Source organism: Intestinirhabdus alba (assembly GCF_009711095.1).
In the GTDB taxonomy this organism is placed as follows: Bacteria; Pseudomonadota; Gammaproteobacteria; order Enterobacterales; family Enterobacteriaceae; genus Intestinirhabdus; species Intestinirhabdus alba.
The window spans coordinates 57672-113768 of the sequence record NZ_WMJZ01000011.1 but is presented as its reverse complement, the minus strand read 5'-3'; the positions used below and the strand labels follow the sequence as shown (position 1 = coordinate 113768).

Genomic DNA, 56097 nt, shown 5'->3' with positions numbered 1-56097 from the left:
CCACCGAGTCGGTGTAGCGCGGATCGATGATAATGACCCGGGCTTTTGACGCCTCCAGCGCCCGGCGCAGCTCCTCCACCTGGCCGCCGCCGGACATGCGGGTTTCAGACAGATTTAAGCCAAAAAATACCACCAGATCGGAATTTTTCACCTGGCTAAAATGGCTGGCAAACTGCGTTCCCTTTGCCCCATAGGTATAACTTGCGGCGGTAAAATTCTGCGCGTTTGAGTAATTATTATAATATTGTAAATAACCTCCGCTCAGGTTCAGCAATCTTTTCCAGGCCGGGGAGCCTTGAGTATGATAATAGGCACCGGACTGATAGTTGAAATAGATAGCCTCATTGCCGTACTGCTCAGATACACGCTTTATTTCAGCGGCAATAAATGATGTCGCTTCATCCCAGGAAATACGCTTGAATTTGCCTTCACCGCGCTTACCCACGCGCTTCATCGGATATTTAATGCGGTCCGGGCTATATACCCGCCAGCGGTTGGAACGGCCGCGCAGGCAGGGGCGAATCTGGTGTTTACCAAATACCGAATCATCCTGAACGTCTTCCGGTTCAATGCGCACGATGCGATCGTCTTTCACGATAACTTTTAAAGCGCAGCGGCTACCGCAGTTGACCAGGCAGGCGCTGTGCCTGACGGTCTCCTGTGCCTCCGCTGCTGGCGAGGCTTCCGCAGCCTGCGCGCTAACCGTAAACGGCAGCGTCAGCGCTCCGGACGCCGCCGCCGCTGCGCCGAGCTTTGCGGTATCCACAATAACCTCTCTGCGCGACATGCTCTGCTCTAATAAACTATCTATTAACTTTTCCATATAATTGTTATAACCTCAATTTCCTGAAAGTAACGTATAAATAGACGTCGGCAAGAATATACCACTTTTGTATTATTTTGGCGTGATATAGTTTGCATAATCATACTATTTATCAGGTTTTTTATTTTGTTTCGTTCCCCTTTCCGCATCGTTGCTAAATATTTAGGTTAAGTCGTTTTGAAGGTGGATATTTTATCAGGAGCGGAAACTACATTGGTTGTATAAATTAATTTATAGCGAATATTTTTTGCACAGCTTTCGCTCTGTGGCAGCGTTATATACTCTAAATAATTCGAGTTGCAGGACAAAACGCAGCGCGTTTTGAACAGCCCCGGGGCCAGCGCAGGCGCTGTTCAAAATTGCTCCCGGCAATTTTGTACGGGCAGATTCCTCGCAGGCTCGTCATCTGTCCAGTTGGCTGTGCCAGCTGTCGAACCCCGGTCGGGGGTTCTCATCCCCCCCGTCCGGGGAATGCATAAGAAAAAAGCCCGTACTCGCGTACAGGCTCTCAACTCAAATATGGCGGTGAGGGGGGGATTGACTCGCTTCGCTCGCCCTACGGGCAGATTCCTCGCAGGCTCGTCATCTGTCCAGCTGGCTGTGCCAGCTGTCGAACCCCGGTCGGGGGTTCTCATCCCCCCCGTCCGGGGAATGCATAAGAAAAAAGCCCGTACTTGCGTACAGGCTCTCAACTCAAATATGGCGGTGAGGGGGGGATTGACTCGCTTCGCTCGCCCTACGGGCAGCCCGCTTACTGCGTGCGCGGTCTGTCCAGCTGGCTGCGCCAGCTGTCGAACCCCGGTCGGGGGTTCTCATCCCCCCCGTCCGGGGAATGCATAAGAAAAAAGCCCGTACTTGCGTACAGGCTCTTAACTCAAATATGGCGGTGAGGGGGGGATTCGAACCCCCGATACGTTGCCGTATACACACTTTCCAGGCGTGCTCCTTCAGCCACTCGGACACCTCACCATATTGTCTTTCCGGCGCTACCGGAACGGGCGCTAATGTAGGGAAAACCGCTGCCTGCGTCAATAAACTTTTTAAAAAAAACGCGCGATTATACAAACTTCGCTCAACCTGAGGCTGAAATAAACGGAAACTGCTTTTTTTGCCAGCGTCGACAAATTTGCTATGCTGGTAATCCTTTGTAAACAATAAGAGCCTGTCCTCTCAGCGCTATTTTGTCCGTTATGTCAACGTCAGATCGTGCCCGCCTCGTTGATAATGCGCCGCTTCCCGCCGAACGCGCCTTGCGGAAATATCCTCACGCGCGTTCAGATCTTTCCGCGCTGACGGGATCGGTCGCCAGCCTCCGGCGGAACGGCGCTGAGTGCGAGCAAATCCTTTTACAACCCTCAGGAGTCACCTATGGATCTCATTTTCTATCACCCCACCTTTGACGCCGCCTGGTGGATCGATGCGCTGGAGAAAGCCCTTCCTGGCGCAAAGGTCCGGGAGTGGCGCTCAGGGGATAACGATCCGGCAGACTATGCGCTGGTCTGGCATCCTCCCGTTGAAATGCTCGCCGGGCGCAAGCTCAGGGCGGTCTTCGCGCTGGGGGCCGGCGTTGATTCAATCCTCAGCCAGCTTCAGGCTAACCCCGAAATGCTGGATGCATCCATTCCGCTGTTCCGGCTGGAGGATACCGGCATGGGGCTGCAGATGCAGGAGTACGCCGTCAGCCAGGTCCTGCACTGGTTCCGCCGCTTTGATGATTATCAGGCCCTGAAAAATGAACGCCGCTGGCAGCCGCTGGCGGAATACGCCCGCGAAGATTTTACCGTGGGGATTATGGGGGCCGGAGTGCTGGGCGCAAAGGTGGCGGAAAGCCTGCTGGCGTGGGGATTCCCGCTGCGCTGCTGGAGCCGCAGCCGCAAAGACTGGCCCGGCGTTCGCAGCTTCGCTGGCAGGGAGGAGCTGAGCGCATTCCTGAGCCAGACCCGGGTGCTGATTAACCTGCTGCCCAATACGCCGGAGACGGTAGGAATTATTAACGGCAGCCTGTTGGCGCAGCTGCAGGATAACGCCTATGTGCTCAACCTCGCGCGCGGGGTTCACGTCAATGAAGAGGATCTGCTGGCGGCGCTGAACGGCGGCAAGCTGAAAGGGGCAATGCTGGACGTCTACAGCCGCGAGCCGCTGCCCGCGGACAGCCCCCTGTGGCAGCATCCCCGCGTGGCGATGACGCCGCACATTGCCGCAGTGACCCGCCCGCCGGAAGCCATCGCCTATATCTCGCAAACCATTGCCCGGCTGCAGCGCGGCGAGGCGGTAGCCGGGGGCGTCGATCGCGTTCGCGGCTACTGAGCGCGCCAGGTTCTGACTAATAAACGCTGAGGATACCTGCTATTCTTGGGCCAAAATGTTTACAGGAGAGAGCGATGTACCCCGTTGACCTGCATATGCATACAATTGCCAGCACCCACGCCTACAGCACCCTCAGCGACTACCTCGCCGAGGCCAGGCGCAAAGGGTTAAAGCTGTTTGCCATTACCGACCACGGTCCGGAGATGGCCGATGCGCCTCACCCCTGGCATTTCATCAATATGCGTATCTGGCCGCGAATGGTTGACGGGATCGGCATTCTTCGCGGCATTGAGGCCAATATCAAGAACAGCGATGGCGAAATTGACTGTACCGGGCCAATGTTCGCGTCGCTCGATCTGATCATCGCGGGTTTTCATGAGCCGGTCTTTCCTCCGCAGGATGCCGTCACCCACACCAGGGCGATGCTCGCCACCATCGCCAGCGGCAGGGTGCACATTATTAGCCATCCGGGAAATCCGAAATACCCGCTGGATATTACCGCCGTCGCCCGGGCGGCGGCCAGCCACGGGGTGGCCCTGGAAATTAATAACTCCTCGTTCCTCCATTCACGCAAGGGAAGCGAAGCGAACTGCCGGGCCGTAGCCGCCGCCGTGCGGGACGCCGGCGGCTGGGTGGCTCTGGGATCGGACTCTCATACCGCCTTCACCCTGGGCGACTTCAGCGAATGTCGTAAGATCCTTGATGAGGTGAATTTCCCCGAGGAGCGTATCCTTAACGTGTCGCCCCGCCGTTTACTTACCTTTCTGGAAGGGCGCGGCATGGAGCCGATCCCGGAATTTGCTGAACTTTAACCGTAACTCACTGGAATACTTTGATGAACGAGTTTTCTATCCTGTGCCGCGTGCTGGGATCGCTGTACTATCGCCAGCCGCAGGACCCGCTGCTGGTTCCCCTGTTTACCCTGATCCGCGAGGGGAAGCTGGCGGCCAGCTGGCCGCTGGAGCAGGAGGCGCTGCTCTCGCGCCTGCAAAAAAACTGCGATATGGCGCAGCTGGCGGCGGATTATAACGCGCTGTTCGTTGGCGACGAGTGCGCGGTATCGCCCTTGCGCAGCGCCTGGGTGGAAGGGGCAACAGAAGCTGACGTTCGCGCGTTTCTCTCTGCGCGCGGTATGCCGCTGGCGGAAACCCCCGCCGACCATATCGGCACGCTGCTGCTGGCCGCCTCCTGGCTGGAAGACCAGGCATCTGACGACGAGAGCGAAGCGCTGGTAACCCTGTTCGCTGACTATCTGCTCCCCTGGTGTGACGCCTTCCTCGGTAAAGTGGAGGCTCATGCCGCCACGCCGTTCTGGCGCGCTATGGCCCCGCTGACCCGCGAGGCGATCGGCGCGATGTGGGATGAACTGGAAGAAGACGCCGAAGCCTGACGGCCAGGGAGGGGGATCGGCCAGGCGGTAACGCCAGGCCGGCCCGGACGAACGCGGACGCTTCCGGAAGCGTCCGTGGGACGGGGTCAGGATGCGGGAGATGAAGACAGCTGCCGAAACCTTACCAGAATGTCGTTTTGCCGCTCCCCTCTATTCTGCAGATTCCACAGCCCGCGATCGATGCCGTCATTAATCAGGAAAATCACGCCGGTTTCGATGCCGAAGTCAGCGCTATAGCCGGGATTTTTATAGGAATTCTGCACCTGGACGCTGTTTAGTAAAAAGGCACCGTTATTAGGGTTACCCCCAAAGTTGAGATTGCGAAACTGAAAGGTCATATTCCCGGCCCAGCCTAATGGCGAAATAAGCATAAGCGCTACTACCGCATGATTGATACGCATTACCGCCTCCGGACACTGCACGATTAAAATTCGTCATGGGCTAAATCACTGGTGCTTAATAGTGCTTTATCCACTTGTCGACGAGTCAGCGCCTCCTCCGTTTGCGCCAGCGCGAAGCCCACCGTCTTCTTATAGTCTCTTTTCGTCGGAAATAAAAAGGTCTGGAAAATGACGTCCTGTCCGATCGTTATGGTTAACCAGCTGCCCATCGCGCGCCGGGACGTTCATTTATGGTCAGATTGCCCGGACAGGGGGGTTACCATGAAACTGTTACAGATGGCAGCATTCACAGCAATTATTGTTTCTGGCAGCGCTTTGGCCGGCACCGTGTCGCAGTGGGGCGGCGGCCAAGGCGGTGGCAATAACGGCAGTACCTCCGTCCGGAATCCACCCTGAGCATCTGTCAGTACGGATGGGCTAACGCCGCGCTTGCTCTGCAGAGCGATGCCCGTAAATCGGAAACCATTATCAAACAGAACGCTACGGCGCGGACGCAGGGCAGGGGACGGACAGCAGCACCATTGAACTGACCCAGAGCGCCTCCAGAAACAACGCCACTCTTGACCAGTGGAACGCCCGAGGTTCTGATATCGCCGTCAGCCAGTACGACGACAACAACGCCGCGCTGGTTAACCAGACCGCCTCCGCTTCAGGCGTTCTGGTACAGCAGGTTGGTTTTGGTAATAACGCAACCGCCAGCCAGTATTAATTCAGCCTGATGCTGATAATTACAGGACGAAAGCCCTGTCAGGTTGATGACAAAAAGGGAAAAAAGGTGGTTTTTCCCTCTTTGTGGTTAGCAGCCTAAAATCAATTGAATTGATTTTCCTTATTTATTTTTGTGGTGATTATGGCCGAACGAGTTCGGCCTGGGGTTTATCATTAGTCTCACAGGGCGAAAGCCCTGTTTTTTTATCGGGCGTCGGCCCATGTAAATATATTCTTCTCCTTTCAGGCTGGCGTAGTCAGGTTACTCAGCCAAAAGGACTTTCCGCTATTGCTGTTCCGGTAATCCCCCTTCGTATTTCTTAATCATCTGCAAACCCTGTAGAGGGATAAAATGCAAGTCACTCCGGATTAAGCCACACACAGCGGAAAATGCCGCTTACTTTGGCCGTTAATCAAGCGATTGAATTGGCCAGACTCAGTTTATATATGACCTCTGACGGTACAACAGAAAATCATCGTTACCAGACCGGTTGCCGGTTAATTCATTCACGCCATGAATGAATTAGGCGCAATAAAAAAACATAATATATTTAAAATTATTATGTAGCGAATATCATTCATTTGTTCTATGAATAATATGGTGGTCAATGAGGCCCCCGTCAGCAGGCTCCGGACAGATTGGTAGCGGCACTGAGGAAATGTTAACCCTCAAGGATGATTAATCATTGAGGAATATAAGTATGAATATATCTATATCAAAATTCGCTCTGAGCGTCGGACTCTGTACCTCAGCGCTATGGCCCATTTTTGTTTGCGCCCAACAGCCTGTGCAAAGTGGAGTCGTGCACTTTATGGGGCAGATTATCGAAGATCCGTGCGAAGTTAAGCTGCAGTACGAACAAATTGCAATGTCATGCCCGCGCAATGGGCGTATGCAAAGCAACTATTTCCCTCTGCATCAGGTGGCGAAGGCGTCGCAACAATTTCAGCAAATTAGTTCAGTAAATATGAGCTATCTTAACCAGGACAAAACATTGGCTATTATGAAAATTGACTATCACTGATCTCCCCCGTCCTGTTCCAGGTCGCAGGTGAGTTGGCACCAGAACGATTTGACTCATCCATACGCCTTGCTCTTGACATCCCCCATGCGGCGCTCATCTGCTGGCGACAGCGTTGTTGCTTATCCCGCATATCTACTGCTGCAGTTTCAGGGTTAAAGAGGGACGCTGTTGTCCCTCACCGGAGACCGTCTGCGGCGCTGCAAATTGATGCCTGATGCACCGGTGATCGCGTGATTCCCTCTGCGGCTTCCGGGCAGGGGCTGGTCATAACGTCCCGGTTATATCCTGCGTTAATGCAGGAGACGCCTTCCCGAATCAGACGGCGCGCAGTGCAAAAAGAGGCGATGTTCAGGCAGAGTGGGGCTGGCTCCCTCTGCCTGAGGGTTCGGTTTCGTTCCATCGCGTTTCCGGCCATCAGCACCGGCGCGTATGGCTACCCCCGCGCCGCGGCGGCCGAAATTGCCGTCGCTGCCGTTTCGGAATTTATCACCCGCCGTGAACTGCCCGAACGGGTATACTTTGTCTGTTATGACGACGAAAACACCCGAATTTACCAGCGATTACTTACCTGACGGGACGACGAGTGAGCCGACCCGGCTGGCGCGCGCCGTCGCGCCGCTGTGCGTCGGCCACCCGCAGCAGTGCGGCATTCTGGCGCTGGATGAGAGCCTGGACGCCTTTGCCGCCCGCTACCGGCTGACCGAAATGGCCGAGCGCACGCTCGATATCCAGTACTATATCTGGGAAGACGATATGTCCGGCCGGCTGCTGTTTTCTGTGCTGCTGGCCGCGGCGAAGCGCGGGGTACACGTTCGTCTGCTGCTTGACGATAACAATACGCCGGGCCTGGATGATACGCTGCGCCTGCTGGACCGCCATCCAAACGTTGAGGTTCGTCTGTTTAACCCCTTCTCTTTTCGCACCCTGCGGGCGCTGGGTTATCTCACCGACTTCGCCAGGCTTAACCGCCGTATGCATAATAAAAGCTTCACCGTAGACGGCGTGGTCACCGTCGTGGGCGGACGCAACGTCGGCGATGCCTACTTCGGGGCCGGGGAGGAGCCGCTGTTCTCCGATCTTGACGTGCTGGCGATAGGCCCGGTGGTCAGCAAGGTCGCGGAAGATTTTGAGCGCTACTGGCACTGTGAATCGGTTTCTACGCTGAAATCGGTGCTGTCGCTCTCCGGACAGGAGATCTCTGAGGGCATCGTGCTGCCGGATGCATGGCTCAATGATGATATGGCCCGCCGCTACCTGAGCACTCTGGAAAGCAGCCGGTTTACCCAGCATCTTGAGCAGGGAACGCTGCCGCTAATCTGGGCGAAAACGCGCCTGCTGAGCGACGATCCCTCAAAAGGGAAGGGGAAGCTTCCGCGTCACACGCTGTTGCCGAAACGGCTGTTTGACGTTATGGGCGCGCCCACCGGGCGAATTGATATTATCTCCGCCTACTTTGTGCCGACCCGCGCGGGCGTTGCCCAATTGCTGCAGCTGGTCAGGAGAGGCGTCAACGTCGCCATCCTGACCAATTCGCTGGCGGCCAATGACGTCGCGGTGGTGCACGCCGGCTATGCGCGCTGGCGAAAAAAACTGCTGCGCTACGGGGTGGAGCTGTATGAGCTTAAGCCAACGCGCGAGCACGAGAGGGTGGTGCACGATCGCGGCCTGACCGGCAACTCAGGTTCCAGCCTGCATGCGAAGACCTTCAGCATCGACGGGCGAATGGTGTTTATTGGCTCGCTGAACTTCGATCCCCGTTCGACTCTGCTTAATACCGAAATGGGCTTCGTGATTGAAAGCGAAAGGCTGGCCGCCCTGATCCATCGCCGCTTCACCCGCAGCCAGCGCGACGCGGCCTGGCAGCTGCGCCTCGACCGCTGGGGGCGCATCAACTGGATCGATCGCCAACAGGGCGGGGAAACGGTGCTGAAAAAAGAGCCTGCTACCGGGATCGGGAAGCGGCTCCTGGTGCGGCTGGCATCCATTCTGCCCGTCGAATGGCTGCTCTGAACCTGTTCGCGCGGTGCGCTTCAGCCGCGCTTTACCGCGGGTTTGCCGGAAAATAAAAACCGCAGCAGCGGAATACGCAGATGCATTTCATAGAGCGCCAGCGCAATCCCCACCACGAAAATCAGCCCGCAGGTAAAGCCCAGCAGGTTTGAGTGTATATGGGGGGCGATACCGGCACCAAAGAGTAGCGTCAGCGGGTGGTGCACCAGATAGATAAACAGCGAGGCGTTAACAAAATAGGTCACCCGCGCCGACTGAAAATTAAGCAGCCGGTGGCCCAGCGAAAAGACCACGTTTACCATCCATAGCCCCATCAGCATGGTAATGACATATTCCGTTTCATACATCCACGCCTCCCCGCTGCCGTAGCGCTGGTTAAGCAGATAGGCGGCAAAGGCGAGAGCGGCCCCGGCCGCGCAGCCGCGGGACGGCGTGACGAACAGCGCTTTCAGGCCGGGGCGAATAAAGGTGAGCGCGCCCAGCACAAAGAAGGGCAGATAAAACAGCGTCTGCATCACGACAAAATTGAACATGCCGTCGCTGAGCGCCGCAGGATAAAGCAGGAATATCGTCCTCCTGATTGCCGCATAGCCTGCGCCCAGCAGCAGAAAAACCATTGACAACCGGGCCATTGAGGCCGTGGCGTTAAGCCGATCTTGTTTTTTTTCGTGGGATCTTCTGAGGCGGGCAAATAACCACAGGCCAAGCGTCGTCAATATCACCAGCACCAGTAAAAACCAGAGATGAGAAATTAATTCCCAGGCCAGCGTATTATATTTTTCATAGGCTGAAAGTCCGGGCCAGCTCTCCGCTTTTCCTTTGACATACTGCAGCAGGATAAATTGCGGCAGGGTCAGCAGCGGTATCGCGGTCAGCAGCGGAATGCCCACCCGCTCGACGCGCACTCGCCACCAGCGCTTTAGCGGGTAGCGCAGGAACAGCATGTACGAAAAATAACCCGAAATAACGAAAAAAACCTGCATCCGAAAGGCGTGAATAAAGTCATTAAACAGGGTAAGCCACCATGACGGCTCGGGGCTATTGATATGCCAGGTGTGGCTGGAATAGATCAGGGAAAGATGAAACGGTATGCCTGCCAACATCAGCCAGGCGCGGATAGAGTCGAGGAAATATTCACGCTGCGCGGGTATGGGGTTCATAGAAAATTCTATATTCTCGGATTTTTCGCCTTATCCCTGAGGCGAATTCTGTTTACCTTCGCGCCAACCCTACACGAAGTCCGACAGCCTGTCTCCAGGAAAAGCACGCAAAGCGTAAGCCATTCGTCGGGGTGCTTAATCCATGAGCCGGCGAGCGTAACAAAGCCGGGATTCTGTTGTCGGAATGGCTGATTATCCATTAAAATGGATCGGATCGATATAAGCACACAAAGGGGGAAGTGCTTACTTATTATGAAACATAAACGACAAATGATAAAAATGCGTTGGCTGGGTGCGGCGGTAATGTTAACGCTGTACACCTCCTCGGGTTGGGCGTTCAGCATCGATGATGTGGCCAAAAAAGCCCAATCCTTAGCCGCTAAAGGCTATGAAGCGCCGAAAAGCAACTTGCCCTCCGTTTTCCGCGACATGAAATATGCGGACTATCAGCAGATTCAGTTTAATCGCGACCAGGCCTACTGGAGCAAACTCAAAACCCCATTTAAGATCGAGTTCTACCATCAGGGTATGTACTTCGACACGCCCGTGCGCATCAACGAAGTGACCGCTACCGCGGTCAGGAAAATCAAATATCGCCCGGAGTATTTTAATTTCGGCAACGTGCAGCATGATAAAGACACCGTAAAGGATCTCGGCTTTGCCGGGTTTAAGGTGCTCTATCCGATCAACAGCAAAGATAAAAACGATGAGATCGTCAGCATGCTCGGTGCCAGCTATTTTCGCGTGATCGGTGCCGGCCAGGTGTACGGTCTCTCCGCGCGCGGCCTGGCAATAGATACCGCGCTGCCCTCCGGCGAAGAGTTTCCCCGCTTTCGCGAATTCTGGATCGAAAGGCCAAAACCGGCCGACAAGCGGCTGACGGTCTACGCCCTGCTGGACTCCCCGCGGGCGGCGGGCGCTTACCGCTTCGTGATTATGCCCGGACGCGACACGGTGGTGGAGGTGCAGTCTAAAGTCTACCTGCGTGACAAGGTTGGCAAGCTGGGCGTCGCGCCGTTAACCAGCATGTTCCTGTTCGGGCCGAACCAGCCTTCGCCGGCCACCAACTATCGTCCGGAGCTGCATGACTCCAACGGCCTCTCTATCCACGCCGGCAACGGCGAGTGGATCTGGCGTCCGCTGAATAACCCGAAACATCTGGCGGTCAGCAGCTATGCGGTGGAAAACCCGCAGGGCTTCGGCCTGCTGCAGCGCGGCCGCCAGTTCTCCCGCTTTGAGGATTTAGACGACCGCTACGATATGCGACCGAGCGCGTGGGTTACGCCGAAAGGGGAGTGGGGCAAAGGAAAAATCGAACTGGTGGAGATCCCCACCAACGACGAAACTAACGATAATATCGTCGCCTACTGGATGCCGGATCGGCTGCCTGAGGCGGGCAAAGAGATGAACTTCAAATACACGCTGACCTTCAGCCGTGATGAGGACAAGCTTCACGCTCCGGATAACGCCTGGGTGCAGCAGACCCGCCGCTCCACCGGCGACGTGAAGCAGTCGAACCTGATCCGCCAGCCGGACGGCACCATCGCCTTTGTGGTCGACTTTACCGGCGCGGAGATGAAAAAGCTGCCTCCGGAGACGCCGGTCACCGCCCAGACCAGCATTGGCGATAACGGTGAAATCGTTGAGAGCGCCGTACGCTACAACCCGGTAACCCAGGGCTGGCGTCTGACGCTGCGCGTTAAGCTGAAAGATGCCAGGAAGACCACTGAGATGCGTGCGGCGTTAGTGAACGCCGATCGGACGTTGAGCGAAACCTGGAGCTATCAGCTGCCTGCCAATGAATAAGACAACCGAGTATATTGAGGCGCTGCCGCTTTCTGAAAGCGAGAAAGCGGCGTTGCCGAAAACCAACCTATGCGTCGTTCATCAGACGCTGGACGCCGGGCATCGCCCCTGGGCGCGGGAAGACGACGCGCCGCAGGGTTCCGTGAAGGCGCGTCTACAGCAGGCGTGGCCCGACTCGCTGGCCGAAGGCCAGCTTATAAAGGACGACGAAGGACGCGACAGGCTGCAGGCGATGCCGGAGGCGAAGCGCTCCTCCATGTTTCCCGAGCCGTGGCGCACCAACCCGCTGGGGCGCTTTTGGGATCGCCTGCGCGGGGTTGAAACCACGCCGCGCTACCTCGCCCGCCTGACCAAAGAGGAGCGGGACAACGAACAGAAGTGGCGCATCGTCGGCACGCTTCGCCGCTATATTCTGCTGATCCTCACCCTGGCACAGACGGTGGTCGCCACCTGGTATATGAAGACCATTCTGCCGTACCAGGGCTGGGCGCTGATCGATCCGGCGGACATGATTGGCCAGGATATGTGGATCTCATTTATGCAGCTGCTGCCCTATGTGCTGCAAACCGGCATTCTTATCCTCTTTGCGGTGCTGTTCTGCTGGGTTTCCGCAGGCTTCTGGACCGCGCTGATGGGCTTCCTGCAGCTGCTGATTGGCCGCGACAAGTACAGTATTTCCGCCTCGACGGTGGGCGACGAGCCGCTGAATCCTCAGCATCGCACCGCGCTGATTATGCCAATCTGCAATGAGGACGTTGGCCGCGTATTCGCCGGGCTGCGCGCCACCTGGGAGTCGGTGAAGGCGACCGGCAACGCGGCCCATTTCGATGTCTACATCCTCAGCGACAGCTACAACCCCGACATCTGCGTGGCCGAGCAAAAGGCGTGGATGGAGCTGATTGCCGAGGTGCAGGGCGAAGGGCAGATTTTCTATCGCCGCCGCCGCCGCCGGGTGAAGCGGAAAAGCGGCAACATCGACGACTTCTGCCGCCGCTGGGGAAGCCAGTACAGCTACATGGTGGTGCTGGACGCCGACTCGGTGATGTCCGGGGAGTGCCTGTGCGGCCTGGTCCGCCTGATGGAGGCGAACCCGAACGCCGGGATCGTCCAGTCCTCGCCGAAGGCCTCCGGTATGGATACTCTCTACGCGCGCTGTCAGCAGTTCGCCACCCGGGTGTACGGCCCGCTGTTTACCGCCGGCCTGCACTTCTGGCAGCTGGGGGAATCCCACTACTGGGGTCATAACGCCATTATTCGGGTGAAGCCGTTCATGGAGCACTGCGCCCTGGCACCGCTGCCGGGCGAAGGCTCTTTCGCCGGGTCGATTCTGTCGCACGACTTTGTGGAGGCGGCGCTGATGCGCCGCGCGGGATGGGGGGTGTGGATCGCCTACGATCTGCCCGGCTCTTATGAGGAGCTGCCGCCAAACCTGCTGGACGAGCTTAAGCGCGACCGCCGCTGGTGTCACGGCAACCTGATGAACTTCCGCCTGTTCCTGGTGAAGGGGATGCACCCGGTGCACCGGGCGGTGTTCCTGACCGGGGTGATGTCCTATCTCTCCGCGCCGCTGTGGTTTATGTTTCTGGCGCTGTCCACCGCCCTGCAGGTGGTGCACGCCCTGACGGAGCCGCAGTATTTTCTGCAGCCGCGGCAGCTGTTCCCGGTCTGGCCGCAGTGGCGTCCTGAGCTGGCCATTGCGCTGTTTGCCTCGACGATGGTACTGCTGTTTTTGCCGAAGCTACTGAGCATTATGCTCATCTGGTGCAAGGGCTCCAAAGAGTACGGCGGCTTCTTCCGGGTCACCCTCTCCCTGCTGCTGGAGGTGCTGTTTTCCGTGCTGCTGGCACCGGTGCGTATGCTGTTCCATACGGTCTTTGTGGTCAGCGCCTTCCTCGGCTGGGAGGTGGTCTGGAATTCGCCCCAGCGCGACGATGACTCCACCACGTGGGGCGAAGCCTTCCGCCGCCACGGCTCTCAGCTGCTGCTCGGCCTGGTCTGGGCGGTCGGCATGGCCTGGCTGGACTTGCGCTTCCTGCTCTGGCTGGCTCCGATCGTCTTCTCGCTGATCCTGTCGCCGTTCGTCTCGGTGATCTCCAGCCGCGCGACGGTAGGGCTGCGCGCGAAGCGCTGGAAGCTGTTCCTGATCCCGGAGGAGTATTCGCCGCCGCAGGTGCTGGTGGATACCGACCGCTATCTGGAGCTGAACCGCTCGCGCTCGCTGGATGACGGCTTTATGCACGCCGTGTTTAATCCGTCGTTTAACGCGCTGGCGACGGCGATGGCTACCGCGCGTCACCGCAGCAGCCGGGTGCTGGAAGTGGCCCGCGATCGCCACGTGGAGCAGGCGCTGAACGACGCGCCGGAGAAGCTCGACCGCGACCGGCGTCTGGTTTTACTGAACGATCCGGTCACGATGGCGCGCCTGCACTATCGGGTGTGGCACTCCCCGGAAAACTACGTGCCGTGGGTCAACTACTATCAGAGCCTTACTCTGAACCCGCAGGCGCTGCGCGGGCGATAGATCCGGGTGCAGTAATGAAAATACCGGCGGTCGCCGGTATTTTTTTACATCGTTCCCGCGCCATGAGGGCGGATTCAGACCCGGCACGGCGGGATAATAAACGGGGCTGACGGATGCGAATTTTGACGGTGGCAGTGGTGATGATGCTGTTAAGCGGCTGCGGCAGCATCATCAGCCGGACGGTGCCCGGACAGGGGCACGGTAACCAGTACTATCCGGGCGTCCGGTGGGATGCGCGGGATTCGGCATGGCGCTATATCACCCTGCTCGATCTGCCGCTCTCGCTGATTGTCGATACGCTGCTGCTGCCGGTTGATATCAGGCACGGGCCTTACGAATAATCAGCGCGCGTCCCACTCATCGGCCGCCGCCTGGCCCTCCTCGGTATCCAGCGGCGGCTCCAGCTGGAACTCACCCTCATCCCATTCGTGCAGCGTGTTCTCTTCCTGCCACTCCTGGCGGATCTCTATCTCGTCGTAATCGCCGTCAAAGACGCTCTGTGCGGCTTCGCCGCTTAGCATCGGCAGACATTCGCCGGTTTCGCCCTCGTCGGCGAAAAACTCGGCCTGCCACATGATGTCGCCATCCTGGAGCACATATTTTTGCACGTTAAGCTGCTGTACGTTGGCGTCTTCCTGCTCGAGGCCAGGATTGTCAGCCAGAAATTCTTCACGGGCCGTATCGATGGCTTCTTCCAGCGTTGCGTACATGGTCATCGCTATCTCCCTTTGGTGTGATGAGGTATTCAGGGAAAGAATAGCTGATTCTCCGGTTTTGCCAGTATGAAAGCGCAAAAATCCTTACGACGTCCGCCGCCGCCGGCGTCGGCCCAGGCTGTTCCATGAATAGACGGCGTTAAATAACACCACGCCAGCGGTCACCAGGAATACGGCGCGGAAGCCGTAGCTGGCGGAAATCGCCGCGCCTATCAGCGGGCCGGTCACGTTGCCAATATCGCGAAACGACTGGTTATAGCTGAAGATGCGCCCGGCTATCTGGCTGGTCGAGTTATAGACCAGCAGCGTCTGGACCGCCGGAAGCAGCGCCCCGTCCGCCGCGCCGAGCAGGAAGCGCAGCAGCCCAAGCTGCCACGGCGTCTGGACGAATGACATCGGGATCAGCAGCAGAACGGAGACAATAAGCGCGGTAATCAGAATTTTTTCCGGGCCGATGCGATCGCCCAGCCTGCCGAGCCGTGGGGCGCTGAGCAATGCGGCCACGCCGGGCACCGAGGCGATCATCCCGCTGATAAAGGCAATGTTGCTGACGTTGCCCGCCAGCTCCCGGACGTAGAGCGTCAGGATGGGCGCGATGGAGCCGGTAGCCACCTGAATAATCAGGGTGGTGACGAACAGGCTCAGCACCAGCTTCGGGTTTTTCAGCGAGGCGACCACTTCGCGCATGTGCAGCATCTCCTTCCTGCTGACCGGCTGAAAGCGTTCGCGAATAAAAAACAGCGTCAGGATAAAGCAGAGCAGCAGCACGCTGGCGGTAATAAAAAAGACCGGGCGCAGGCCATACTGGTCGGCGAGAATGCCGCCGGCCAGCGGGCCGAGCAGAGCGCCGCTGACGCCGCCGGTAGAGAGCGTGCCCAGCGCCCAGCCGCTCTTGTTGCGCGGGACCTGGGTGGCGATCAGGGCGTTGGCGTTGGGGATAAAGCCGCCCAGCAGCCCCAGCAGCGCGCGCAGGATCAGAAACTGCCAGATATTCTGCGCCATTCCCATCAGCAGCATGACGATCGCCATGCCGAGGGCCGAGCGCAGCAGCATAATTTTTCGCCCCTTGCGGTCCGCCAGGCCGCCCCAGAATGGTGAGGCGATGGCGGAAAACAGGAAGGTAATACTGAATACCAGCCCGGACCACATGTTCAGCGCGCTGTGGCCGGTCACCCCGAGCTGCTCGACGTAGAGGGGAAGAAAGGGCATAACCAGGCTGAAGGCCGCGCCGGTTAAAAAGCAGCCGAGCCAGGCCACGGTGAGATTGCGTTTCCAGTTTATCGGGGCATCAGAGGGTGACATAGCGATCCGCAGTGTGATGCGCTGTATGCGTCATCATCAGAATGAAAGTAGACGCATTAATTATGCGCCTGACCGCCGGGGGCCGCAACGCGGGAAGCTTTTAAACTTAAAAAACCGCAGCCGCTGCGGGCTGCGGCGGCGCTCAGTAGCGTGAGGGAACCCCTTCCGGGCGGGTTTTAAAGCGCCGGTGCAGCCACATATACTGCTCCGGAGCCATCATGATGCACCGCTCGACGATCTTATTCATCCAGGCAGCGGTGGTTTCGGCGCTCTCCAGCGGCGGGGAGCACTCCGGCGGCAGCATAATCAGCTGATAGCCGCGGCCGTCGGGCTTGCGACGCGGTACGAAGGGCACCAGGCAGGCGTTGGACATCCGGGAGAGCATCCAGGTGCCGGAGGTGGTGGCGGCCTGGTCAACGGCAAACAGCGGCACGAAAACGCTGGCGCGCGGGCCGTAGTCGTGGTCCGGCGCGTACCAGACCACCTCGCCCTTTTTCAGCGCCTTAATCATGCCCTTGAGATCCTTGCGGTCGAGCATCGACTTGTTGGAGCGCATTCGCCCCCAGGTCTGCAGCCAGTCCAGCAGCGGATTATCGTTTGGCCGGTAGACGCCGATGCCGGGCTGCTGCAGGCCGAACTGCCGCGCCCCCAGCTCCAGGGTCAGAAAATGCAGGCCCACCAGCAGAATGCCGCGCTGCTGCGCCTGCACGTCGCGGATATGCTCCATACCGATCACTTCCGTCCAGCGTGAAACGCGGCGATCCGACCAGAACCAGCCCATTCCCGTCTCCATCACCCCCATCCCGACGGACTCAAAGTTTTTCACCACCATATCGTGGCGTTCCTGCTCGCTCATCTGCGGGAAGCATAGCTCCAGATTGCGGTCGGCGACGCGGGCGCGATGCTTCATCAGCCGCAGGGCCAGGCGGCCCATCGCGTGTCCCAGGCGGTAGATAATCGGGTAGGGCAGCTGTACCACCAGCCACAGCGCGCCGATGCCCAGCCAGGTTAGCCAGTAGCGGGGATGCAGTAGCGCAGAGGAGAATTTAGGTAAATTCGTCATATCTGTCCTGTCTATGGATCCTGAAATAGCAATTGCCTGTATTGTCGCATTTTTTTGCCGCAGGCCAAAATATGTCAATAGGGAGTGGCGATTAATACAGCATATGTTGTTTCTTTGTTTATTTTTTATGGTGAATGATTCGAAAAATGCACTGATGTAAAATTATTGTTGTTGCTATATGATGCCGGCCGTATCCGTTTCATCACCTGCAGGAATGTACATCATGCCCCTGTTACACAACCGCATCTCCAATGATGTGCTCAGGGCCAGAATGCTGGCTGAAACTGAGCCGCGCACCACGATTTCGTTTTATAAGTATTTCACCATCCGGGAGCCGCAGTCCACCCGTGACGCGCTGTATCAGTTGTTTACTTCGCTGGACGTCTTTGGCCGCGTCTATCTGGCCCGTGAAGGGATTAACGCGCAGATCAGCGTGCCGCAAAGTAAAGTCGACACCTTTCGCCAGCGGCTCTACGCCTTCGATCCGGCGCTGGCGGGGCTGCGGCTGAACGTCGCCCTTGACGATAACGGCAAATCTTTCTGGGTGCTGCGCATGAAGGTGCGCGAGCGGATCGTGGCGGACGGCATTGACGATCCGGCGTTCGATCCCGGCAACGTTGGAGATTATCTGCAGGCGGCGGAAGTCAACGCCCTGCTCGACGATCCCGACGCGGTGTTTATTGATATGCGCAACCATTACGAATATGAGGTGGGACACTTCGAGAATGCGCTGGAAATTCCTGCCGATACCTTTCGCGAGCAGCTGCCGAAGGCGGTTGAGATGATGCAGACCCGGAAGGACAAAAAGATTGTGATGTACTGCACGGGCGGGATCCGCTGCGAAAAGGCCAGCGCCTGGATGAAGCATAACGGCTTTAAGCAGGTGTGGCACATCGCGGGCGGGATCATAGAGTATGTCCGTCGGGCGCGGGAGCAGGGGCTGCCGGTGCGCTTTATCGGTAAAAACTTTGTCTTTGACGAGCGGATGGGGGAGCGGATCACCGGGGACATCATCGCCCGCTGCCACCAGTGCGGCGCGTCCTGTGACAGCCATACCAACTGTAAGAATAACGGCTGCCACCTGCTGTTCATTCAGTGTCCGGCCTGTGCGAAGGCGTTTAACGGCTGCTGCAGCGAGGGCTGTCGCGAAGAGCGGGCCCGGCGGAGCGGCGGAGCGGGCGCTCCGGGGGCGGAAAAATAACCGGTTACCGGATGACGGGCGCGCCATCCGGTCTTTTGCCGTCGGCTACTTCTGCTGCACGCCTTCCACCGAGATAATCAGATCCACCGTCTGCGATGCCGGACCGAGGTCGGTGGTAATGTTAAAGTCCTTCAGCCTGATTTTTCCTTCGGCGGCAAATCCCGCGCGCTTGCCGCCCCACGGATCGTCGCCCTGGCCAATCAGCTTCGCTTCCAGCGTAACCGGCTTAGTGACGCCGTTGAGCGTCAGGTCGCCGGTAATATCCAGCTCGCCGCCGTCCTGCTTCACGCTGGTGGAGACAAAGGTGGCCTGGGGAAATTTCGCCGCGTTGAGGAACGCCGCGCTGCGCAGGTGCTTATCGCGCTCGGCGTGATTAGTATCGAGGCTGCCGGTGTTAATGGTCACCCTGACTTTATCCGCTGCGGGGTTTTTCTCATCAAAGGTAAAGGTGCCGTCAAAGTCCCGGAAGGTGCCGTACAGCCAGCTGTACCCGAGATGTTGAATGCGGAAATTGACAAAGGCGTGCTGTCCCTCTTTATCAATTTTATAGTCTGCCGCCAGCGCAGATCCGGTCGTGAACAGTAAAGAGGCCAGAGCGAGGCCGGGCAGGTATTTTTTCATTACTTATCTCCATAGTCAGATAACGATTGCCCCGTTATACGCTTCAGGGTGTCGTCTTTATCGATGAAATGATGCTTCAGCGCCATCAGGCCGTGCAGCAGCGAGAAGGTAACCAGCGTCCAGGCCAGCCACAGGTGCAGGCGGCCGGCGACATCGGCCTGGCCGGCTGCACCGGCGAAGATCGCCGGTACGTTAAACCAGCCGAAGACGTCAATCGGCTTACCGTCGGCGGTTGAGATCAGATAGCCGCAGAGGAGCGTGGCAAACAGCAGGCTGTACAGGGCGATATGGCCCAGCGCTGCGCCGCGGCGGGTCAGACGGGAGTAGCTCTGCAGCGGTGGCGGCGTCGGGGAAATATGCCGCCAGACAACCCGCGCCACCAGCCCCAGCAACAGCAGAACGCCGATGCTTTTATGTATCTCCGGTGCCCGGTGATACCAGCCGTCGTAGTAGCTGAGGGTGACCATCCACAGGCCCGACGCAAACATAACGTAAACCACAATGGCCGACAGCCAGTGCAGGATGATGGAGACAGCGCCATAACGTCGTGGACTATTTTTAAATTGCATGAACAGGTCCGTGAGTCGCTTCTGAAAAGAGAGAAAATGACCTGTCCCCGCACTTATTGCAACAAATAAATAACTAAATTAACAACATTTAACTTTTTGTCATAAAAACTGAATAAGTTAGCCGGTTATCATCAGCTAATTCGCTGAAAAAGAAGATTTATCGGCTTGCGACAGAAGGTTAAGGCAAGGCGTATTGTTCAAATTATCCCGCTTAAAAAGGCTGGGTCATCTGGTTTATGAAAAAAACCAGAGCCAGGCGATATCCATAATCGCCAGCAGCGACCAGAGAACGATCCACAGCATGAAGTGCTCGCGAATATTATTAATCAGATAATGAAACAGGCGGCGCATGGTTTACATTTCCAGTAACGCGGTCCCGACAGCGGGGCCGCAGGGCGGTCAGCGGGCGAAGCGGCTTAGCCGGAAGGGCGACAGATCGAAATCGGTCGGCTTATCGCAGGCGAAAGCCGCAGCAAGCTCTCCCAGCACCGGGGCGAACTTAAAGCCATGGCCGCTCAGACCGCTAATAATCAGCGTATTTTCGCGCCCCGGCAGAGTGTCGATAATAAAATCTTCATCGGGCGTGTTGTCATAGGTACAGGCCGCGCCGCGCAGACAGCAGCCGACGCCGGGGAGCACGCTACGCAGGAACGGGAAGGCCTCCGCGCCGTCGCTGGCCACCGCGGCAAACGGACGGCGCTCCTCCGGCGAGCGGATGGGCTGGCCGCCGCTGTGCCGACCGATTTTCAGCGCGTTATTTTCAGCCGGAAAGCCGTAATAGCGATCGCCGTTGGGAAGTTCGCCGGTGAAGGCGGGAAAATGATTTTTTGTGTCGTAACGGCCGTCCGCCTGATACCAGGCGAAGACTTTACGCACCGGCTGAACGGGCAGATCGGGCACCAGCGCCTGAACCCAGGTACCTGCGCTGACCAGCGCTTTCTGCGCCCGATAGCGGCCGTCGGCCGTTTCGACGACCACCCCGTCACCGTCGTGATGCATCGCGGTAACCGGACAGTTGAACAGTTGCGCGCAGCCAGCCTCCTGCGCCAGTCGGACCCAGGTTTTGATCGCCAGCTCGCTGCGCAGGAAACCCGAGTCGGCCTCAAAAAGGGCGGCAGCGTTTTCCGGCAGGCGGATCTCCGGCCAGCGTGCCGCCACGGCGACGGCGTCCAGCGGTTCGACGTTGAGCTGCCAGCGCGCCGCGCTGCGGGCCACGTTGACCAGAAATGGGGAGTCGGCAGGTCCCAGATTCAGGACTCCCGAGCGCACAAAGACGGGGTCTTCACTAAGGGCAGAAAGTTCATCCCACAGGGCTTGCGCGCGCAGCAGCAGCGGCACATATTTCTCGCCTTCGCCATAGGCATGGCGAATAAGACGGGTGTCGCCATGGTGGCTGCCCTGCTGATGCGGCGGCATATGGGCATCCGTCATCAGCACTTTCAGCCCGGCGCGGGTGGCATAGTATCCAGCGGCCGCGCCAACCGATCCGCTGCCAATTATGATCAGGTCGTACTTCATTAGCTTCTCTCTGCTATCGCGATTGATGCAGGGTAAATAAGTGACAGGATATATACAACCCGCAAAAAGATAAGGCACCTGAACGGTGCCTTAGGATGGTCAGTTGTCCGGCGTTTTCAGGCTGCAGACGGTGTCAGTGAGACGACGCCGCCCCGTCAGGGTCAGTCTCAGGGTTAAAATGAGTAACCAAAAGCTAACCCACATGCAGCCAGAGGTATAACGGGTAGAGACATTATTGCGCCGGACGAAACGGGGCTTTGCTTGCCGTCACGGTACGGCCTGAACAATTTGACCTAAGGTTACGCGGCGCTAATGACGCCGATATTCATTTACCTGGTAATCACCGGATTCAATTTTGGCGATGCCGGCTTCTAATATCGAAATGAATTGTCTGGCAACATCAGTTGTTAACCAGAGCGTCTGACCGATTTCGGTCCCTTCCGGGTCAGGACGATTCGGGGTCTGGTAGTGCAAACGCAGCATCAGCGCGTCATAGCTGTCAACGGTGCTGATGTCCCATCCTACGAGCGGATGAGTTTGAATAACTTCTTTATTTTTTTCCATCATGCCCCCTTATACGTGTTACAAGACAACGGTTTTCGAGGTTCTGCGTGTATTTTCCTGAAGCAAGTTCAGTATACAATAGATAAGGCTATTCACCGGAACTTTAAAGGGGAAAAAGCACAAATTTAACCATTTTAAGAATTATGTGCACAATTAAGCGGCAGTTTCTTCATTATTTTTTACTAACTTGTGCAATTATTTTGTAGTAGCGGTGAAAATATAAACAGCATCTCAATATAGCCGTTGGTCGCCTCGTTATACCGCAGGCTGCCGCCGCGACGGCGCGCAGTTATTCCGCCCCGGGCCTCACCCTGAGGGGCCGCCTCTGGCGGCGTTCAAATTGGCTTAGCCGTTTTGCCCTCGCTCGCCCTGGTCACCGACTCCGGTAAGCTCCCGGGGATTATGGAGATTGCTGAAAAACCTGCGTAAAAGTGCATCAGGGCCGCTTTCCTCCCTCCCCCGAGGGGCGAGGGGAGCGTCCGTGCTCTTTTTTATGTTGGTCATCAGCGGCAGCCTGCGGCTGTTCAAATTCGTTCCTGACGAATTTGCCACTGCGTCGCCGCGTGATTCGGCCTGAAGGCCTCACCCCTTCGGGGCCAGCCTGCGGCCGTTCAAAAAGCGCAGCGTTTTGACCTGCAACTCGAATTATTTAGGGTATATATCGTAAGGTAAATTATTTAGCCCGGAATATACCCGTCATACTTCAAGTTGCATGTGCGTTGGCTTTATTCGCTCACCCCAGTCACTTACTCCAGTAAGCTCCTGGGGATTCTCTGCGTCGCCGCCTTCCTGCAACTCGAATTATTTAGGGTATAAATTAATTTAAATTAAGCAAAATAATTATCAGATGAATAGAATAAAAAAGCCGGGGCGACCCGGCAAAACATCACGGCAAAGAACAGGTTAATAAATAAAAAGTCGGTGTGGATTAATCGGTAATGAACCAGTCGTCGGCGCTTTCCCACGTTTCCTGCAGGATCTCGCTAATGCGCGCTTTATCTTCTTTGGTTGCGCCAAGGACGGACAGGCTGTTCGCGGTGGCGTAACGTACGGTGACGTTGCCATCGTTGTCTGGAAAATAGTGGTGAATACGGCGGGATAGCTCGCCTGCCAGCGCGTCGACTGCGCCCGCAGGTAGCGGTGATGTTTTGGCTATGGTGACTTCAATACGCATGTCAGGCCCCCTGTTGAATTTACTGGTTATTTATACAGGTAAATTCGACCGGTGACAACAGGCGGCTCTGATTAATTTAGTTTTTTAGCGTCCAGCCCACCGTTTCTCCGGCGAGGAAAGGGATCAGCGTGTCATCGGCAAGGGGGATCTGCTCCGGTATCTTCTGCGCTTCGCGCACCAGCGTTACCGTACCTTCATTAACCGCCAGGCCATAAAAGCGCGGCCCGTTCAGCGAGCAGAAGGCTTCAAAGTGCGCAAGGGCGTTCATCTCCTCAAAGACGGTGGCGTAGCAGGCCAGGGCCGTGGGCGCGTTGAAGCAGCCCGCGCAGCCGCAGCCGGACTCTTTCCGGTGGCGGGCGTGAGGGGCGGAGTCGGTGCCGAGAAATACGCGGCTGAAGCCGCTGGCCACCAGCTCGCGCAGGGCCTGCTGATGCACGTTGCGCTTAAGGATCGGCAGGCAATAGAGATGCGGACGCACGCCGCCGACCAGCATATGGTTGCGGTTAAACATCAGGTGCTGCGGGGTAACGGTGGCGGCCAGCCGCTCGCTGCCCTCACGCACATAGTCGGCCGCGTCTTTGGTGGTGATATGCTCAAACACCACCTTCAGGGCGCTGAGGCGGCGACGCAGCGGCTCCATTACCGTTTCGATAAAGCGCGCCTCGCGATCAAAAATATCGATATCCGCATGGGTAACTTCGCCGTGGATCAGCAGCGGCATCCCGAGCTTTTCCATGCGCTCCAGCACCGGCATGATGGCCTCAACGGAGGTCACGCCGTGGCTGGAGTTGGTGGTGGCGTTGGCCGGATAGAGCTTGGCGGCGGTAAACACGCCCTCGCGAAAGCCGCGCTCCAGTTCGTCCGGATCCAGTGAATCGGTCAGATAGCAGGTCATCAGCGGCGTGAAATCCTGTCCGGCGGGAACTGCGTCAAGGATACGCTGGCGGTAGGCGACAGCCGCATCCACGGTGGATATCGGCGGTGCCAGATTCGGCATCACAATGGCGCGGGCGTAAATTTCACTGGTCCAGGGGACGACGGCCTTTAGCATTTCACCATCGCGAAGGTGAAGGTGCCAGTCGTCCGGGCGGCGAATTGTTAAGGTCTGGGTGGGTGCTGTCATCAATATGCTCCGGCTGGTGGGGGCTTTTTGCCGGAAACCAAGGATAAGCGGAAACCCTGGCGTTTGCACGAAAAAAAGGGCGCTGATGCGCCCCTGTGGTTCTGAGTGGCAGGATGGCTCCGCCCCTTATTTAGGGGACTCAGGCTGCTCCGTGAAGGGGATAACGATCTCCCCCGGCTTCACCACAATGCCTTTGGCGTACTTCTTCGCCAGCGCCTCGCCTTTGCTGCTGTCTTCACGCAGAATATACGCCGGCTGCTGGTTAAAATAGTTGCGCAGGGACTGGTTGAGGTAGGGCATCAGCGTCTGCAGCACCGACTGCATTTTAGCCGGCGTAACGGTAGCGTCCACCACCTCCATCTCCTGCAGAAAGATGGCTCCCTTTTCCTGATTAAACACCGGCAGCGCCTTGAGTTTCAGGGCCATGGTCGCTTTCTGGCTGCCGAACAGAGAGTTCAAATCGAGCCGCGCATCGCCGGTCAGCGTCACTTTATTCGGCTCCTCGCGGCCAATCTCACTGGTGAGGTTGGTCAGTACGATATGCGCGTCCGCTACGCCGGGCAGGCCGATATCTTTGGAGAAGTTATTACGTTTTGCCAGCGCCTGGTTGATTTCCTGTTCACTTATCGTGTATTGCATAAGCTGGTTGCAACCAACCAGCAGGCCGCCGACGACCAGCGCCGCGGCGAAAAATAGCTTTTTCATCGGTTTCCTTAACATATCGCCTCTATCCTGACGCCCGGCATCATGCGGCATTCAGAGGAACAACGCCAGCAGATAAAACTGAAACTGGCGGCGACGCCGCCAGCGGCCCTTACCGCGCCATAGATGATAACAGATTGATTTGCGTCTGTTTTGCCATATTGTCCCGATAGTCGGCGACCCGCGTTGGCCAACTGACGCCGGCCACCAGCGTCAGGTTGCGCAGCAGCGGGAACAGATGAATATCGTCGTCAGACAGCTCGCCGTTGACCGCGTTGGGTTTGACAATCAGCCTGTCCAGCGCGCGCAGATCGTCGCTAATCTTTTTAATCAGCCCCGCCGAATGGGCGAGATGGTCGGCAAAGCTGCCGATTGCCGCCTCTTTTTTAACGGTAAAGTAGCGGCGCGCCGAGGGCGTGGAGAATTCATCAAAGGCCGCTTCCGCGAAGCGCGGCAGCAGCAGCTGATTAACGTAGCCGTTAACTTTGCGCAGCCAGTCGGCGATGTCCGGGTTCTGTTTGCCGGTGAGCAGCGGCGTGCCGTCGAGCCGGTCGACGTAATGGACGATATCCATGCTCTCCGCCATATAGCGGCTGTCGTCTTTCTGCAGGATGGGCACCATTTTCTGGCCGATCATCTTAACCGGGGTGGCTTCGTCATCGTTTTGCAGAACAATCGACTCAACGGGGATATTTCGCAGGCCGAAAATCATACGGGCTTTGAGGCAGAAAGGGCAGTGGTCGTAGATATAAAGCTTCACGGTACTCCTCCATTGGCTGTGCGTTCCCGTTCAGTATGGAGGAGTCGCCGACAGGTATCAAATCAGGCTCCCGGCTCCGGCATTCCGCGCGGCGGGCGCTTCGGGCTGAATTGCCAGCCGAGGGCGAAAAAGGTCGCTATGCCGATAGCGCCAAGCATCAGCCACGGCAGCTCGGGCTGTCGGAGCAGTTTACCGAGGTCAAACAGCCAGCCGCCGCCGATGTAGCCAAGGGCACCGCCGAGGGCCAGTCCCAGCCGGCTGAAGCCCATATAGCTGCCGCGCGCCCGGGCGTCTGCCAGCGACGCGCTGAGGGTTTCCCGCGCCGGTTCGGCGATAATCGAGCCAATATAAAAGGTGCAGATCAGGGTGAACAGCTGCTGCAGGCTGCTGGCCAGGCCAATGGGGAGCATACTCAGCGTCATCAGCAGCAGGCCGGCCATCAGGCGATGCTCAAGGCGGAAGCGCTTTTCGCTCCAGCGGGCGATGGGGTAGAGGAGGGTCAGCGACAGGCAGGCCTCAATGGCGTACATCCACTTCACCGGGGCCGGTGAACCGCCGATATCGTTCACCATGATCGGCAGCATCAGCATCACCTGCACCGACAGCATATGGTAGCCCGCCAGCGTCAGAACATAGGTGACAAAGCGCCGGTCGCGCATTACCCGCCCTATGCCTTCGCGCACCGGCGTGCGCACGCCAGACAGCTTCCACGCCGGAAGCAGCCAGGCGTTAAAGGCCGCGCACAGCACAAACAGAGCGGCCCCGGCGGCGCACACCAGGCGGAAGTCATACTGCAGCAGCCAGCTCCCCAGCAGCGCGCCGATCACCGCCCCGGCGCTGTCCTGCATCATCAGCAGCGAAAAAAAACGCCCCCGCTGGGCCGGACGAATCAGCTTGACCACCAGCGCCGTACGCGGCGGATCGAACAGCGTGCCGCCGAGGCCGGAGAGAAAGCAGGAAAACCACAGCAGCCAGGGGTCCTGAGCGATCCCCATCGTGGCAAAGCCGGCGGCGCGCATCAGCATGCCGGTAACAATCATCGGCTTCGCGCCGAAGCGGTCGGCGATGGCCCCGCCAAAAATGCCCAGCCCCTGCTGAATCAGCTGGCGCAGACCGAGGGCGATACCGACCAGCACCGCCGCCCAGCCCATCTGATCGACAAAGCGAATGGAAATCAGCGGAAAGACCACGAAGAAGCCGAGCACCACCAGCATATTATCAATAAGCAGGAAATATTTACCCAGGCTCCTTGCCTGCGAAACGTGCGACATTTCCCCCTCCGGGAAAGTGCTTCAGGCTGCGGGGGCCTGAATTAATAGCTTTGAGTTAAACACTTTCTATTGTGCGGTGTCGTTGCCTCTTTTCCCATCCCCCGGCAGAATAATATTTTTTATTCACGATTTGCGTTTTTCACAGAACCTGTCCATGCAGGTATAGTAAGGCCTGCGTATTAAGACGTTACGAAAAGGAGTAGATGTAGAATGTTTGGCTATCGCAGTAACGTGCCCAAAGTGCGCTTAACCACCGACCGGCTGGTCGTACGTTTGGTGCATGAGCGTGATGCCTGGCGTCTGGCAGACTATTACGCAGAGAATCGTCAATTTTTAAAGCCCTGGGAACCCATTCGCGATGAAAGCCACTGTTACCCCTCCGGCTGGCAGGCGCGTCTGAGCATGATTGGTGAGTTTCATAAGCAGGGGGCCGCATTCTATTTCGCGCTGCTCGATCCCGAGGAGAAAGAGGTCATCGGCGTGGCCAACTTTTCTAACGTGGTGCGCGGCTCTTTTCACGCCTGCTATCTCGGCTACTCTATCGGGCAGAAGTGGCAGGGACAGGGCATGATGCACGAGGCCCTGACCGCCGCCATCCGCTATATGCAGCGCACCCAGCACATCCACCGCATTATGGCTAACTATATGCCGCACAATAAGCGCAGCGGCGACCTGCTGGCGCGCCTCGGATTTGAAAAAGAGGGTTACGCAAAAAATTATCTGTTGATCGACGGCCAGTGGCGCGACCATGTGCTGACGGCGCTGACCGCAACGGATTGGACGCCTGGACGTTAAGGAAAAACTCATGAAATATGAACTGACTGCCGCAGAAGCGCGCGTAATTGGCTGCCTGCTGGAAAAACAGGTGACGACGCCGGAGCAATATCCGCTGTCGATCAACGGCGTGGTAAGCGCCTGCAACCAGAAAACCAACCGCGAGCCGGTGATGAATCTCACTGAACGCGAGGTTCAGGAGCATCTCGATACGCTGCTGAAGCGCCATTTTCTGCGCACCGTCAGCGGCTTTGGCAACCGCGTGACCAAATATGAGCAGCGTTTCTGCAACTCAGAGTTTGGCGATCTGAAGCTCAGCCCGGCGGAGGTGGCGCTGGTGACCACGCTGCTGCTGCGCGGGGCGCAGACGCCGGGCGAACTGCGCAGCCGCGCCTCGCGGATGCATGAATTCAGCGATATGGCGGAAGTGGAGAGCACCCTGGAGCGGCTGGCGACCCGTGAAGACGGCCCGTACGTGATTCGCCTGCCCCGGGAGCCGGGCAAGCGCGAAAGCCGCTATATGCACCTGTTCTGCGGCGCGGTGGACGCCCAGGCCTTCGCCGCGCAGGCACCCCAGGCGGCCCCTGACGATCTGCAGGCGCGCGTGGCGGCGCTGGAGGCGGAGGTTAGCGCCCTGAAGCAGCGCCTCGACTCGCTGCTGCCGCCTTCGGGAGAATAGGGGGAAAAACGCTGTATCGGCGTCGTCGGGCTGGGCGATGGCGAACGCTGGCGGCCAGCGTAAGAGCGATAGCCGACGGCGGGGGAGCAGGCGGCGCAGCGGATGGTGGAACCCCTGTGGTGCGACGCCGTAAGCGAATAAGCCCTTGTAACATCTCACGGTAGTAATTCGGCGGAATCCAGGTACTATACCCGGCACGCCGGGCGGTATGGCCGCGGATCGGGCGCATTCCCACGGCGCTTTCATCTGCGGGAGCGCCCTGAGCGGCGTAAGCCGCGCGGTTTAATCGCGGGGCGAATGATTCAGGCCAGGTATGTCCGCATAAAGTTAAGCTTTATCTTACAGATAACCAGCGCTCTCCGACGGTTCTGCAACCGCCGGAGACCGGATGCATAAAAAGATGAATTTATTAAAATCGCTGGCGGCCGTCAGCTCGATGACCCTGTTTTCGCGCGTGCTCGGCTTTGCCCGGGACGCGATTATTGCGCGAATTTTTGGCGCAGGGATGGCGACAGACGCCTTCTTCGTGGCGTTCAGGCTGCCCAATCTGCTGCGGCGTATTTTTGCCGAAGGGGCGTTTTCCCAGGCCTTTGTGCCGATCCTTGCCGAGTATAAGAGCAAGCAGGGCGAGGAGGCGACGCGGCTGTTTGTCGCCTACGTCTCCGGACTGCTGACCCTGGCGCTGGCGCTGGTCACGGTGGCGGGCGTGCTGGCCGCGCCCTGGGTCGTCATTATGACCGCGCCGAAATTTACCGATGAACCCAATAAACTGGCCCTGACCGCGCAGCTGCTGCGGATCACTTTTCCCTATATTCTGCTGATTTCGCTGGCCTCGCTGGCCGGGGCGATCCTCAATACTTGGAACCGCTTCTCTATTCCGGCCTTCGCGCCGACGCTGTTGAATATCAGCATGATTGGCTTCGCGCTGTTTGCCGCGCCGTACTTTAACCCGCCGGTGCTGGCGCTTGCCTGGGCGGTCATCGTCGGCGGCGTGCTGCAGCTGGGCTATCAGCTTCCGCACCTGAAGAAGATAGGGATGCTGGTGCTGCCGCGTATCAGCTTCCGCGACGCGGGAGCTGTGCGGGTGATAAAGCAGATGGGGCCAGCCATTCTTGGCGTTTCGGTCAGCCAGATCTCCCTGATTCTTAACACCATTTTTGCCTCGTTTCTCGCCACCGGCTCCATCTCGTGGATCTACTACGCCGACCGCCTGATGGAGTTCCCCTCCGGGGTACTGGGGGTGGCGCTGGGGACGATTCTGCTGCCCTCGCTGTCGAAGAGCTTCGCCAGCGGCAATCAGCAGGAGTATAACCAGCTGATGGACTGGGGCCTGCGCCTCTGCTTCCTGCTGGCGCTGCCCTGTACCGTGGCGCTGGGCATTCTCTCCGGGCCGCTGACGGTGTCGCTGTTCCAGTACGGTAAATTTACCGCCGTTGACGCGCTGATGACCCAGCGAGCGCTGGTCGCCTACTCGGTGGGGCTGCTGGGGCTTATCGTGGTGAAGGTGCTGGCACCGGGCTTCTACTCCCGGCGGGATATTAAAACGCCGGTGAAGATCGCCATCGTGACCCTGATTGTGACCCAGCTGATGAACCTGGCCTTTATCGGGCCGCTGAAGCACGCCGGGCTGTCGCTGTCGATAGGTCTTGCCGCCTGTCTTAACGCCTCTCTGCTTTACTGGCAGCTGCGCAAACAGCGCATCTTTACCCCACAGCCGGGCTGGGGACGCTTTCTGCTCCGCCTGGTGGCGGCGGTGCTGGTGATGGCGGCGGTGCTGGCGGTAATGCTGCATATTATGCCGGCGTGGGCGCAGGGAAGTATGCCGTGGCGGCTGCTGCGTCTGATGGCGGTGGTGGTCGTGGGGGCTGGGGTCTACTTCGCCGCGCTGGCGGCGCTGGGATTCAAGCTAAAAGAGTTTGTACGCCGGACGGCATAAGCGCCGTCCGCCGCCCCGGCGTCAGATGGCGATTTTTTTACCGCCGCGATGCCCGGAGGCGGTCTGCCCGTTCGCGCCGTACAGCGCCGGTTCCTGATGCGGTTTCAGAATGGCGAGCGCCTGCTGGTTGCGCGCGATCTGCCCCTCCAGCAGCCAGCCGTTGTGCTGGTTGAGATCGCGCAGGTGCTGCGTTTTTTCGGTAATCTCCTGCCAGCGTTCGGCCACCCCGGCGTCGGCGTCGGGGTGCGCCTGCTGCTGCTGACGCCGCTGCTGCTCAAGGTAGTCCAGCGTCGCCAGCAGCGTGCTTTTATTTTCCGTGATGCGCTGGAGCAGGCTGCCGTTAATATGGCCGACGGCAAGCTGCTGCTGCTCGGCGTCCATCACTATTTTCAGGTCGTTCAGCACCGCCGACATCTGGTCCAGGATCTCTGACAATCTGCTCATTGCGTTAGTTATCCTGCAGATAGCTGTGGGTTTCGCGGATCAGCGCATCGGCGATTTTGCCGGTATCCATTTTCAGCTCGCCGCTGCGGATTGCCGTCTTCAGCATCTCCACCCGCTCCATATTGATATCGCCAACGTCCGGCTGCATCAGCTTTGCCTGCGCGTCGCTTAACGTTACGCTGGTGCTGGTGGCGGCAGGGGTTTTTTCCTGACGCGCTTTCTGTACCTGCGTATCACTGTTTTCTCGCGGCTGAACCGGGCTAACGGGATTCAAAGGCGAAGTACGGTCAATGCTCATTATCTTTTCCTCATTGAGGTTTATGCTGTAGCGACCAGTCAATATCAGCTGGTTAACACTCTATCGGCAGCTACTGAAAAATCTTTAACCCGCTACAGGTTAATCAGAATATTCCCGTCAGCGTCGACGGTTCCGCTCACGATGTGCCCCGACTGCATCCGTACGCGGGCGCTTTGCGCCACCGCGGCGTTATTCAGCGCCTGGCCCTCGGCGTTAATCCGAAAGCCCTCTCCGCCGGCCACCACCTGTACCCGTTGCCCTGCCTTTACGCGCCACGCCTGACGCAGCAGGGTAAGCTGCACCGGCTGACCCGGCGCAAGGTCGCGCAGGCTTATCGCGTCCTGAATTTGTGCGATATCCAGCGCCGTGCGCGGCGGCAGCTGATCCAGCCGCCCGCGCTTCAGCGCGACGTTTTCCGCGCCCAGCCTCGCACCGCGGGCAACGGAGGCGGTGGCCACCACATAGCGGCCAGTCGCCTGCACGTTCACCTGCAGATAGCGTTTTTCGTTGGCGCAGCGCGCCAGCACGCTGATGTTGCCCCACCGCTTTGTACCGTCGGTGACGCTCAGCTCGGGCCGCTCGCAGCGCGGCAGGAGATTCGGCGCGCTGCGGACGGTCACCGTGACTTCATCGCTAACCCCCGCCAGGCGGCGGGCAAAGAGTTCGTCAAGCTGCGCCTGCAGTCCCTGAGCCATCGCCAGAGGGCTGACCAGCAGCGCCGCGACGGCGATGGCGCGTTGTAATTTTCGCATGGCGATCCCCTTACGTGGCGTGATAACAAGATTTTACGCGCCCGGGGCAGCCATCAACGCAATAAATAGCGACCCATTTTGCGCTTATTCTGGCGATAACGCGCGCGTAAGGGGCTTTAAGCTGTCGGCTGTATTTTGACATCTGCGGAGGAGAGATGCTCGATAAGCTTGATGCCACCCTACGTTTTCAACAGGAAGCGCTGAATCTTCGCGCTCGCCGCCAGGAAGTGCTGGCGGCCAATATCGCTAACGCCGATACGCCGGGCTACCAGGCGCGCGATATTGACTTTGCCAGTGAATTAAAAAAAGTGATGGCGAACGGTCGGCAGGAAACCCACGGCGTTTCGCTGACCCTGACCTCCGCACAGCATATTCCCGCCAGGGCCATTGCCGCTCCGTCGATGGAGCTGCTCTGGCGCGTTCCTGACCAGCCCTCCCTTGACGGCAATACCGTCGACATGGATCGCGAGCGGACGCAGTTCGCCGATAACAGCGTGAAATACCAGACCGGGCTGACGGTGCTGGGCGGACAGATTAAAAGCATGATGAGCGTGCTGCAGGGAGGAAACTAAGCCGTGGCGCTGTTGAATATTTTTGATATCGCCGGTTCGGCGCTGACCGCGCAGTCCAAGCGGCTGAACGTGGCGGCCAGCAACCTGGCGAACGCCGATAGCGTGGCGGGGCCGGACGGTCAGCCGTATCGCGCTAAGCAGGTGGTTTTTCAGATGGACGCCGCGCCGGGAGCGGCAACCGGCGGGGTAAAGGTGACAGAGGTCGTCGAAAGCCAGGCTCCGGACAAGCTGGTCTATGAGCCGGGCAACCCGCTGGCGGACGCCAACGGCTACGTCAGAATGCCAAACGTGGACGTGGTGGGAGAGATGGTTAACACCATGTCGGCCTCGCGCAGCTACCAGGCAAACGTTGAAGTCCTTAATACCGTGAAAAGCATGATGCTTAAAACGTTGACACTTGGCCAGTAAAGGAGGCGCGAATGTCCATCGCAGTAAACCTTAACGATCCCACTAATACCGGAATGAGAGCCACCGGCAGCGGCTCGCTGACCGGCAGCAGCGCGGCGGATCTGCAAAGCAGCTTTCTGACGCTGCTGGTCGCTCAGCTGCAGAACCAGGACCCCACTAACCCGATGCAGAACAATGAGCTGACCACCCAACTGGCGCAAATCAGCACCGTCAGCGGCATCGAGAAACTCAATACCACCCTGGGATCTATCTCGGGACAAATCGACAACGGGCAGGCGCTGCAGGCCAGCTCCCTGATCGGCCACGGCGTCATGATTCCGGGAACCACCATCCTGGCGGGCAAAGGCACGGAGGAGGGGGCGGTTGTTTCAACCACGCCGTTTGGCGTTGAGCTGCAGCAGAGCGCGGAAAAAGTCACCGTCACCATTAGCGATAAGGACGGCAGGGTGGTGCGGACCATTGAGCTGGGCGAGCTGAAGGCGGGTGTGCATAGCTTCACTTGGGACGGCACCCTGGAGGATGGCGGCGAAGCACCCAACGGGGCTTATAACGTCTCCATTACCGCAACCAAGGGCGGAACGCCGCTGGTGGCGCAGCCGCTGCAGTTTGCGCTGGTGCAGGGGGTGATCCGCGGCAAGGACGGCAATACCCTTGATCTGGGCACCTACGGCACCACCACCCTCGACGAAGTTCGGCAGATCCTCTGAGCCTTCACACCTAAAGGAGTTAGACATGTCTTTTTCACAAGCAGTTAGCGGATTGAACGCTGCATCCACCAACCTCGACGTTATCGGCAACAATATTGCCAACTCTGCCACCTACGGCTTTAAAGGGGGCACCGCCTCGTTCGCCGATATGTTCGCCGGTTCGAAGGTGGGGCTGGGGGTTAAAGTGGCCGGGATCACCCAGGACTTCACCGATGGCACCACCACCAACACCGGCCGCGGGCTGGACGTCGCCATTAGCCAGAGCGGATTTTTCCGCCTGGTGGACAGCAACGGTGCCGTTTACTACAGCCGTAACGGGCAGTTCAAGCTCGATGAAAACCGTAATATCGTGAATATGCAGGGGCTGCAGCTGACCGGCTACCCGGCCGCCGGTACGCCGCCAACCATTCAGCAGGGGGCGAACCCCGGCCCGATCACCATTCCCAACACCCTGATGGCCGCGCGGGCGACCACCAGCGCCTCGATGCAGATCAACCTCAACTCCACGGACAAAGTACCGGAAAAAACGCCGTTCAACGCCAGCGATGCCGATACCTATAACAAAAAGGGCACCGTCACCGTCTTCGACAGCCAGGGTAACGCCCATGACATGAACATCTTCTATGTCAAAAACAGCGATAACACCTGGGAGGTCTACACCCAGGATTCAACCACCGGCGAAGCTCCTCAGTCCGCGGGCTTTATGCGCTTTAATGAAAACGGTGCCTTTTTAGGCATCAGCGCCGGGGCGACCGATGCGGTTCCGGTGCCGCCCGCCGCCGCATGGCCAACCGGTATCGACATTACCACCGGGGAGATCAACGGTGCCGATCCGGCCAGCTTCTCCCTGAGCTTTCTTAACTCCATGCAGCAGAACACCGGGGCCAACAACATCGTGGCCACCCGCCAGGACGGCTATAAGCCGGGGGATCTGGTGAGCTATCAGATTAATGACGACGGCACCGTAGTCGGTAACTACTCCAATGAGCAGACCCAGGTGCTGGGGCAGATCGTGCTGGCGAACTTCGCCAATAACGAAGGTCTCTCCTCCCAGGGGAATAACGTCTGGTCAGCAACCCAGGCCTCCGGCGTGGCGCTGCTGGGTACGGCGGGCACCGGCAACTTCGGCACGCTGACCAACGGCGCGCTGGAGGCTTCCAACGTCAACCTGAGTAAAGAGCTGGTGGATATGATCGTGGCGCAGCGTAACTATCAGTCGAACGCCCAGACCATTAAAACCCAGGATCAGATCCTCAATACGCTGGTTAACCTGCGCTAAACGCCTGACGGGATAGCTTAATGGATCACGCAATTTATACCGCCATGGGCGCGGCCAGCCAGACGCTGAACCAGCAGGCGGTAACGGCAAATAATCTGGCGAACGTTTCGACGCCGGGGTTTCGCGGCCAGCTGAACGCCCTGCGCGCGGTTCCGGTTGAGGGGCTTTCCCTGCCGACGCGGACCCTGGTGACCGCCTCCACGCCGGGGGCGGATATGACGCCGGGAAGAATGGACTATACCTCGCGCCCGCTGGACGTGGCGCTGCAGCAGGACGGTTGGCTGGCGGTGCAGACCGCCGACGGAAGCGAAGGCTATACCCGCAACGGTAACATCCAGGTGGGACCAACCGGCCAACTGACCATTCAGGGGCATCCGGTTATCGGCGAAGCCGGTCCGATCGCGGTGCCGGAAGGCGCGGAGATCACCATCGCTGCCGACGGCACGATTTCGGCGCTGACTCCGGGCGATGCGCCAAATACCGTCGCCCCGGTCGGACGGCTGAAGCTGGTCAAGGCCGAAGGCAGCGAGGTCCAGCGCGGCGATGACGGCCTGTTTCGTCTGACCGAGGCGGCGCAGGCCACCCGCGGTCCGGCGCTGGCCGCCGACCCTTCCGTGCGCGTGATGTCGGGCGTGCTGGAGGGCAGCAACGTCAACGCGGCCGCGGCGATGACCGATATGATCGCCAACGCCCGCCGCTTTGAAATGCAGATGAAGGTTATCAGCAGCGTCGATGAAAACGCGCAGCGGGCAAACCAGCTGCTGTCGATGAGTTAATACAGGACACGTTATGATCAATTCATTATGGATCGCCAAAACCGGTCTGGACGCCCAGCAAACCAACATGGACGTTATCGCCAACAACCTGGCCAACGTCAGCACCAACGGCTTTAAGCGTCAGCGCGCGGTGTTTGAAGATCTGCTCTACCAGACGATTCGCCAGCCCGGCGCTCAGTCTTCAGAGCAGACCGTCCTGCCTACCGGCCTGCAGCTGGGCACCGGCGTGCGTCCGGTGGCCACCGAGCGGCTGCACAGCCAGGGCAACCTGGTGCAGACCAACAACAGTAAGGACGTCGCCATTAAGGGCCAGGGCTTCTTTCAGGTCATGCTGCCGGATGGCACCTCGGCCTATACCCGCGACGGCTCGTTTCAGGTCGATCAGAACGGCCAGCTGGTCACCTCCGGCGGCTTCCAGGTCCAGCCGGCCATTACCCTGCCGGCGAACGCCCAGAGCATTACCATCGGCCGTGACGGCATCGTCAGCGTGACCCAGCAGGGGCAGGCGGCGGCGGTGCAGGTCGGCCAGATTAACCTGACGACCTTTATGAACGATGCCGGCCTGGAGAGCATCGGCGAAAACCTCTACGTGGAAACCCAGTCCTCTGGCGCGCCGAACGAAAGTACGCCGGGGCTGAACGGAGCCGGGCTGCTCACCCAGGGATATGTGGAAACCTCTAACGTAAACGTCGCGGAAGAGCTGGTGAATATGATTCAGGTTCAGCGCGCTTACGAAATCAACAGCAAAGCGGTATCGACCTCCGATCAGATGCTGCAGAAACTGACGCAACTGTGAGGCGCTGTCCGGCGGGGAGTACCTCGCCGGCACCCTGATTTTGAAGATGAAGGCCATGCAAAAAAACGCTGTGCACGCTTACCCGATTTTCGCCCTGCTGGCGGTGTCGCTGTCAGGATGCGCCTGGATACCCTCCACGCCGCTGGTGCAGGGCGCGACCACGGCACAGCCCGTGCCCGGCCCGATGCCGGTGGCGAACGGCTCTATCTTCCAGTCGGCGCAGCCGATCAACTATGGCTACCAGCCGCTGTTTGAAGACCGGCGGCCGCGCAATATCGGCGACACGCTGACCATCGTCCTGCAGGAAAACGTCAGCGCCAGCAAAAGCTCCTCCGCCAACGCCAGCCGCGACGGCAAGAGCGGCTTCGGCTTTGATACGGTGCCGCGCTATCTGCAGGGGCTCTTCGGCAACGGACGGGCGGACGTCAGCGCCTCCGGCAACAGCAGCTTTAACGGCAAGGGCGGAGCCAACGCCAGCAACACCTTCAGCGGCACCCTGACGGTCACCGTCGATCGGGTGCTGGTCAACGGTAATCTGCACGTGGTGGGAGAGAAGCAGATCGCCATTAACCAGGGCACCGAGTTTATCCGCTTCTCCGGGGTGGTTAATCCCCGCACCATCAGCGGCAGTAACTCCGTGCCGTCAACTCAGGTGGCGGACGCGCGCATTGAGTACGTCGGCAGCGGCTACATCAATGAGGCGCAGAATATGGGCTGGCTGCAGCGTTTCTTCCTTAACTTGTCGCCGATGTAAGCGAGGTATCCCGTGTTGAAAGTGCTTTCCGGAATTATCCTGATCCTCGCCGCCGCCCTGGCGCACGCCGATCGGATCCGCGATCTGACCAGCGTGCAGGGGGTGCGCGGAAACTCGCTGATTGGCTACGGTCTGGTGGTGGGGCTGGACGGCACCGGGGACCAGACCACCCAGACGCCGTTCACCACCCAGACCCTTAACAACATGCTGTCGCAGCTGGGGATCACCGTGCCGACCGGTACGAATATGCAGCTGAAAAACGTGGCGGCGGTGATGGTTACCGCCAGCTATCCGCCGTTTGCCCGCCAGGGGCAGACCATCGACGTGGTGGTCTCCTCAATGGGCAACGCCAAGAGCCTGCGCGGCGGGACGCTGCTGATGACGCCGCTGAAAGGAGTTGACAGCCAGGTCTACGCGCTGGCCCAGGGCAATATTCTGGTCGGCGGGGCGGGTGCCTCCGCCGGGGGCAGCAGCGTGCAGATCAACCAGCTCAACGGCGGGCGGATTACCAACGGGGCGGTGATAGAGCGCGAGCTGCCGAGCCAGTTCGGCACCGGCAACACCCTCAATCTGCAGCTGAATAATGAAGACTTTGCGCTGGCCCAGCAGATCGCCGATACCATCAACCGCGCGCGGGGCTACGGCAGCGCCATCGCGCTGGACGCGCGCACCGTTCAGGTTAATGTGCCAAGCGGCAACAGCTCCCAGGTGCGTTTCCTCGCCGATATCCAGAACATTGAAGTGAAGATGACTCCCCAGGATGCGAAGGTGGTCATTAACTCCCGCACCGGCTCGGTGGTCATGAACCGCGAAGTGACCCTCGACAGCTGCGCCATCGCCCAGGGCAACCTGTCGGTGACGGTCAACCGCCAGGCCAACGTCAGCCAGCCGGATACGCCGTTTGCCGGCGGACAGACGACGGTCACGCCACAAACGCAGATCGATCTGCGCCAGAGCGGCGGCTCGCTGCAGAGCGTGCGCTCCAGCGCCAACCTGAACAACGTGGTGCGGGCGCTGAACGCGCTGGGGGCGACGCCGATGGACCTGATGTCGATTCTGCAGTCGATGCAGAGCGCCGGCTGCCTGCGCGCCAGGCTGGAAATTATCTGATGATTAACGACAGCAAGCTGCTGGCCAGCGCCGCCTGGGACGCCCGGTCGCTTAACGAGCTGAAGACCCGGGCGGGCCAGGATCAGGCGGGTAATATCCGATCGGTCGCCCGCCAGGTTGAAGGCATGTTCGTCCAGATGATGCTGAAAAGTATGCGCGAAGCGCTGCCGAAGGATGGCCTGTTCAGCAGCGATTCAACCCGGCTATACACCAGCCTGTACGATCAGCAGATCGCTCAACAGATGACCGCGGGCAAGGGGCTGGGGCTGGCGGACATGATGGTAAAACAGCTGGCACCGGGGCAAGCATCGCCCGATGTGGTGCAGACGCCGATGACGTTCTCGCCGGAGAGGATCGTCAGCTATCAGAACCAGACCCTCGCGCAGACGGTGCGCAGGGCGATACCCAAAGCGCCGGAGCGGGGCGACGTGGCGCTGTCCGGCGACAGTAAGGACTTCCTGGCCCGGCTGTCGCTACCGGCGCGGCTGGCCAGCGAGCAGAGCGGCGTGCCGCACCACCTGATCCTGGCGCAGGCGGCGCTCGAATCCGGCTGGGGACAGCGGCAGATCCGCCGGGAAAACGGTGAGCCGAGCTATAACCTCTTCGGCATTAAGGCGTCCCCCGGATGGAAGGGGCCGGTAACGGAGATCGCCACCACTGAGTATGAGAACGGCGTGGCGAAGAAGGTGAAGGCGAAGTTCCGCGTTTACCGCTCTTATCTGGAGGGGCTGTCGGACTATGTGGGTCTGCTGACCCGCAATCCGCGCTATGCCGCGGTAGCCACCGCCGCCACCGCCGAGCAGGGGGCACAGGCGCTGCAGGAGGCGGGCTACGCCACCGATCCCCACTATTCGCGTAAGCTGACCGGCCTGATCCAACAGCTAAAGTCAATGAGCGACAGAGTGAGTAAAACCTACGCCGCCGGTCTCGATAATCTGTTTTAAAACGCTCAAGTTCAGAGACGGGCTGCCGATAATAAACCGTAACTAAAGGATTAAGAGGAACCTCGATGTCCAGCTTGATGAATAGCGCGATGAGCGGACTGAACGCGGCCCAGGCGGCGTTAATGACCACCAGTAATAATATCAACAACTTTAAAGTCGCGGGCTACACTCGTCAGACGACGATCCTGGGACAGGCGAACAGCACCCTTGGCGCGGCGGGCTGGATGGGCAACGGTGTCTACGTCGCCGGCGTTCAGCGCGAGTATGATGCTTTTATTACCAACCAGCTGCGCTCGGCGCAGAATCTGAGCAGCGGGCTGACCACGCAGTATGAGCAGATGTCAAAAATTGATAATCTGCTCTCCAGCTCCACCAGCTCGCTCTCTACCTATATGCAGGATTTTTTCAGCAGCCTGCAGACGCTGGTGAGCAACGCGGAAGATCCGGCGGCGCGCCAGGCGGTGATCGGCAAGGCCGACGGTCTGGTCAACCAGTTCATCACCACCGATCGGTATCTGCGGGATCAGGAGAAACAGATCAATACGGCGATCGTCTCCAACGTGGAGATGATTAACAACTACAGCAAGCAGATCGCCAACCTTAACGATCAGATCTCCCGGTTGACCGGGGTGGGCGGCGGCGTTGCGCCGAACGATCTGCTGGACCGCCGCGATCAGCTGGTCAGCGAGCTGAACACCATCGTCGGCGTGGAGGTCAACGTTCAGGACGGCGGCACCTACAACGTGACGATGGCCAACGGCTATTCGCTGGTGCAGGGCGACAGGGCCAACCAGCTTGCCGCCGTGCCCTCTAATGCCGATCCTTCGCGTACTACCGTCGCCTTTGTCGACAGCGCTGCCGGCAATATTGAAATCCCGGAAAAGTTCATCACCAACGGATCGCTCGGCGGGCTGCTGAAGTTCCGCTCTGAGGATCTCGACCAGACCCGTAACGCGCTGGGCCAGATGGCGCTGGCCTTCGCCGATGCGTTTAACGCCCAGCATAAGCAGGGGGTGGACGCCAACGGAGACGATGGCGGCGACTTTTTTGCTTTCGGCAAGCCCTCCGCTATCGGCAATGCGAAGAACGGCGGCAGTGCGGTACTGACGCCCGAAATCAGCAACAGCAAACAGGTGCAGGCCACCGACTACAAGCTGGTCTACGACGGCAGCGCCTGGCAGGTCACGCGGCTGGCGGATAATACTTCCTTTACCGTCACGCCGGGCAGCGACGGCAAGCTGGAGTTTGACGGCATGAAGATCGCCGTTTCTGGCGACGCCGACAGGAATGACAGCTTTGTCGTCAAGCCCGTCAGCGACGCGGTTATTGATATGAAGGTGCTGGTGCGCAACGAGTCGCAGCTCGCCATGGCGTTTGAGAAGGACTCGGGCGAAAGTGACAACCGCAACGGCCAGGCGCTGCTCGATCTGCAAAAAGAGAAGATCGTCGGCGGGTCGAAATCCTTTAACGACGCCTGGGCCACGCTGGTCAGCGATATCGGCAACAAAACCTCCACGCTGAAAACCAGCAGCGAAACCCAGGAGGATGTGGTAGAGCAGCTGACGGCAAACCAGCAGTCTTCCGCCGGCGTTAATCTCGATGAAGAGTATGGCCATCTTATTCACTATCAGCAGTTCTATATGGCCAGCGCCCAGGTGCTGCAGACGGCCAGCTCGCTGTTCGATGCGCTGCTGAATATTCGCTAAGGGAGAGTGGGATAATGCGTATCAGTACCCAGATGATGTATCAGCAGAATATGCGCGGCATCACCAACAATCAGGCACAATGGATGAAGTACGGCGAGCAGATGTACAGCGGCAGACGGGTGATTAACCCCTCTGACGACCCCGTCGCCGCCTCCCAGGCGGTGGTGCTGTCCCAGTCTCAGGCGCAGAACAGCCAGTACGCCCTGGCCCGTACCTTTGCCACCCAGCGGGTGTCGCTGGAGGAGAGCATTCTGGATCGGGTCACCTCCGCCATTCAGTCCGCGCAGGGGAAAATCGTTAACGCCGGCAACGGCGCGTTAAGCGATGACGACCGCGCCGCGCTGGCGACCGACTTGCAGGGCATCCGCGATCAACTGATGAACCTGGCGAACAGTACCGACGGCAACGGCCGCTATGTTTTTGCCGGTTATAAAACCGGCAGCGCCCCCTTCGATCAGGCGGACGGCACCTATAACGGCGGCAGTGAGAATATCACCCAGCAGGTGGACGCCTCCCGCAGCATGGTTGTCGGGCATACCGGCGACGCCATTTTTAACGCCATCACCAGCAACGCCGTGCCGGAGCCGAACGGCGGCAGTTCGGAAACCAACCTGTTCGCCATGCTGGACAGCGCCATTGAAGCGCTGAAAAAACCGGTAGCCGGGGATGAGGCGGCGAAAGCGGATGCGGCGGCGGCGATTGATAAAACCAACCGCGGCCTGCGGAACTCGCTGAATAACGTGCTTACGGTGCGTGCGGAGCTGGGTTCCCAGCTTAGCGAACTGGATGAGCTGGATTCGCTGGGCGAGGACCGGGCCTTAGGCCAGGAGCTGCAGATGAGCGATCTGGTGAACGTTGACTGGAATGAGACCATCTCCGCCTACGTGATGCAGCAGGCCGCGCTGCAGGCCTCCTATAAGGCGTTTACCGATATGCAGGGGATGTCGCTGTTCCTGTTTAATCGCTGAGTATGGCCGCCCGGCAGGGCAACAATTTAATGTCGTGCGGCGGGATAACGCCGCCAATGTACCTGTTTTAAACATATCCTGAAACCAGATATGTTTTGTCTGCCCGCTTCACTGATACCCTGGAGCGGGCATTTTTTTATGCCATCGCGCCGCCCGCCGCTCTTATCCCGTCATGCCGATAGCTCCGCTTGCGCTGGAAAGCGTCACCCCCTCCCGTCCGGCCGGCCAGCGCCATGCCGACAAACACCATCGTATACAGCAGAGCGTTGAGTCGGCCTCTCGCCTGCGGCTCCAGGCTATAGACCTGACTCTGATGCGCCAGCAGGCTTGACTGCAGGCCGGGAGCAAAGCCGGAGGCGGAAAGACCGATCGTCAGCCACTGTCCATAAACAGTATTTATGTGGCGCGCAACGCCGCCCTGACCTGCGGCAGGCGTGAGCGCCGCTTTCTGGTATTAATGAAGGAAGTAATGCCGGGGCTGGCGGGAATGCGCAGGCCGGAGCGGCTGCGGCGGAGTTCCCTGCGCTAAATGAGGCCAGCGCGCGGGCAGGAGAGGGCGTCAGTGAGCAATAAAAAAGCCGACCCGAAGGTCGGCTGTTTGTCAGCGGTTCAGTTTATTCAACAGGCTGAGGACGGGCAGGTTCCGCAGAGGCCTGATGCGTTGCGCTGTGTCCGCCGGCGGCTCCGCGTCCTTCAAAGACGAAGGCGGGGCGCTGCCAGTCGCTGCGGCGCGGCGCTTCCGGCACGTACTCCGGTGCCGGGGCGCGGGTCATCGGCGCGGCCGAGTGGCTGTGTTCACACGCTGCCGGTGCGGCTTCTACGGCGGCAGACGGCAGACTGGCTGCCTGTTGGCGCGCGGCAGGCGCTGCTGCAGCGGCGGTTTCAGGCTTCGACGGCGCTTCTGCGATTGTCAGCGCGGAGGCGGTTTTCACCTCCTCTGCCGGCGCGGAGGCGGTTTTCATCTCCTCTGCCGGCGCGGAGGCGGTTTTCATCTCCTCTGCCGGCGCGGAGGCGGTTTTCATCTCCTCTGCCGGTGCGGAGGCGGTTTTCATCTCCTCTGCCGGTGCGGAGGCGGTTTTCATCTCCTCTGCCGGTGCGGAGGCGGTTTTCATCTCCTCTGCCGGTGCGGAGGCGGTTTTCATCTCCTCTGCCGGTGCGGAGGCGGTTTTCATCTCCTCTGCCGGTGCGGAGGCGGTTTTCATCTCCTCTGCCGGTGCGGAGGCGGTTTTCATCTCCTCTGCCGGTGCGGAGGCGGTTTTCATCTCCTCTGCCGGTGCGGAGGCGGTTTTCATCTCCTCTGCCGGTGCGGAGGCGGTTTTCATCTCCTCTGCCGGTGCGGAGGCGGTTTTCATCTCCTCTGCCGGTGCGGAGGCGGTTTTCATCTCCTCTGCCGGTGCGGAGGCGGTTTTCATCTCCTCTGCCGGTGCGGAGGCGGTTTTCACCTCCTCTGCCGGTGCGGAGGCGGTTTTCATCTCCTCTGCCGGTGCGGAGGCGGTTTTCATCTCCTCTGCCGGTGCGGTGACCGTTTCGGCAGCGACGACCTCAGGTTCGTCAGCGTTTGCGGCGACCGGCCTGTCAGCCGCTTCGTCTGCGGGCTGAGCCTGTGCGATAACCCGATCGGCGACCGGCTCGTCCGCTTCAGCAATCATCTGCGGCCGGGCATCAACCGGGGCGGCAATTACCTGCGGATGGCGGGTGTCTGGCGCTATCGGCTGCGGCTGTTGCTGGTCAGGCGCGACGCCATTGATGGCCGTCTGCGGCTCCTGGAGCGCCGCGATCTCCTGCTCATGCTGCTCTTCAGCCTGAGCGTCCTGCGGGCGGGCAACCGGATAGCGGATCCATACCTTGCCGGACGCCATCTCCGGAGAGGCGCAGGCAACGGTCAGCGGCATCGGCGACTGGGTCGGGTAGCGCTCGTTACGGTAGCGACGACGGCGCTGTCCGCTGACGCGCAGATGGCGCGGCGAACGGCGGGAACGGCGCGGCATACCGGCAGCGTCGCGCGCTTCGTCATTATTACCCTGTTCCGGCGCGGCTTCGGCAACGACCGGCAGCGGCGCTTCGGCAACGGCGGGCAGATCGGCTTTCACCGGGGTGCTGTCGCAGGCCGGTGCGCTCTGCTCAATGGCGCTTTCTTCAGCGACGCCGTCGGTAATGCGTACCTTCTGGTTCAGCTGGCGCGGCTTGCGGCGCTGCTGGGGCTGACGAACGCGCTCCTCCTGCTCCGCTTCCTGTACCGGCTGCTGCTCCTCAACGGCCAGCGCCTTCACCTCCTGCTGGTTCTGACGTCTGTCGTCGCTGCGGCGGCGATTGCGCTCGCGACGCGGCGTCTGCTGCTCATCGCCGCTCTTCGCTTTTTCAACAACCTCGGCAGCCTGCTGGCGGCTTTCGCGCGCTTCGGCGTTTTGCTGCTGGGTCTGGCGGCGGTTACGGCGATTTTCTTCGCGATTTTCGCTCTCTTCGCTCCGCTCGGCGCGACGATCGCTACGTTCATTACGCTCGCCGCGCTCGTTACGGTCGCGGCGGGTGTTCGGACGGGGCCTGCGGCGCTCCTGCGGGCGCTCGGTTTTCTCTGCCGCCTTCGGCGCTGGCTGCGCTTCTGGCCTGGCCACCTCTTCTTCGCCGCCGGCAAACAGCGACTTCAGCGCGCCGAAGAGACGACCGAACAGGCCGTTCGACGGGGCCGCCTGCGGAGCGGCAGGCTGCGGAGCGGCGCTCTTCGCGGCAGGCTCGGTCGGGGTGGGGGCGGGCGGCACGTCCGGCATGGCGAAAGCTGCCAGCGCAGGCTGCTCAGGACGCTTGCGCTCGGCGTGCTCCTCTTCCGAAGGCAGCGCCATCTCCTCTTCATGCAGCTTCGGCAGCATGTAGCTGAGGGTCGAAGTCTCTTCGCCTTTACGCACCCGCAGCACGGAGTAGTGCGGTGTTTCCATCTGGTCGTTCGGCACGATAACGCAGCGCACGCCGTCCTGACGGGTCTCAATGGCGTTTACCGCCGTGCGTTTTTCGTTCAGCAGGTAGGAGGCGATAGGCACCGGAACGATAGCATGTACTTCCTGGGTATTCTCTTTCAGCGCCTCTTCTTCGATCAGGCGCAGAATTGACAGGGAGAGCGACTCGTTATCACGGACGGTGCCGGTGCCGCTACAGCGCGGGCAGACGTGATGGCTGGATTCCCCCAGCGACGGGCTGAGGCGCTGGCGGGACATCTCCAGCAGGCCGAAGCGGGAAATATGGCTGATCTGAATGCGTGCACGATCCTGACGCACCGCCTCGCGCAGGCGGTTTTCCACCGCGCGCTGGTGACGAACCGGCGTCATATCAATAAAATCGATGACGATCAGGCCGCCCAGGTCGCGCAGGCGCAGCTGGCGGGCGATCTCATCCGCCGCTTCGAGGTTGGTGTTGAAGGCGGTCTCTTCGATATCGCCGCCGCGGGTGGCGCGAGCGGAGTTGATGTCGATGGCGGTCAGCGCTTCGGTACTGTCGATAACAATCGAACCGCCGGAGGGCAGCCGCACTTCGCGCTGGAAGGCGGACTCGATCTGCGATTCAATCTGATAATGGCTGAACAGCGGGATTTCACCGGTATACAGCTTGATCTTGCTGCTGAAATCCGGGCGGCCCAGGGCGGCGATATGCTGGCGCGCCAGCTCAAGCACCTTCGGGTTATCGATCAGGATTTCGCCGATATCCTGGCGCAGATAGTCGCGGAAGGCGCGGACGATAACGTTGCTCTCCTGATGGATCAGGAACGGAGCAGGGCGATTTTCGGCCGCTTTCTGAATGGCTTCCCAGTGCTTCAGACGAAAGCTCAGGTCCCACTGCAGCGCTTCGGCGGATTTGCCGACGCCCGCGGTGCGCACGATAAGGCCCATGCCGTCAGGCAGCTCAAGGCTTGCCAGCGCCTCTTTCAGCTCGGTGCGATCGTCACCCTCAATGCGCCGGGAAATACCGCCCGCGCGCGGATTGTTCGGCATCAGAACCAGGTAGCTTCCCGCCAGACTAATAAAGGTGGTGAGCGCCGCGCCTTTATTGCCGCGCTCTTCTTTATCGATCTGAACAATCACTTCCTGTCCTTCGCGGAGAACATCTTTAATATTGGGGCGGCCATGGGCGCTGTAGCTGGCGGGGAAATATTCGCGGGCGATCTCTTTTAACGGGAGGAAACCGTGACGTTCAGCGCCATAATCAACAAATGCGGCTTCCAGACTCGGCTCAATACGGGTGATTTTGCCTTTGTAGATGTTCGCTTTTTTCTGTTCATGCCCCGGGCTTTCGATATCCAGGTCGTACAGACGCTGCCCGTCTACAAGGGCGACACGCAACTCTTCCTGCTGAGTTGCGTTGATTAACATTCTTTTCATCGTAACTTACTCATTATTCTTACATTGACGACTAAGCTGCGGGCATGGTTTGCCTTGCCGGGTATGAACCGATGGCCTCGTGTCTATATCGCGTCGTCAACCTCACGGTTGTCGCCAGCTTAAAGAGGCGCAGAGCGTCGGTAGCCTGTATTTCATACGGAAACACAGCGCAATTATACCCGTCATACTTCAAGTAGCATGTACGTTGGCTTTATTCGGCCCAGGGGTCTCACCCTGAAGGGCCGCCGCCAACGGCGTTCAAATCGGCTAAGCCGATTTGCCTTCGCTCTCCTCAGTCACTTACTCAGTAAGCTCCTGGGGATTCTCTGCGTCGCCGCCTTCCTGCAACTCGAATTATTTAGGGTATATCAGGGGAACAAGCCTGGGTAATATTCTCCAGAGAAAATCCCATCGTGCTCATCAACTTTTACGCTGCAGAGGCGCGGGCTTCGTCAGTTCATTCTGAACGCTTACCTGACGTAAGCATTCGACGATCCTCAGATCTGCCGTCTTCCTGCAACGTGAAATACCAGAGCACTTTACCGGTAAGGACTGCAACCCGCAGCCCGCTAACTGCCTGAAAGATCAATACGTCTTACGCCATTGCTGCGTTGATGATCGTCCTGGCAAAATGGGTCATTCCGTTAAACGGCTTGTTTTAACAAGATTTGTCACGGAAACCGCGCCATTATTCCATTGCTAACCTTGTTATAGCAAGTTGACTTTTACCCTTTATCACCCGGTTACTCACAGTTTCTTCACTTCCTGATTGGGGATTGGTCTAATAACCAACAATCTGGTCATGTCGAAGGCGTTTTGCCGGGTGACTGAAGTAAATATAAGCATAGAAAAATGAGTGGCGCTAATTTCGATGGCTAATTAGAATCGCCCCCCATGAAAACTGAGACGCCATCCGTAAAAATTGTTGCTATCAGCGCCGATGAGGCCGGGCAACGCATCGACAACTTTTTGCGCGCGCAGCTAAAGGGCGTGCCGAAGAGTATGATTTATCGCATTTTGCGCAAAGGTGAAGTGCGGGTGAACAAAAAGCGCATCAAGCCGGAGTACAAGCTTGAGGCCGGAGATGAAGTGCGTATCCCGCCGGTTCGGGTCGCAGAGCGCGAGGAGGCGGCCCTCTCCCCGCGTCTACAAAAGGTGGCGGCGCTGGCGGAGGTCATTCTGTATGAGGATGACGCGATTCTGGTGCTGAATAAACCTTCCGGCACCGCCGTACACGGCGGCAGCGGCCTGAGCTTCGGCGTTATCGAAGGGCTGCGGGCGCTGCGGCCGGAGGCACGTTTCCTTGAGCTGGTGCATCGTCTCGATCGCGATACCTCCGGCGTGCTGCTGGTCGCCAAAAAGCGCTCGGCGCTGCGTTCGCTGCATGAGCAGCTGCGCGGGAAGGGGATGCAGAAAGATTATCTGGCGCTGGTGCGCGGCCAGTGGCCGTCACACCTGAAGTCGGTGCAGGCACCGCTGCTGAAAAATATCCTGCAAAGCGGGGAGCGAATCGTGCGGGTCAGCCAGGAGGGGAAACCCTCGGAAACCCGCTTTAAGGTGGAGGAGCGCTATGCTTTCGCCACCCTGATGCGCTGCAGCCCGGTAACCGGACGCACCCATCAGATCCGCGTGCATACTCAACATGCCGGGCATCCGATCGCGTTCGATGACCGCTACGGCGACCGCGACTTTGACCTGCAGCTGGCGGGCATCGGGCCTGGTCGGCTGTTCCTGCACGCCGCGGCGCTGACGTTTATCCATCCGGGCAGCGGGGAAACGCTGCGTATCGAGGCACCTATGAGCGATGAGCTGAAGCGCTGTCTGCAGACGCTGCGCAACGCCGCGAAGAGGTGAATTTCCGGCGGGCCAGGGCGCTTTACCGCAGGCCCGCCGGGCGCGTTACGCCGTCAGCGGATTCCGCTCCTCCCGGCGCAGCATCTGGCTTAGTGCGATTAGCGGCAGGCCGACCAGCGTATTCGGGTCCCGCCCTTCCAGGCGTTCGAACAGCGCTATACCCAGCCCTTCGCTCTTGAAGCTGCCCGCGCAGTGCAGGGGGCGCTCCTTGCGCACGTAGTCGGCAATTTCCGCTTCGCTGAGATGACGGAAGTGGACGTCAAAGGGTTCGCATTCGGTCTGAAGATGGCCGGTAGCGCTGTTATAAAGCGCCAGTCCGGTATAAAACGTCACGCTGGTGCCGCTGGCTTTGGCCAGCTGCAGGCGGGCATTCTCCTCGGTCAGCGGTTTGCCGGTGATGATGCCGTCCAGCACGCAGACCTGATCGGAACCGATAATCAAGTGTGCCGGATAGCGCCCGGCCAGCGATTGCGCCTTCGCCTGCGCCAGCCGGGTAACCAGATGGCGGGGTGATTCACCCGGCATCGGCGTTTCATCAACGTCGGGGGCGGCGCATTCAAAGGGAATCGCCAGTTTTTCGAGCAGCGCGCGCCGCCAGGGGGATGTAGAAGCTAAAATGAGGCCAGGCATATTTTTCTCCCGGAGATATAGCGTATTGCCGAGTGGCATTTTAAACTTAGCGCCTGGTCATTCAGGTTCGCCGACGGGGCGTCTCCTGCGTGAAAACAGGGCTGCAGCCCGCAATGTGGGCGAATTATTGGAAAAAGGCAACCGCGTGCTGCCTTTTTCTTTGACTCTCTGACGTTACGAAGTTAATATGCGCGCCCTATGCAAAAGGTAAAATTACCCCTGACTCTCGATCCGGTTCGTACGGCTCAAAAACGCCTTGATTACCAGGGTATCTATACCCCCGATCAGGTTGAGCGCGTCGCCGAATCCGTGGTCAGCGTGGACAGTGATGTGGAGTGCTCCATGTCGTTCGCTATCGATAACCAGCGCCTTGCCGTTTTACGCGGTGATGCAAAGGTGACGGTATCGCTCGAATGCCAGCGCTGCGGGAAGCCGTTTACCCATCAGGTTCACACAACGTATTGCTTCAGTCCGGTCCGCTCTGACGAACAGGCTGAAGCACTGCCGGAAGCGTATGAGCCGATTGAGGTTAACGAATTCGGTGAAATCGATCTACTTGCAACGGTGGAAGATGAGATTATCCTCTCCTTGCCGGTAGTTCCGGTGCATGATTCTGAACACTGTGAAGTGTCCGAGGCGGACATGGTCTTTGGCGAACTGCCTGATGAAGCGCAAAAACCAAATCCATTTGCCGTATTAGCCAGCTTAAAGCGTAAGTAATTAAGGAGTAAGGTCCATGGCCGTACAACAGAATAAACCAACCCGTTCCAAACGTGGCATGCGTCGTTCCCATGACGCGCTGACCGCAGTCACCAGCCTGTCCGTAGACAAAACCTCTGGTGAGAAACACCTGCGTCACCACATCACTGCCGACGGTTACTACCGCGGCCGTAAGGTCATCGCTAAGTAATCGCGCTTACCCACTGAATTTCACTCCGTCGGTTACCGCCGGGGTGAAGGTCGGCGGGGCCTGCGTGATGAAGCTTAGTGAGGATACTCCCCGGGCGACCGGGGAAGCACCGAACCGGGCGGCGACGATACCTTGACACGTCTAACCCTGGCGTTAGATGTCATGGGGGGCGATTTTGGCCCCTCCGTGACGGTGCCTGCAGCACTGCAGGCGCTGAATGCCAATTCACAGCTCACACTTCTTTTAGTCGGGGACCCCGATACCATCACGCCATTACTTGCTAAAGCTGACTTTGCACAACGTTCGCGTCTGCAGGTTATCCCTGCGCAGTCAGTTATCGCCAGTAATGCCCGGCCTTCGCAGGCAATCCGCGCCAGCCGCGGTAGCTCCATGCGTGTGGCCCTGGAACTGGTAAAGGAAGGGCGAGCGCAGGCCTGCGTCAGCGCCGGAAATACCGGTGCGCTGATGGGACTGGCAAAATTACTGCTCAAACCCCTTGCGGGGATTGAGCGCCCCGCGCTGGTGACGCTGCTGCCGCACCAGCTGAAGGGCAAAACGGTAGTCCTCGACTTAGGGGCTAACGTCGGCTGCGACAGCGCGATGCTGGTGCAGTTCGCCATTATGGGCTCCGTTCTGGCGGAGGAGGTGGTGGGTATCATCCGCCCCCGCGTGGCGCTGCTCAACATCGGCGAAGAAGAGACCAAGGGGCTGGACAGCATCCGGGACGCTTCCCAACAGCTGAAGGCTATCCCCTCCATCAACTACATCGGCTATCTCGAAGCCAATGAGCTGTTGACGGGAAAAACGGACGTGCTGGTCTGCGACGGTTTTACCGGCAACGTGACGTTAAAGACGATGGAAGGGGTGGTTCGCCTGTTCCTGTCGCTGCTGAAGTCGCAGGGAGAAGAGGGGAAAAGCGCCTGGTGGCTGCGGCTATTAAAGCGTTGGTTACAAAAAAAACTGACCAGGCGATTCGGGCACCTCAACCCCGACCAGTATAATGGCGCTTGTCTGTTAGGATTGCGCGGCACGGTGATAAAAAGTCACGGTGCGGCGAATCAGCGGGCGTTTACCGTTGCGATTGAACAGGCGGTGCAGGCGGTGCAGCGACAGGTTCCTCAGCGAATTGCCGCTCGCCTGAAATCTGTATACCCGGCTGGCTTCGAACCGCTGGATGCCGACAGCGGTGAAGAGGCGCGCCCGCAGGGCTAAGCGCGCCGTTTAACGCCCGTCGGCACCTGCGTTTGCAGGTCGTGGGACATCATCGAAAAGTGACTGAGCGTATATGTATACGAAGATTATTGGTACCGGCAGCTATCTGCCCGAACAGGTGCGGACTAACGCCGATCTGGAAAAAATGGTCGAGACCTCTGACGAGTGGATTGTGACTCGCACAGGTATTCGTGAACGCCATATTGCCGCGCCCAATGAGTCAGTCGCGACCATGGGTTTTGCGGCGGCAAGCCGCGCGCTGGAGATGTCCGGCATTGATAAAAATGAGATCGGACTGATTGTCGTGGCGACCACCTCGGCAACGCACGCTTTTCCAAGCGCCGCCTGTGAAATCCAGAGCATGCTGGGCGTGAAGGGCTGCCCGGCGTTTGACGTTGCCGCCGCGTGCGCCGGTTTTACCTATGCGCTGAGCGTGGCCGATCAGTATGTTAAATCCGGCGCGGTAAAGTATGCGCTGGTGATCGGCTCCGACGTGCTGGCGCGCACCTGCGATCCGAGCGATCGCGGGACGATCATTATCTTCGGCGACGGTGCCGGCGCGGTTGTGCTGGGTGCCTCTGAAGAGCCGGGGATTATCTCCACCCATCTGCACGCGGACGGCAGCTACGGCGAACTCCTGACGCTGCCTAACGCCGATCGCGTGAATCCGGAAAACCCCATCCATCTGACGATGGCGGGCAACGAAGTCTTTAAAGTCGCTGTGACGGAGCTGGCCCATATCGTCGACGAGACGCTGGCGGCGAATAACCTCGATCGCGCTGAGCTGGACTGGCTGGTTCCGCATCAGGCCAACCTGCGCATCATCAGCGCGACGGCGAAAAAGCTGGGGATGTCGATGGACAGCGTGGTTGTGACGCTGGACCGGCACGGCAATACCTCTGCGGCCTCCGTTCCCTGCGCGCTGGACGAAGCCGTGCGCGACGGGCGCATTAAAGCAGGCCAGCTGGTGCTGCTTGAGGCCTTCGGCGGCGGATTCACCTGGGGCTCCGCGCTGGTTCGTTTTTAGTATAAGGATTTAAACATGACGCAATTTGCATTTGTGTTCCCAGGCCAGGGATCGCAAGCCGTCGGGATGCTGGCCGATATGGCCGCTGAGTATCCGATCATAGAAGAGACTTTTGCCGAAGCCTCCGCCGCGCTGGGCTATGACCTGTGGGCGCTGACTCAGCAGGGGCCGGCGGCAGAACTGAACAAAACCTGGCAAACCCAGCCCGCGCTGTTAGCCGCCTCCGTGGCGCTGTATCGCGCCTGGCAGCAGCAGGGGGGCAAAACGCCAGCGCTGATGGCGGGCCACAGCCTCGGTGAATACTCTGCGCTGGTCTGCGCCGGAGTTATCGGCTTTGCCGATGCGGTGCGCCTGGTCGAGCTGCGCGGTAAATTTATGCAGGAGGCGGTGCCGGAAGGCACCGGGGCGATGGCGGCGATCATCGGACTCGACGATGCGGCTATCGCGCAGGCCTGCGCCGCGGCGGCGGAAGGCCAAGTCGTCTCTCCGGTCAACTTTAACTCCCCCGGACAGGTGGTGATTGCCGGGCATAAAGAGGCCGTCGAGCGCGCGGGGAGCGCCTGCAAGGCCGCCGGCGCGAAGCGTGCGCTGCCGCTGCCGGTGAGCGTGCCGTCCCACTGTGCGCTGATGAAGCCCGCCGCAGAGAAGCTGGCGGTGGAATTAGCCAGCATTACCTTCAGCGCGCCGACCGTGCCGGTGGTAAATAACGTTGATGTAACGTGTGAAACTACAGCTGAAGCGATCCGCGATGCGCTGGTGCGCCAGCTCTACAGCCCGGTACAGTGGACGAAGAGCGTAGAGTTTATCGCCGCGCAGGGCGTGACGCACCTGTATGAAGTCGGCCCGGGTAAAGTTCTCTGCGGCCTGACGAAGCGTATTGTTGACACCCTGACCGCCTCGGCGCTTAACGAACCGGCGGCGATGTCAGCGGCACTTTCGCAATAAAGAGGAACTCCATGACTTTTGAAGGAAAAATTGCGCTGGTCACCGGTGCCAGCCGCGGTATTGGCCGCGCTATTGCTGAGACGCTTGCCGCGCGCGGCGCAACGGTTATCGGCACGGCAACCAGCGAAAATGGCGCACAGCAGATTAGCGATTATTTAGGTGCCAGAGGGAAAGGTCTGAAGCTGAATGTGACCGAACCTGCATCTATTGAATCGGTTCTGGAAAATATTCGCGCAGAGTTTGGTGAAGTCGATATCCTGGTCAATAATGCCGGCATCACTCGTGATAATTTGCTGATGCGAATGAAGGATGACGAGTGGAACGATATTCTCGACACCAATCTGTCATCAGTTTTCCGTCTGTCAAAAGCGGTAATGCGCGCTATGATGAAGAAGCGTCATGGACGTATTATCACTGTTGGTTCTGTGGTTGGTACCATGGGAAATGCGGGTCAGGCTAACTACGCTGCGGCGAAAGCGGGTCTGATCGGCTTCAGTAAATCACTGGCGCGCGAAGTTGCGTCCCGCGGAATTACTGTAAACGTTGTTGCTCCGGGCTTTATTGAAACGGACATGACGCGCGCGCTGACGGATGAGCAGCGTGCGGGTACGCTGGCGGCAGTGCCTGCGGGGCGCTTAGGCTCTCCGAATGAAATCGCCAGCGCGGTGGCATTCTTAGCCTCTGACGAAGCGAGTTACATCACTGGTGAAACTCTGCACGTCAATGGCGGAATGTACATGGTTTAATCACGTTATGCGCTGAAGTCGTCGGATCGCGTTACGCGGCGGCCCAGGCAGGCCACCTGAATACCGTCAAAGGTAGCTCCGGGGGCGTGCTGACGAAGCCGATGCCGCGGTATTTGTCGAACAAAGCGTATAAAAGTATTTGCGTTATTAGGGCGTATAGCCGCAAAATACCGTAAAATCGTGGTAAGACCTGCCGGGATTTAGTTGCAAATTTTTCAACATTTTATACACTACGAAAACCATCGCGAAAGCGAGTTTTGATAGGAAATTTAAGAGTATGAGCACTATCGAAGAACGCGTTAAGAAAATTATCGGCGAACAGCTGGGCGTTAAACAGGAAGAAGTGACCAACAATGCTTCTTTCGTTGAAGACCTGGGCGCGGATTCTCTTGACACCGTTGAGCTGGTAATGGCTCTGGAAGAAGAGTTTGATACTGAGATTCCGGACGAAGAAGCTGAGAAAATCACCACCGTTCAGGCTGCCATTGATTACATCAACGGCCACCAGGCGTAAGTGAACATCTCCAGGCGGTCGCTCGACCGCCTGAGTTTTATTCTTTTGTCCCACTAGAATTATTTTCCCTCCCTGGAGGACAAACGTGTCTAAGCGTCGTGTAGTTGTGACCGGACTGGGCATGTTGTCTCCTGTCGGCAATACCGTAGAGTCTACCTGGAAAGCTCTTCTTGCCGGTCAGAGTGGCATCAGCCCGATCGACCATTTCGATACTAGCGCCTATGCAACGAAATTTGCTGGCTTAGTAAAGGATTTTAACTGTGATGACATCATCTCGCGCAAAGAGCAGCGCAAGATGGATGCCTTCATTCAATATGGAATTGTCGCAGGCTGGCAGGCCATGCAGGATTCTGGCCTTGAAGTTACGGAAGAGAACGCAACCCGTATTGGTGCCGCTATCGGCTCCGGTATTGGCGGTCTCGGCCTGATCGAAGAGAACCACAGTTCCCTGATGAAAGGCGGGCCGCGTAAGATCAGTCCGTTCTTCGTTCCGTCAACGATTGTTAACATGGTGGCGGGTCACCTTACCATCATGTACGGCCTGCGTGGGCCAAGCATCTCCATCGCCACCGCCTGTACTACCGGCGTGCATAACATCGGCCAGGCGGCGCGTATCATCGCCTGGGGAGATGCAGACGTCATGGTCGCGGGCGGCGCTGAGAAGGGCAGTACTCCCCTCGGCGTGGGCGGCTTCGGCGCGGCGCGGGCGCTTTCTACACGTAATGATAACCCGCAGGCGGCCAGCCGTCCGTGGGACAAAGAGCGTGATGGCTTTGTGCTGGGCGACGGCGCGGGCATGGTGGTGTTGGAAGAGTACGAACATGCGAAAGCGCGCGGCGCGAAAATCTACGCTGAGCTGGTGGGCTTCGGGATGAGCAGCGATGCTTATCACATGACCTCACCGCCGGAAAGCGGCGCAGGGGCGGCGCTGGCAATGGCTAACGCGCTGCGCGACGGGGCGGTTGAGCCGGGCCAGATCGGCTACGTCAACGCCCACGGCACCTCCACGCCGGCTGGCGACAAGGCGGAAGCGCAGGCGGTGAAGTCGGTCTTCGGTGACGCAGCAGGCCGCGTAATGGTCAGCTCCACCAAGTCCATGACCGGCCACCTGCTGGGCGCGGCGGGGGCAATCGAGTCCATTTTCTCCATCCTGGCGCTGCGCGACCAGGCCATCCCGCCAACCATCAACCTGGATAATCCGGATGAAGGTTGCGATCTGGACTTCGTGCCTCACGAGGCGCGCCAGGTCAACGGTATGGAGTATGTCCTGTGCAACTCCTTCGGCTTTGGCGGAACCAACGGTTCTCTGATCTTCAAAAAGATCTGATCCTGCCGGGTCCGGGGCTGCCCGATCGCGGCGTTAACGTTTGTGGTTGCGCCAGCCGTCGATAGTAATCCGAAAGGTCCGTTTATCGGACCTTTTTTATTTCAGCCTGCTTCTCTTGTCCTGCATAATTCGTCCTGCCACACTAACGGGCCATCGTTAAGGAGTCGCCATGTATCTGATAAATGGTCGCCAACAGGCGTTCCTTGCCGCTGACGACCGGGCCGTACAGTTCGGCGATGGGTGTTTCACCACCGCGCGGATCGTTGACGGTAACATCTGCCTTTTTGCCGCCCATCTGGCGCGTCTGCAGGAGGGTTGCAGCAGGCTGGCGATCCCATTTGATCGCTGGGACGAGCTGCGGCAGGAGATGTCGAGCCTTGCGGCGGGGCAGGCGCATGGGGTGCTGAAGGTTATCCTCAGCCGCGGCAGCGGCGGCCGGGGCTACGCTACGGGAGGCTGCGGCGCGCCAGGCCGCGTGCTCTCGGTTACCGCCAGGCCTGACCATTACGCGCGCTGGCGTGAGCAGGGGGTCGCGCTGGCGCTCAGCCCGGTCCGGCTGGGACGTAACCCGCTGCTGGCGGGCATTAAGCATCTTAATCGCCTGGAGCAGGTGTTGATCCGTCGCCATCTCGAGCAGACGGGGGCGGATGAGGCGCTGGTCCTTGACAGTGAGGGATGGGTTACGGAATGCTGTGCGGCGAATTTGTTCTGGCGTAAGGGGAACAGGGTCTGGACGCCGCGGCTGGATCAGGCCGGGGTGAACGGCGTGATGCGCCAGTTCTGTCTGCGCAGGCTGGAACAGTCTCCCTTTCAGGTGATGGAAACCCAGGCTCGTGAGGCGGACTTTGCCCGGGCGGATGAAGCCATTGTCTGCAATGCGCTGATGCCGGTGATCCCCGTCAGAGCCTATGGAGAGAGACGGTTTTCATC

The 56097-nt window shown here is 59.0% G+C and carries 53 protein-coding genes, 1 tRNA gene, 2 other RNA genes and 6 pseudogenes (2 of these 62 running past the window's edge); 35 read left to right on the top strand and 27 right to left on the bottom strand.

The features are described from left to right. From GJV78_RS10085 to GJV78_RS10070, 4 genes are all read right to left on the bottom strand, one after another. Positions 1-823, bottom strand: the 5' end (the start) of a protein-coding gene (locus GJV78_RS10085; RefSeq protein WP_155108214.1) for a DMSO/selenate family reductase complex A subunit. The gene continues 1619 nt to the left of window position 1, outside the view; the window shows 823 of its 2442 coding nt (coding positions 1-823); it begins with the start codon at positions 821-823; its stop codon lies off the left edge, out of view. Positions 824-1343: 520 nt separating this feature from the next. Continuing rightward, positions 1344-1479, bottom strand: a non-coding RNA gene (locus GJV78_RS10080) — RtT sRNA. A gap of 44 nt (positions 1480-1523) precedes the next feature. After that, positions 1524-1660: non-coding RNA, RtT sRNA (locus tag GJV78_RS10075), on the bottom strand. A 44-nt stretch (positions 1661-1704) separates the two neighbouring features. After that, positions 1705-1792: transfer RNA gene (locus GJV78_RS10070), tRNA-Ser, on the bottom strand. A 399-nt stretch (positions 1793-2191) separates the two neighbouring features. Here GJV78_RS10070 and ghrA point away from each other — a divergent pair. The 3 genes from ghrA (at position 2192) to GJV78_RS10055 (ending at position 4520) form a co-directional block, all read left to right on the top strand. Further along, the gene (ghrA, locus tag GJV78_RS10065) at positions 2192-3130 is read left to right on the top strand and encodes a glyoxylate/hydroxypyruvate reductase GhrA (RefSeq protein WP_155108213.1); all 939 of its coding nucleotides are present in this window, start codon (positions 2192-2194) and stop codon (positions 3128-3130) included. A 74-nt stretch (positions 3131-3204) separates the two neighbouring features. After that, positions 3205-3942, top strand: coding sequence for a phosphatase (locus GJV78_RS10060; RefSeq protein ID WP_155108212.1), 738 nt, complete (start codon positions 3205-3207; stop codon positions 3940-3942). Positions 3943-3965: 23 nt separating this feature from the next. Next, positions 3966-4520 (top strand): TorD/DmsD family molecular chaperone, encoded by a 555-nt coding sequence (locus tag GJV78_RS10055; RefSeq protein WP_155108211.1) that lies wholly within the window; start codon positions 3966-3968, stop codon positions 4518-4520. An 86-nt stretch (positions 4521-4606) separates the two neighbouring features. Here the strand turns inward: GJV78_RS10055 and GJV78_RS23590 are convergent. The 3 pseudogenes from GJV78_RS23590 to GJV78_RS10045 form a co-directional block, all read right to left on the bottom strand. Further along, a pseudogene (locus GJV78_RS23590) lies at positions 4607-4738 on the bottom strand (curli production assembly/transport protein CsgG); the annotation flags it as partial. Beyond that, a pseudogene (locus GJV78_RS23585) lies at positions 4730-4921 on the bottom strand (curli assembly protein CsgF); the annotation flags it as partial. The pseudogenes GJV78_RS23590 and GJV78_RS23585, both read right to left, overlap by 9 nt. Positions 4922-4944: 23 nt before the next feature. Further along, a pseudogene (locus GJV78_RS10045) lies at positions 4945-5165 on the bottom strand (CsgE family curli-type amyloid fiber assembly protein); the annotation flags it as partial. Between the two features lie 17 nt (positions 5166-5182). Between GJV78_RS10045 and csgA the strand changes: the two are divergent. From csgA to GJV78_RS10025, 4 genes and pseudogenes are all read left to right on the top strand, one after another. After that, a pseudogene (csgA, locus tag GJV78_RS10040) lies at positions 5183-5630 on the top strand (curli major subunit CsgA). 700 nt (positions 5631-6330) lie between these two features. Continuing rightward, complete coding sequence (locus GJV78_RS10035; protein ID WP_155108209.1) at positions 6331-6654, top strand: type 1 fimbrial protein; 324 nt, start codon at positions 6331-6333, stop codon at positions 6652-6654. A 344-nt stretch (positions 6655-6998) separates the two neighbouring features. Next, entirely contained in the window at positions 6999-7226 is a 228-nt protein-coding gene (locus tag GJV78_RS10030; RefSeq protein ID WP_330998798.1) for a macro domain-containing protein, read from the top strand. Then, a complete protein-coding gene (locus GJV78_RS10025) occupies positions 7183-8664 on the top strand; it encodes a phospholipase D family protein (protein WP_155108208.1) in 1482 nt (493 codons plus the stop codon). The genes GJV78_RS10030 and GJV78_RS10025 overlap by 44 nt, the downstream gene beginning before the upstream one ends. A 20-nt stretch (positions 8665-8684) precedes the next feature. On the opposite strand, the gene mdoC is transcribed toward GJV78_RS10025, so the two are convergent. Then, positions 8685-9824 (bottom strand): glucans biosynthesis protein MdoC, encoded by a 1140-nt coding sequence (mdoC, locus tag GJV78_RS10020; RefSeq protein WP_155108207.1) that lies wholly within the window; start codon positions 9822-9824, stop codon positions 8685-8687. A 270-nt stretch (positions 9825-10094) separates the two neighbouring features. Here mdoC and mdoG point away from each other — a divergent pair, with 270 nt between their 5' ends. From mdoG to GJV78_RS10005, 3 genes are all read left to right on the top strand, one after another. After that, positions 10095-11630 carry a glucans biosynthesis protein MdoG gene (gene mdoG, locus GJV78_RS10015; RefSeq protein ID WP_155108206.1) on the top strand — a complete coding sequence of 512 codons (1536 nt, stop codon included), beginning with the start codon at positions 10095-10097 and terminating at the stop codon, positions 11628-11630. After that, on the top strand, positions 11623-14151 hold the full coding sequence (gene mdoH / locus GJV78_RS10010; RefSeq protein WP_155108205.1) for a glucans biosynthesis glucosyltransferase MdoH: 2529 nt from the start codon (positions 11623-11625) through the stop codon (positions 14149-14151). The genes mdoG and mdoH overlap by 8 nt, the downstream gene beginning before the upstream one ends. Before the next feature lie 113 nt (positions 14152-14264). Further along, positions 14265-14492, top strand: a complete 228-nt coding sequence (locus GJV78_RS10005) for a YceK/YidQ family lipoprotein (protein ID WP_155108204.1) — start codon at positions 14265-14267, stop codon at positions 14490-14492. Here GJV78_RS10005 and GJV78_RS10000 read toward each other — a convergent pair whose 3' ends face one another. The 3 genes from GJV78_RS10000 to GJV78_RS09990 form a co-directional block, all read right to left on the bottom strand. After that, complete coding sequence (locus tag GJV78_RS10000; RefSeq protein WP_155108203.1) at positions 14493-14867, bottom strand: MysB family protein; 375 nt, start codon at positions 14865-14867, stop codon at positions 14493-14495. It lies immediately after the preceding gene. 84 nt (positions 14868-14951) lie between these two features. Continuing rightward, the gene (gene mdtG / locus GJV78_RS09995; RefSeq protein ID WP_155108202.1) at positions 14952-16169 is read right to left on the bottom strand and encodes a multidrug efflux MFS transporter MdtG; all 1218 of its coding nucleotides are present in this window, start codon (positions 16167-16169) and stop codon (positions 14952-14954) included. A 142-nt stretch (positions 16170-16311) separates the two neighbouring features. After that, positions 16312-17232, bottom strand: a complete 921-nt coding sequence (locus GJV78_RS09990) for a Kdo(2)-lipid IV(A) acyltransferase (protein ID WP_155108201.1) — start codon at positions 17230-17232, stop codon at positions 16312-16314. A gap of 223 nt (positions 17233-17455) precedes the next feature. On the opposite strand from GJV78_RS09990, the pseudogene trhO reads away from it, so the two are divergent. Then, positions 17456-18510 (top strand): annotated as a pseudogene (gene trhO / locus GJV78_RS09985) (oxygen-dependent tRNA uridine(34) hydroxylase TrhO). On the opposite strand, the gene GJV78_RS09980 reads toward trhO, so the two are convergent. The 10 genes from GJV78_RS09980 to mdtH all read right to left on the bottom strand — a co-directional run bounded on the left by GJV78_RS09980 (position 18479) and on the right by mdtH (position 26735). Continuing rightward, on the bottom strand, positions 18479-19054 hold the full coding sequence (locus GJV78_RS09980) for a YceI family protein (protein WP_155108199.1): 576 nt from the start codon (positions 19052-19054) through the stop codon (positions 18479-18481). The pseudogene trhO and the gene GJV78_RS09980 overlap by 32 nt on opposite strands. Next, on the bottom strand, positions 19054-19623 hold the full coding sequence (locus GJV78_RS09975) for a cytochrome b (protein ID WP_155108198.1): 570 nt from the start codon (positions 19621-19623) through the stop codon (positions 19054-19056). Before GJV78_RS09975 ends, GJV78_RS09980 begins: the two co-directional genes overlap by 1 nt. Positions 19624-19857: 234 nt before the next feature. Then, positions 19858-19974: a YceO family protein gene (locus GJV78_RS09970; protein WP_155108197.1), complete on the bottom strand. Its 117-nt coding sequence runs from the start codon at positions 19972-19974 to the stop codon at positions 19858-19860. A 48-nt stretch (positions 19975-20022) separates the two neighbouring features. Further along, positions 20023-21141, bottom strand: a complete 1119-nt coding sequence (gene solA / locus GJV78_RS09965) for an N-methyl-L-tryptophan oxidase (protein ID WP_155108196.1) — start codon at positions 21139-21141, stop codon at positions 20023-20025. Between the two features lie 309 nt (positions 21142-21450). Next, complete coding sequence (gene bssS, locus GJV78_RS09960; RefSeq protein WP_155108241.1) at positions 21451-21705, bottom strand: biofilm formation regulator BssS; 255 nt, start codon at positions 21703-21705, stop codon at positions 21451-21453. Positions 21706-22633: 928 nt separating this feature from the next. Then, positions 22634-22879, bottom strand: a complete 246-nt coding sequence (dinI, locus tag GJV78_RS09955; RefSeq protein ID WP_155108195.1) for a DNA damage-inducible protein I — start codon at positions 22877-22879, stop codon at positions 22634-22636. A 76-nt stretch (positions 22880-22955) separates the two neighbouring features. Beyond that, a complete protein-coding gene (pyrC, locus tag GJV78_RS09950; protein ID WP_155108194.1) occupies positions 22956-24002 on the bottom strand; it encodes a dihydroorotase in 1047 nt (348 codons plus the stop codon). A gap of 126 nt (positions 24003-24128) precedes the next feature. Then, complete coding sequence (locus GJV78_RS09945) at positions 24129-24707, bottom strand: lipoprotein (RefSeq protein ID WP_155108193.1); 579 nt, start codon at positions 24705-24707, stop codon at positions 24129-24131. 109 nt (positions 24708-24816) lie between these two features. Beyond that, entirely contained in the window at positions 24817-25464 is a 648-nt protein-coding gene (gene grxB / locus GJV78_RS09940; protein WP_167519495.1) for a glutaredoxin 2, read from the bottom strand. A gap of 62 nt (positions 25465-25526) precedes the next feature. Next, positions 25527-26735, bottom strand: coding sequence for a multidrug efflux MFS transporter MdtH (gene mdtH, locus GJV78_RS09935; RefSeq protein WP_155108192.1), 1209 nt, complete (start codon positions 26733-26735; stop codon positions 25527-25529). Between the two features lie 210 nt (positions 26736-26945). On the opposite strand from mdtH, the gene rimJ reads away from it, so the two are divergent. From rimJ to murJ, 3 genes are all read left to right on the top strand, one after another. Then, complete coding sequence (gene rimJ, locus GJV78_RS09930; protein WP_155108191.1) at positions 26946-27530, top strand: ribosomal protein S5-alanine N-acetyltransferase; 585 nt, start codon at positions 26946-26948, stop codon at positions 27528-27530. A gap of 10 nt (positions 27531-27540) precedes the next feature. After that, positions 27541-28188 carry a YceH family protein gene (locus tag GJV78_RS09925; RefSeq protein ID WP_155108190.1) on the top strand — a complete coding sequence of 216 codons (648 nt, stop codon included), beginning with the start codon at positions 27541-27543 and terminating at the stop codon, positions 28186-28188. A 400-nt stretch (positions 28189-28588) separates the two neighbouring features. Then, complete coding sequence (murJ, locus tag GJV78_RS09920) at positions 28589-30124, top strand: murein biosynthesis integral membrane protein MurJ (RefSeq protein ID WP_155108189.1); 1536 nt, start codon at positions 28589-28591, stop codon at positions 30122-30124. A 21-nt stretch (positions 30125-30145) separates the two neighbouring features. On the opposite strand, the gene flgN is transcribed toward murJ, so the two are convergent. The 3 genes from flgN to flgA all read right to left on the bottom strand — a co-directional run bounded on the left by flgN (position 30146) and on the right by flgA (position 31618). Further along, positions 30146-30568, bottom strand: coding sequence for a flagella biosynthesis chaperone FlgN (gene flgN / locus GJV78_RS09915; RefSeq protein WP_155108188.1), 423 nt, complete (start codon positions 30566-30568; stop codon positions 30146-30148). Positions 30569-30572: 4 nt separating this feature from the next. Then, positions 30573-30866 carry a flagellar biosynthesis anti-sigma factor FlgM gene (gene flgM, locus GJV78_RS09910; protein ID WP_155108187.1) on the bottom strand — a complete coding sequence of 98 codons (294 nt, stop codon included), beginning with the start codon at positions 30864-30866 and terminating at the stop codon, positions 30573-30575. Positions 30867-30958: 92 nt separating this feature from the next. Beyond that, complete coding sequence (gene flgA / locus GJV78_RS09905; RefSeq protein ID WP_155108186.1) at positions 30959-31618, bottom strand: flagellar basal body P-ring formation chaperone FlgA; 660 nt, start codon at positions 31616-31618, stop codon at positions 30959-30961. Positions 31619-31773: 155 nt separating this feature from the next. Between flgA and flgB the strand changes: the two genes are divergently transcribed. The 11 genes from flgB (at position 31774) to flgL (ending at position 41638) form a co-directional block, all read left to right on the top strand. Continuing rightward, complete coding sequence (gene flgB / locus GJV78_RS09900) at positions 31774-32190, top strand: flagellar basal body rod protein FlgB (RefSeq protein WP_155108185.1); 417 nt, start codon at positions 31774-31776, stop codon at positions 32188-32190. Between the two features lie 3 nt (positions 32191-32193). Beyond that, positions 32194-32598 carry a flagellar basal body rod protein FlgC gene (gene flgC / locus GJV78_RS09895; RefSeq protein WP_167519494.1) on the top strand — a complete coding sequence of 135 codons (405 nt, stop codon included), beginning with the start codon at positions 32194-32196 and terminating at the stop codon, positions 32596-32598. A gap of 11 nt (positions 32599-32609) precedes the next feature. Next, the gene (gene flgD, locus GJV78_RS09890; RefSeq protein WP_155108184.1) at positions 32610-33305 is read left to right on the top strand and encodes a flagellar hook assembly protein FlgD; all 696 of its coding nucleotides are present in this window, start codon (positions 32610-32612) and stop codon (positions 33303-33305) included. A gap of 25 nt (positions 33306-33330) precedes the next feature. Further along, a complete protein-coding gene (gene flgE, locus GJV78_RS09885) occupies positions 33331-34584 on the top strand; it encodes a flagellar hook protein FlgE (protein WP_155108183.1) in 1254 nt (417 codons plus the stop codon). Between the two features lie 20 nt (positions 34585-34604). Beyond that, a complete protein-coding gene (locus GJV78_RS09880; RefSeq protein ID WP_155108182.1) occupies positions 34605-35360 on the top strand; it encodes a flagellar basal body rod protein FlgF in 756 nt (251 codons plus the stop codon). 13 nt (positions 35361-35373) lie between these two features. Further along, positions 35374-36156 (top strand): flagellar basal-body rod protein FlgG, encoded by a 783-nt coding sequence (gene flgG / locus GJV78_RS09875; RefSeq protein ID WP_155108181.1) that lies wholly within the window; start codon positions 35374-35376, stop codon positions 36154-36156. 55 nt (positions 36157-36211) lie between these two features. Further along, positions 36212-36910, top strand: coding sequence for a flagellar basal body L-ring protein FlgH (locus GJV78_RS09870; protein WP_155108180.1), 699 nt, complete (start codon positions 36212-36214; stop codon positions 36908-36910). A gap of 12 nt (positions 36911-36922) precedes the next feature. After that, entirely contained in the window at positions 36923-38020 is a 1098-nt protein-coding gene (locus GJV78_RS09865) for a flagellar basal body P-ring protein FlgI (protein ID WP_167519493.1), read from the top strand. Beyond that, entirely contained in the window at positions 38020-38964 is a 945-nt protein-coding gene (gene flgJ, locus GJV78_RS09860; protein WP_155108179.1) for a flagellar assembly peptidoglycan hydrolase FlgJ, read from the top strand. The genes GJV78_RS09865 and flgJ overlap by 1 nt, the downstream gene beginning before the upstream one ends. A 65-nt stretch (positions 38965-39029) precedes the next feature. Beyond that, positions 39030-40670 carry a flagellar hook-associated protein FlgK gene (gene flgK / locus GJV78_RS09855; protein ID WP_155108178.1) on the top strand — a complete coding sequence of 547 codons (1641 nt, stop codon included), beginning with the start codon at positions 39030-39032 and terminating at the stop codon, positions 40668-40670. 14 nt (positions 40671-40684) lie between these two features. After that, positions 40685-41638 (top strand): flagellar hook-associated protein FlgL, encoded by a 954-nt coding sequence (gene flgL, locus GJV78_RS09850; RefSeq protein ID WP_155108177.1) that lies wholly within the window; start codon positions 40685-40687, stop codon positions 41636-41638. A 211-nt stretch (positions 41639-41849) separates the two neighbouring features. On the opposite strand, the pseudogene GJV78_RS23580 reads toward flgL, so the two are convergent. Together GJV78_RS23580 and rne are read right to left on the bottom strand one after the other, a co-directional pair. Continuing rightward, positions 41850-42029, bottom strand: a pseudogene (locus GJV78_RS23580) (MFS transporter); the annotation flags it as partial. Positions 42030-42252: 223 nt separating this feature from the next. Continuing rightward, complete coding sequence (rne, locus tag GJV78_RS09840; RefSeq protein WP_155108176.1) at positions 42253-46002, bottom strand: ribonuclease E; 3750 nt, start codon at positions 46000-46002, stop codon at positions 42253-42255. An 894-nt stretch (positions 46003-46896) separates the two neighbouring features. On the opposite strand from rne, the gene rluC reads away from it, so the two are divergent. Then, the gene (gene rluC / locus GJV78_RS09835) at positions 46897-47856 is read left to right on the top strand and encodes a 23S rRNA pseudouridine(955/2504/2580) synthase RluC (RefSeq protein ID WP_155108175.1); all 960 of its coding nucleotides are present in this window, start codon (positions 46897-46899) and stop codon (positions 47854-47856) included. 45 nt (positions 47857-47901) lie between these two features. Here the strand turns inward: rluC and GJV78_RS09830 are convergent, their stop codons facing one another. Beyond that, positions 47902-48486 carry a Maf family protein gene (locus GJV78_RS09830; protein ID WP_155108174.1) on the bottom strand — a complete coding sequence of 195 codons (585 nt, stop codon included), beginning with the start codon at positions 48484-48486 and terminating at the stop codon, positions 47902-47904. Positions 48487-48684: 198 nt separating this feature from the next. On the opposite strand from GJV78_RS09830, the gene yceD reads away from it, so the two are divergent. From yceD to pabC, 9 genes are all read left to right on the top strand, one after another. Next, positions 48685-49206 (top strand): 23S rRNA accumulation protein YceD, encoded by a 522-nt coding sequence (gene yceD / locus GJV78_RS09825; protein WP_155108173.1) that lies wholly within the window; start codon positions 48685-48687, stop codon positions 49204-49206. A gap of 16 nt (positions 49207-49222) precedes the next feature. Next, positions 49223-49396: a 50S ribosomal protein L32 gene (gene rpmF, locus GJV78_RS09820; RefSeq protein ID WP_000290727.1), complete on the top strand. Its 174-nt coding sequence runs from the start codon at positions 49223-49225 to the stop codon at positions 49394-49396. A gap of 132 nt (positions 49397-49528) precedes the next feature. Further along, positions 49529-50608: a phosphate acyltransferase PlsX gene (plsX, locus tag GJV78_RS09815; RefSeq protein ID WP_155108172.1), complete on the top strand. Its 1080-nt coding sequence runs from the start codon at positions 49529-49531 to the stop codon at positions 50606-50608. A gap of 73 nt (positions 50609-50681) precedes the next feature. Next, entirely contained in the window at positions 50682-51635 is a 954-nt protein-coding gene (locus GJV78_RS09810; protein WP_155108171.1) for a beta-ketoacyl-ACP synthase III, read from the top strand. A 15-nt stretch (positions 51636-51650) separates the two neighbouring features. Then, on the top strand, positions 51651-52580 hold the full coding sequence (fabD, locus tag GJV78_RS09805; RefSeq protein WP_155108170.1) for an ACP S-malonyltransferase: 930 nt from the start codon (positions 51651-51653) through the stop codon (positions 52578-52580). Between the two features lie 11 nt (positions 52581-52591). Beyond that, on the top strand, positions 52592-53326 hold the full coding sequence (gene fabG, locus GJV78_RS09800; protein WP_155108169.1) for a 3-oxoacyl-ACP reductase FabG: 735 nt from the start codon (positions 52592-52594) through the stop codon (positions 53324-53326). A 277-nt stretch (positions 53327-53603) separates the two neighbouring features. Further along, positions 53604-53840 (top strand): acyl carrier protein, encoded by a 237-nt coding sequence (acpP, locus tag GJV78_RS09795; RefSeq protein ID WP_000103754.1) that lies wholly within the window; start codon positions 53604-53606, stop codon positions 53838-53840. 85 nt (positions 53841-53925) lie between these two features. Then, a complete protein-coding gene (fabF, locus tag GJV78_RS09790; RefSeq protein ID WP_167519492.1) occupies positions 53926-55167 on the top strand; it encodes a beta-ketoacyl-ACP synthase II in 1242 nt (413 codons plus the stop codon). A 169-nt stretch (positions 55168-55336) separates the two neighbouring features. Beyond that, positions 55337-56097, top strand: the 5' portion of a protein-coding gene (gene pabC / locus GJV78_RS09785) for an aminodeoxychorismate lyase (protein WP_155108168.1). The gene runs 55 nt beyond the window's last position; the window shows 761 of its 816 coding nt (coding positions 1-761); the start codon lies at positions 55337-55339; its stop codon lies beyond the right edge, outside the window.

Excerpts from the sequence above, each read along its gene's own strand:
- ghrA (WP_155108213.1), top strand. The coding sequence starts at position 2,192 with ATGGATCTCATTTTCTATCACCCCACCTTTGACGCCGCCTGGTGGATC.
- GJV78_RS10060 (WP_155108212.1), top strand. The coding sequence starts at position 3,205 with ATGTACCCCGTTGACCTGCATATGCATACAATTGCCAGCACCCACGCC.
- GJV78_RS10055 (WP_155108211.1), top strand. The coding sequence starts at position 3,966 with ATGAACGAGTTTTCTATCCTGTGCCGCGTGCTGGGATCGCTGTACTAT.
- GJV78_RS10035 (WP_155108209.1), top strand. The coding sequence starts at position 6,331 with ATGAATATATCTATATCAAAATTCGCTCTGAGCGTCGGACTCTGTACC.
- GJV78_RS10030 (WP_330998798.1), top strand. The coding sequence starts at position 6,999 with ATGTTCAGGCAGAGTGGGGCTGGCTCCCTCTGCCTGAGGGTTCGGTTT.
- GJV78_RS10025 (WP_155108208.1), top strand. The coding sequence starts at position 7,183 with ATGACGACGAAAACACCCGAATTTACCAGCGATTACTTACCTGACGGG.
- mdoC (WP_155108207.1), bottom strand. The coding sequence starts at position 9,824 with ATGAACCCCATACCCGCGCAGCGTGAATATTTCCTCGACTCTATCCGC.
- mdoG (WP_155108206.1), top strand. The coding sequence starts at position 10,095 with ATGATAAAAATGCGTTGGCTGGGTGCGGCGGTAATGTTAACGCTGTAC.
- mdoH (WP_155108205.1), top strand. The coding sequence starts at position 11,623 with ATGAATAAGACAACCGAGTATATTGAGGCGCTGCCGCTTTCTGAAAGC.
- GJV78_RS10005 (WP_155108204.1), top strand. The coding sequence starts at position 14,265 with ATGCGAATTTTGACGGTGGCAGTGGTGATGATGCTGTTAAGCGGCTGC.
- GJV78_RS10000 (WP_155108203.1), bottom strand. The coding sequence starts at position 14,867 with ATGACCATGTACGCAACGCTGGAAGAAGCCATCGATACGGCCCGTGAA.
- mdtG (WP_155108202.1), bottom strand. The coding sequence starts at position 16,169 with ATGTCACCCTCTGATGCCCCGATAAACTGGAAACGCAATCTCACCGTG.
- GJV78_RS09990 (WP_155108201.1), bottom strand. The coding sequence starts at position 17,232 with ATGACGAATTTACCTAAATTCTCCTCTGCGCTACTGCATCCCCGCTAC.
- GJV78_RS09980 (WP_155108199.1), bottom strand. The coding sequence starts at position 19,054 with ATGAAAAAATACCTGCCCGGCCTCGCTCTGGCCTCTTTACTGTTCACG.
- GJV78_RS09975 (WP_155108198.1), bottom strand. The coding sequence starts at position 19,623 with ATGCAATTTAAAAATAGTCCACGACGTTATGGCGCTGTCTCCATCATC.
- GJV78_RS09970 (WP_155108197.1), bottom strand. The coding sequence starts at position 19,974 with ATGCGCCGCCTGTTTCATTATCTGATTAATAATATTCGCGAGCACTTC.
- solA (WP_155108196.1), bottom strand. The coding sequence starts at position 21,141 with ATGAAGTACGACCTGATCATAATTGGCAGCGGATCGGTTGGCGCGGCC.
- bssS (WP_155108241.1), bottom strand. The coding sequence starts at position 21,705 with ATGGAAAAAAATAAAGAAGTTATTCAAACTCATCCGCTCGTAGGATGG.
- dinI (WP_155108195.1), bottom strand. The coding sequence starts at position 22,879 with ATGCGTATTGAAGTCACCATAGCCAAAACATCACCGCTACCTGCGGGC.
- pyrC (WP_155108194.1), bottom strand. The coding sequence starts at position 24,002 with ATGACAGCACCCACCCAGACCTTAACAATTCGCCGCCCGGACGACTGG.
- GJV78_RS09945 (WP_155108193.1), bottom strand. The coding sequence starts at position 24,707 with ATGAAAAAGCTATTTTTCGCCGCGGCGCTGGTCGTCGGCGGCCTGCTG.
- mdtH (WP_155108192.1), bottom strand. The coding sequence starts at position 26,735 with ATGTCGCACGTTTCGCAGGCAAGGAGCCTGGGTAAATATTTCCTGCTT.
- rimJ (WP_155108191.1), top strand. The coding sequence starts at position 26,946 with ATGTTTGGCTATCGCAGTAACGTGCCCAAAGTGCGCTTAACCACCGAC.
- GJV78_RS09925 (WP_155108190.1), top strand. The coding sequence starts at position 27,541 with ATGAAATATGAACTGACTGCCGCAGAAGCGCGCGTAATTGGCTGCCTG.
- murJ (WP_155108189.1), top strand. The coding sequence starts at position 28,589 with ATGAATTTATTAAAATCGCTGGCGGCCGTCAGCTCGATGACCCTGTTT.
- flgN (WP_155108188.1), bottom strand. The coding sequence starts at position 30,568 with ATGAGCAGATTGTCAGAGATCCTGGACCAGATGTCGGCGGTGCTGAAC.
- flgM (WP_155108187.1), bottom strand. The coding sequence starts at position 30,866 with ATGAGCATTGACCGTACTTCGCCTTTGAATCCCGTTAGCCCGGTTCAG.
- flgA (WP_155108186.1), bottom strand. The coding sequence starts at position 31,618 with ATGCGAAAATTACAACGCGCCATCGCCGTCGCGGCGCTGCTGGTCAGC.
- flgB (WP_155108185.1), top strand. The coding sequence starts at position 31,774 with ATGCTCGATAAGCTTGATGCCACCCTACGTTTTCAACAGGAAGCGCTG.
- flgD (WP_155108184.1), top strand. The coding sequence starts at position 32,610 with ATGTCCATCGCAGTAAACCTTAACGATCCCACTAATACCGGAATGAGA.
- flgE (WP_155108183.1), top strand. The coding sequence starts at position 33,331 with ATGTCTTTTTCACAAGCAGTTAGCGGATTGAACGCTGCATCCACCAAC.
- GJV78_RS09880 (WP_155108182.1), top strand. The coding sequence starts at position 34,605 with ATGGATCACGCAATTTATACCGCCATGGGCGCGGCCAGCCAGACGCTG.
- flgG (WP_155108181.1), top strand. The coding sequence starts at position 35,374 with ATGATCAATTCATTATGGATCGCCAAAACCGGTCTGGACGCCCAGCAA.
- GJV78_RS09870 (WP_155108180.1), top strand. The coding sequence starts at position 36,212 with ATGCAAAAAAACGCTGTGCACGCTTACCCGATTTTCGCCCTGCTGGCG.
- flgJ (WP_155108179.1), top strand. The coding sequence starts at position 38,020 with ATGATTAACGACAGCAAGCTGCTGGCCAGCGCCGCCTGGGACGCCCGG.
- flgK (WP_155108178.1), top strand. The coding sequence starts at position 39,030 with ATGTCCAGCTTGATGAATAGCGCGATGAGCGGACTGAACGCGGCCCAG.
- flgL (WP_155108177.1), top strand. The coding sequence starts at position 40,685 with ATGCGTATCAGTACCCAGATGATGTATCAGCAGAATATGCGCGGCATC.
- rne (WP_155108176.1), bottom strand. The coding sequence starts at position 46,002 with ATGAAAAGAATGTTAATCAACGCAACTCAGCAGGAAGAGTTGCGTGTC.
- rluC (WP_155108175.1), top strand. The coding sequence starts at position 46,897 with ATGAAAACTGAGACGCCATCCGTAAAAATTGTTGCTATCAGCGCCGAT.
- GJV78_RS09830 (WP_155108174.1), bottom strand. The coding sequence starts at position 48,486 with ATGCCTGGCCTCATTTTAGCTTCTACATCCCCCTGGCGGCGCGCGCTG.
- yceD (WP_155108173.1), top strand. The coding sequence starts at position 48,685 with ATGCAAAAGGTAAAATTACCCCTGACTCTCGATCCGGTTCGTACGGCT.
- rpmF (WP_000290727.1), top strand. The coding sequence starts at position 49,223 with ATGGCCGTACAACAGAATAAACCAACCCGTTCCAAACGTGGCATGCGT.
- GJV78_RS09810 (WP_155108171.1), top strand. The coding sequence starts at position 50,682 with ATGTATACGAAGATTATTGGTACCGGCAGCTATCTGCCCGAACAGGTG.
- fabD (WP_155108170.1), top strand. The coding sequence starts at position 51,651 with ATGACGCAATTTGCATTTGTGTTCCCAGGCCAGGGATCGCAAGCCGTC.
- fabG (WP_155108169.1), top strand. The coding sequence starts at position 52,592 with ATGACTTTTGAAGGAAAAATTGCGCTGGTCACCGGTGCCAGCCGCGGT.
- acpP (WP_000103754.1), top strand. The coding sequence starts at position 53,604 with ATGAGCACTATCGAAGAACGCGTTAAGAAAATTATCGGCGAACAGCTG.